Raw genomic sequence first — 57,671 nt, forward strand, 5'->3', positions numbered from 1 at the left:
AATATTTGTTACACATTATTTAGTTTTTAAAGCAAAAACTAATAAAACTATTTAGTGACTATAGCGAGGGAGATATACCTGTTCCCATACCGAACACAGAAGTTAAGCCCCTTTGCGCCAATGGTACTTGGTGGGTAACTGCCTGGGAGAGTAGGACGTTGCTGAATAGTTTTTTTGTTTTTGACTAATCTTTATAAAAGGATATTATAGTTAGAATATATCTTTAGTAATAAGTATATAATAAAATATACACTTGAATAGATTTACCTTCATGGTATATGCTTATTTAAAAGATAAGGGGGGAATGTCTCTATGGATATGAAACAACTTTTTGAAAAAGGAGTTTCCTTTATAGAGTTTGTAAATCAAGATAAAGATACTCATAAAGAAAAAACTTTAGAGATATACAATAATGCAGAGATACAAGACACTATCAAAGATATGATAAAATCCATAGATGAGAAGGTAAATATTCTAGTATTTGCTGAGATATGGTGTCCAGATTGTATGATAAATGTTCCTGCATTACAAAAAATTTCTGATGAAAATTCTAATTTCAATTTAAGTATTATACCACGAGAAGGAAATGAATCCTACTTAGAAGAATACAAGGTAGGAGGAAAAGCTAAAATTCCAACCTTTGTGTTTATGGATAAAGACTTTAATAAAATGGGAGCTTTTGTGGAGAAACCATTAGTTGTTAAGAATATAGAAGAAAACGGAACACAACCAGAAATAATAGTTACAAAGAGGAAATATAGAAAAGGCGAATATGTAGAAGAGACTATTAAGGAAATTATAAATATAATAAAAAAATAGATGGCCAATGAGCCATCTATTTTCAATTTTATACATAAATGTGAGTAAAGACAAAGTTCTTGTGGATACTTTCTAAAATATAAAAACTTATACACAACCATAAAGTCCTTTTATTTAATGGAATATTATAAAAAGTCAAGACAAAAATTTTGAAAGAAGCATTTTTCTATAAAAAATGGAGATTTATTTATGAAATCATAAGAAAACTTATTAATTATGAAAAAAATACACGTACAAACTTTTGACAAGGAAAAAACCATTTGTTACAATATATTGTGCATTTCAAAAAGGGTAAATACAAAATATAGTAACGGAGGATACGTATGATAAAGGTTGTTAAGAGAAATGGAAAGATTGTAGACTTTGACTCCATTAAAATAATAAATGCCATTGAAAGGGCTATGTACGAAACTAAAGATGGTGTGGATAACCACTTGAGTAAGAAGATAAGCATTCTTATAAAAGAAAAATTAGCTAATGAAAATGATGTGGTTCATGTGGAAATTATACAAGATGTGGTAGAAGATTTATTGATGGCTTCTGATAGAAGAGATGTGGCTAAAGCATATATTATATATAGAAATGAGCATAACAAAAGAAGGAAGAAGAGAGGACATGAGAAGAGATTGCTAAGCGATGAATTTATAAGTGAATATAAACATAAGCCTAGCCCAATGAAGCAGCTTGGGAGTTTTGTGTATTACAGAACGTATTCTAGATGGTTAAATGAAGATAGAAGAAGAGAATATTGGTGGGAAACAGTAAGACGTGCAGTAGAGTATAATTGTAGCTTGGTACCTACTACAAAGGAAGAAGCTCAAAGGCTTTTTCATAATATATACAACCTTAGACAATTTTTATCTGGAAGAACCTTTTGGGTAGGAAATACTCCTGTTGCTAGGAATTATCCTATGTCTAATTATAATTGTTCTTTCTTAGTGATAGAAGGTTTTGAATCCTTTAAGGATCTATTTTATTTATTAATGGTAGGTTCAGGTGTAGGCGTTAGAGTTTTAAAGAGTGATGTGGATACATTACCTAAAATTAGAACAGACTATGAGCTTATCCATAAGGATTATATGCCAGTACCAAGAAATGAAAGGGAAGATAGTACTAGCTTAGAGTTCTTCCATAATAACACTGTAAAAATTACTGTGGGGGATAGTAAAGAAGGTTGGACTCAGAGTTTAGATTTCTTCTTTAAATTACTATACTCTAATGAATATAGAAATGTAAAAACCATAATAGTTGATTATGATCATGTAAGACCAAAGGGAGAAAAATTAAAAACTTTCGGTGGAACGGCAAGCGGTCATTCAAGTCTAAAGAACATGTTTTTCAAAATTGATAAGATAATAAAGAAAAGAGGTTCAAAGGATGACTCTAAAAAGGTAAAATTACATCCTGTAGACTGTTTAGATATAGCTAATATTATAGGTGAGAATGTAGTAGTAGGTGGCGTTAGAAGGACAGCAGAGATGGTTTTAATCGATGCTGATGATAAAGAATGTATTGACGCTAAATCTAACCTATATAAGCAAATTGATGGCCAGTGGTTAGTAGACAAGAATATTATTCATAGACAGATGAGTAACAACTCCATTTACTATAGAGAAAAGCCAACTAGAGAAAAGTTACATTGGCAAATGGAGAGAATGAGATATTCAGGAGAACCTGGATGGATAAATGAAGAGGCAGGTCTTAAAAGAAGACCTAACATGAATGGGGTAAATCCATGTGGAGAAATATTATTAGATTCACAAGGATTATGTAATCTTACTACAATAAATGTATTTGCCTTTGTAGATGAAAATGGTAACTTTGACTTAGAAGGATTACTTGAAGCACAAAGATTGTCTGTAAGAGCTGCATATAGGATGACTTGCGTTGAATTAGAACTACCTCATTGGGATAGAGTACAACAAAGGGATAAATTATTAGGTTGCTCTTTAACCGGATGGCAGGACATGGTTAATGCCACAGAATTTGGTAAAGACCAACAGGCAGAAATTCTAAGAAAATTAAGAGAAGTTGCTAGGGAAACGGCTGATAATTATGCAAATGAAATAGGTAAGAATGCACCAATACTTATTACTACTGTAAAGCCAGAGGGAACATTGAGTCAACTGCCTGCTGTGTCTAGTGGGGTACATTATTCACACTCTCCATATTATATAAGAAGGGTAAGAATAAGTTCAGATGACCCATTAGTTAAAGTATGTGAAGAACTAGATTATTCTGTATTCCCAGAAGTTGGACAGGAATGGGAAACATGTACTACTAAAGTGGTAGAGTTCCCAGTAAAGGCTCCAGAGGGAAAAACGAAATATGACGTAAGTGCTATAGAGCAATTGGAAAACTATAAGTTATTCATGGAAAACTATGTGGACCATAATTGTTCCATAACTGTTCATGTTAGAAATCATGAATGGGAAGAAGTAGAAGAATGGATTTGGAATAACTGGGATGATGTGGTTGCTATTTCATTCCTATCATTAGATGATAACTTTTATAAGTTACTTCCATATGAATCCATTGATAAGGAAGAATATGAAAGAAGAGTTAAAGAAATGAAGCCATTCATACCTTCTCTATTAGGAAAATATGAAAAGGAAGAAGTAGAATTAGATATAGGAACAGAAGGTTGTGAAGGTGGAGCTTGTCCAATAAGATAATGAAGGAGCAGATTTATTCTGCTTCTTTTTTATTAAAATAAGTAAAGAATTTACAATAAACATGTTTACTTTATAGGACGTTTTTACTATTTTATTAATATATTAGAAATATTGACCAATTTGTTATGGGTATAAGGGAGGATTTTAGGAGAAAAAGTTGAAAAATACATAATTATGACTAGAAAATCCATTCAAAGAGGAGTAGAACATGTCTAAAAAATATCTACTAAAATATAGAGTAAAATTGTGTCTTTTATGTATATGTTTAATAACTTCCTTAACTTTCATAATGATTATAGGTCAATATGTATATATTAATAAACTGAGTAAAGAAATGTTCATGTATGAAAGACAGGCTTTAACTAAGCAGATATTAAATAGATTTGAATATATGGATAAAATGTATCTTCTAGCAGAAGAAGAAACACAGAAAAAGGTCGTAGGCATAGGATTATATATAAACAAATTATATGATAAAAAGGGAGAGGAAATATTTAATAATTGGAAGTTACAAGGATATAAATATAATTATCCCTGGATAGACTTATACATAATAGATGAAAATAATGTGATAAAAATGAGTACTGATAAAGAGGATATAGGATTAGATTTTAATAAATATCCTAAATTTAGTAAGAAGCTAAATAGGATAAGAGAAGATGGAAATCTTTATATTGATAGAAGTGTAAAGGCTATAAACTCTGGAGAAATTAAAAGATATACATATTTACCTACAAGAGATAAAAAATATATTATTGAAGTAAGTACGGATATGTCAAAGGTAAATAATATTTTGTCTGAAGAAGATATGTTCTATTTTGTAAAAGAAATGATTGAAGAAAATAAATTTGTGAAAGATATAAAACTATATGATGATTATGGATACGTATATATAGATGAAAAAAGTGGAAAATTAAAAAGGGAAGATGGCAGTCAAAAACTGAAAAAAGCCATTAGAGAAAATAGGATAATAGAGGAAAAAATAGAAAATACATGGTATCAATATGTGCCTTACTCTGAAGATGGAATGATGAAAGGCTTTGTAGCTATTTATGATGACACTTGGGTAAAAGGACAATTATGGAATAATATTATTAAGATATTAATAGGATTACTCCTAATGATTCTTTTAGTAATATATTTTAGTTTTAAATATGTAGATAATATTTCAAAGCCTATAGAAGATTTGGTAAATGTAACTAAGAGTGTGACAAAGGGCAACTTTAATGTGAGAGCTAATGTAGATTATAATGACGAAATTAGAATAGTAAGTAAAAACTTTAATAGTATGCTTGATTATATAAACGAGCTAATGGGAGAAAGGAAAGAAAAGGAAAGAAGATTAAGGGAACAGAACCTTAAAATCATTCATAACAATGAGGAAATAAGTGCACTATATGAACAAACTAAGGCTATGAATGATGAATTAAACGATCTACTTAAAATTAACCAGGAGAACACGGTAAATCTAATATCTGTACTAATAAATGCCATAGACGCCAAGGACGATTACTTAAGGGGTCATTGTAGTAGGGTAATGGATTATTCTGTAGCCATTGCCGAGAAAATGGATTTAAGCCAAAAGGAAATTATGGACTTGAAATATGGCAGTATACTTCATGATATAGGTAAAATAGGTATAGCTGAAAAAATCTTAAATAAGGATGGACGATTTACAGATGATGAATATGAAGTAATAAAGACACATCCTGAAATCGGTTATGGAATAATAAAGGATGTTAAGGAACTTAGTGAGGCTAAGAGAATAGTTTATGAGCATCATGAAAGAATAGATGGTAGAGGATATCCTAATGGTCTTAAAGGAGAGCAAATGCATAAATTGTCTAAAATAGTGGCCGTTGCAGATGCATATGATGCCATGACATCTAAGAGACCATATAGAAAAGTGCCCCTTACTATAGATGAGGCAATAGAAGAGCTAATAAAAAATATGGATGCTCAATTTGATAGGGAAGTAGTGGAAGTATTTATAGAATATTTAAAAGAACCTAATGAACAAATTGCCTAAAGGGTATAATAGGGGAAATATACTCACAAACTAATTAAAAAGCTTTGACAGATTATTGTGTAAATATTATAATAGGAGTAGTAAATTTACATATTTAAAAACTGTGAAGAGAAGAGTACTCATAAGAGGTAGTGAAAGCGAGTGGAGGACGGTGAAAGCTCCATACGAAACTTATGGTGAAGAACATCTCGGAGTTTCTAACTGAAATCTATAAGAGAGTAGGATTAGACGGCTAATGTCGTTAAAGATTAAGAGACCTTATGGTAATTACGGGTGGTACCGCGGAAAATTTAACCTTTCGTCCCTAGTGGCGAAGGGTTTTTTTGTATATATTTTAGGAGGGAAAAACATGGATAAAGCATACATTAAAGATATTTATAGACATCCAGAGAAATATGCAGATAAAGAAATCCAAGTAGAAGGATGGATTAGAACATTAAGAGCATCTAAGGCTTTTGGATTTATTGAATTAAACGATGGAACTTTCTTTAAAAATTTACAAGTTGTGTTCGAAGAAAACTTAGAAAACTTTAAAGAGGTTTCAAAATTTGGAATCAGTACGGCACTTATAGTAAAGGGTAAATTAGTTCTTACTCCAGGGTCTAAGCAAGCCTTTGAAATTAAAGCTACTAGTATTGAAGTAGAAGGTCATGCTGATAAGGAGTATCCACTTCAAAAGAAAAGACACTCCTTTGAGTTTTTAAGAAGTATAGCTCACTTAAGACCAAGAAGTAATACTTTCTCAGCTGTATTTAGAATTCGTTCATTGGCAGCTTTTGCAATACATGAGTTCTTCCAAAAAAGAGGATTTGTATATGTACACACTCCAATCATAACTGGTAGTGACTGCGAAGGTGCAGGAGAAATGTTTAGAGTAACTACACTAGACTTAAATAATGTACCTAAGAACGAAGAAGGTAAAATAGATACGACTAAAGACTTCTTTGGTAAAGAAACTAACTTAACAGTTAGTGGACAATTACAAGGAGAAGCTTATGCATTAGCATTTAGAAATATCTATACATTCGGACCAACATTTAGAGCAGAAAATTCTAATACGGCAAGACATGCAGCAGAGTTTTGGATGATTGAACCTGAGATTGCATTTGCAGATTTAGCGGATAACATGGAATTAGCAGAAGACATGATTAAGTACATTATAAACTATGTACTTGAGAATGCACCAGAAGAAATGGAATTCTTCAGCAAGTTCATTGATAAGGGATTATTAGAGAGATTAAACAATATTGTAAGTTCTGACTTTGAGAAAATTACTTACACTAAGGCTATAGAGATACTAAAAAGTGCTAAGAAGGAATTTGAATTCCCAGTAGAGTGGGGTTGTGACCTTCAAACGGAGCATGAAAGATACATTACAGAAGAAGTTTACAAAAAGCCAGTATTCGTAACAGATTATCCAAAGGACATTAAAGCATTCTACATGAGAATGAATGATGATAATAAAACTGTTGCAGCTATGGACTTATTAGTTCCAGGTGTAGGAGAAATCATTGGAGGAAGTCAAAGGGAAGAAAGACTAGACGTACTTGAGTCTAGAATTGAAGAAATGGGACTTCACAAGGATGACTACTGGTGGTATTTAGAATTAAGAAAATATGGTGGAACTAGACATGCTGGATTCGGTTTAGGATTTGAGAGAGTGATCATGTACTTAACAGGTATAAGTAACATTAGAGACGTTGTATCATTCCCTAGAACTGTTAAAACAGCAGAATTCTAAAGAACTTAAGAGATATCATTAAATGATATCTCTTTCTTTAATATAAATCATACTTGTATATTAAGGGGGGATAGTATGTTTTTTACTTCTGTAGGTGAAGGGGTAAAAAAGGGATTACAGACCACTTGGACATTAGCAAAAATAGTGATCCCTGTATATATAATAGTAACTGTACTAAAATATACACCTGTATTAAATTTTGTGGCCAACATATTTAGGCCTTTTATGAAGATATTTAATTTACCAGGAGAGGCAGTATTACCATTAGTTTTTGGGAATTTAGTAAACTTGTATGCTGGTACAGCGGCCATGGGAGCCATAGATTTAACTCCTATGCAAATAACTACCATAGCTGTAATGCTTTCCTTTTCCCATTCCATGCTAGTGGAGACGGCTGTTACTACTAAATTAAATGCTAAAGTATCCCATGTGGTAGGTATTAGGGTAGGCCTTGCCATAGTATTTGGAATAATAGTAGGTCAGTTAGGAGGGGCATTATGTTAGAGTTATTACAAAATGATTTAATGGGTCTAGTGAGATCTTTAGTAAAGATGACCTGCATAATAGTGCCCATAATGGTAGCACTACAACTTCTAAAGGACTATAAAATATTAGACAAGATGGCTAAAAGGTTATCATTTATAAGTAGATTTTTTAATATATCACAAAACTCCATATTCCCACTATTAGTAGGCTTTTTTATAGGCATATCCTATGGAGCTGGAGTTATTATAGAAAGTGCTGAAAGCGGAAATATGAGTAAAAAAGATACTTTCTTAGTAGTAGTATTCTTAATTACATGTCATGCAGTAGTGGAGGATTCAGGACTGTTCATTGCCCTTGGAGCAAATGGGTGGATATTAGTATCCATAAGAGTCATAGTGGCAATCATGCTTACTTACATCATATCTAGGAGATATGGACTAAAAGAAAGAATGAATTTAAAAGAAATAAAAGAGAAGGCATAGGCCTTCTCTTTAATATTATGCATTTGTTGGTGGTGTGAATACTCTAGCAGCAAGTTCTGTGTCTAACATATACATGGCATTAGAGTTTTCTTCGATTCTCTTTAACTTCTTAACTAATGCGCCAAAAGTTGCTTCTTCTTCTACTTGCTCATCAATGAACCACTTTAAGAAACTGATAGTAGCATGTTCCTTTTCTTCTGTGGCTAGATCCATTAATCCATATATTCTTTTAGTAACAAAGTTTTCGTGAGCTAATCCCTTTTCAAATACATCTAGCATGGAGCTAAATTCGTTTCCAGGACCATCAAGGGCAGGTATAGTAACTCTTCCACCTCTTTCAACAATATACTCATAAAACTTCATAGCATGGAATTTTTCTTCTTCTGCTTGAACTTTAAAGAAGTTAGCAAATCCAGGTAGATCTTCGTTATCACAATAAGCTGCCATTGCTAAATAAAAATTAGCTGAAAAGAACTCAAATTTAATTTGTTCATTTAATTCCTTTATTAATTTTTCACTAATCATTTTCGTACCTCCTGATTGTTAATCATTTCCATTATATGTATACCCACTATATTTTCAGGTATTCAAGAAATAATAATATTCAAAATAAAGTATAACATACATAGGAATAGTTGTTAATTTTTTCTTATTTACATGATTTCTCTTATTACGTCATATTTTTTAAATAGCATGCCTGGGTTTAGGTTTTGAGATTTTAAAGGGTTATATTCATAAAGATAAGTAGATGCACTTTTTTTATCCATATATGCAAAATATATGTTTTTATATGAATAATTTATTTGATTTTTACAGTTTAAACACCATCATTTTGCATTTTTCTCAATAATTCTCTGATATGATAGAATTGTGCGAATTTATAAAATGGAAAATAGAGGAGAAGGGAAATGAATTATGTAAAAAATATGGAGCATAAAATAAAAGAAATAACTATGAAAGATTTGAAAAAATACTACAATCCAGAGGAAGTATTAGGTTATTGTGCAAATTGTAATAACCATGAAAAAATATGGTCTTGTCCGCCCTATGATTTTAATGTGGATGAATATATAAACAAATATGAATACGCCTATATAATAGGAAGTAAAATCTATTTAAAAGGTCATAAGGGTACTGTAGATGAAATAAATGAATTATCATTAGAAATATTAGAGGATGTAAGGGGAGGCTTAGATAAAAAAATAATAAAGGAAGAAGATGAAAATAATGTAGTTTTATATGCGGGTAGATGTATAATTTGTAAAGATTGTACTAGAATAAAAAATAAGGCCTGTATTAAACCTGATAAAATGCGATACTCCTTAGAATCATTAGGTTTTAAAGTATCTGAAATTACCAGTGGATTATTAAAGGAAGAAATACTATGGGCAAAGGAATCTCTACCAGAATACTTCCTATTAGTAAGTGCTATCTTTTCAAAAGAGAAGATTAAAGATGAAAAAATAGATAGATTATTGAATACTTTGAAAAATTATTAATAAATAAAAGTAAAATAAGAGTTTTTTATTTTAAAAAATCCTCTTATTTTGATATAATAGTTTCAGTTGTGTATTTTTTAGGTCATGAAAAACTACACTAGTTTTTTGTGCTAACGATTAAGAAATGTTAAGGGTTCAAAATCAAATATTAAACAAAAAAAAGAGAGTAGGAAGGGTTTGCCATGTACGTATTAAATAAGATTGAAAAAGAGTTTGGAATCAAATTAAATGATGAAAATTGTATTGGAAAGATAAAGGAGATTGTTGAAAAATCTGCTTATGCAAATAATACAAAGGAATATGTAATAAGTTATATTGATGAAAATGAAGAAAATTTAGATTTAAAATGGGCGGCGTATTTTCTTGATTTTTTACTTAACTTAGAGGCACAAAATGAAGAAGGTCTATTAAATGACTATGATGTATTAAAGGAATATCCTCTTAGCTACTATACGGAGTTTGAAATAGGTATATTAAAAGAAGATAAGAACTTAGCTGAAGCAAAAGCTCACTTAGAAAAATCTGTAGAATTAAAAGATACAGATCCTCTTGCTAACTATTACCTAGGAAGCCTATGTTTTAAATCAGGAGAATACAAAAGAGCAAAGGAATACTATAAGGTTGCACAGAAAAATGCAAGTGAAAGTCCTTATGAAAAGGAAGTAAAGGCTAGAGCATACTATGGTATTGGAGCTGCAGAATACAAAATAAAAGAAGACATGAAGGCTTTAGTTAAAAACCTAAAGGGTGGAATGAATGTACTAACGGACTTAAATTTGGCTAAGACCATATTTGAAGGCTTAGGATTAACAGAAGTATTTGAACAAGTATCTAAAGAACTAAGAGAAAATCTTCAATCTTCTGAAGAAAATATAGAAAATTTAAATGACTATTTAACAAATATGACTAAAACAGATTTAACTGAAATAAGAAAGTCATATGATATAAAGGGTGCTAGTAAATTAAATAAAGTTCAATTAGCTGAATTAATCAGTGAAGAACTGCCTAAACAATTAGAAGAAAAGATTAAGTTACTTGATGGGGATACTTTATTAAAGTTAAAGGAAATAATAGATAATGGTGGTCAAATCATATCTAAAGAAGTACCGTATTTAACTTATTTCAAGAAGATAGGTATATTAGTACATGTAGAAACTTGCCTTGATGAGTTAAAGCTAGTTATTCCAGCAGATATAATGACCACTTTAAAAGATATTTTAGGCAAAGAAGAAGTATTAAAGAGTGTACAAGAAAATGATGAATTATTTAAGATAATAAATGGATTAATGCAATACTATGGAGTTGCATACGCGGAAGACTTAGAAAAGATTATTCATAAGTATGACGTGAATTACGAAAATGTGAGTAAGTTTATAGAAAATTGTGGACAATATAGTGACAAATTAGAATTAATCCACAACATTTTTAGCTTAAGAAATATAACTTACATTAAAAACATAATTGATGAAAGAGAAAATTACCAAACGGTAGATTACTATGAAGTTCCACTGAAGGATGCCATGATAGCTGGTGCAAATAATGGACAAATCTTATCTAGTGAGCAATTAGAAGTATATGATTACTTAAAGGATAAAAGTAAGGTTGATGAAAATCAATTTAACATGTTCTTTAAAGAATTGGTTATTATGTTACAATACAACTATTCAGCAGATAAGATAATGAAGCTTGTGGAAAAATTCATTGATATAAAGACTAATAAGGATAAAAACAAACTTACAGACAATATATTTAAATTAAACAATAACACTAGATTATGGGCATTAAAGGGAAATACTCCTGCTGATGCATTTAAGAAAAAACCTGTAGAAGTAGAAGAAAAAATCGGAAGAAATGATCCATGTCCATGTGGTAGTGGAAAGAAATATAAAAAGTGTTGTATGAATAAATAAAAATTTTAAAAGGCAATCCTAAATATGTAATCATATTTCTAGGATTGCCTTTAAGTAACTGATTCAGTATCCATATTTTGGTGGAATCACTCCTTTAACTTATAATTTTTTTATAAATACCTTCTTAAATATAGTTAATACAGTTATTACCTCCTTTGAATTAAATACTTTTTTAAATAGGATTTTTATTATGAATAACTATTTTTATTGGTCTACAGCCTCCTTTTTCTTTGTTAATATTAATATACCCAAGAAGAGTTTGAATAAACACTATATTTAAAAAAAATATATTTTTTTTTGAAAATAATTTTAGCCTTTGTGAAGATGATAAATTAGTATATAATTTTTATAGAAAAATATTTTGGGGAGGGTTTTTAAATGAAATTTACATTTTGCCATAATAACATAAATGTATTAGACCTAGAAAAAAGTTTGAAATTCTATAAGGATGCTTTAGGCCTTGAAGAAGTAAAGAGAAAAGAAGCTTCTGATGGTAGTTACATATTAGTATTTTTAGGAGACGGAGAAACTAATCATAAATTAGAGCTTACTTGGTTAAAGGAATGGGATAGACCATACAATCTAGGAGACAATGAATTCCACTTAGCCTTTAGAGTAGATGACTACGAAGGAGCTTATAAGCACCACAAGGAAAATGGATGGATTTGCTATGAAAATACAAAGATGAATCTATACTTCTTAGAAGATCCAGATGGATATTGGATAGAAATATTAGATAAGAATAGAAAATAATATTAAGGGCTATTGATGAAATCTCATTAATAGCCTTTTCATATGCAACATATTATGAATATATTGATTTTTTTCTTTTCAAGTACAAATTGTTAAATAAAAATAAGTAAAAAAAGGCTACGGATTGAATTCAATCATAACCTGTATTGCTTGTCTCATATTCACCTATAGATATAGTATTGTGTGCTCGTCACGTCCATTCTAAGAGGTGCTTTAGGGAATGATTTATTTATTCATGCTTACAACGTGTTTTCTATACTCGTTATTATATAAATTGATTAATGTATCCAATAACTGGCTAAGAGATACTATTTCTTCTGCAATAAGATTGTCATTCTGTTCAATTAGATAATGTAATTGTCTTTTTAAGCACTCTATCTGTGACGAGATTTTTCCTAAGCTTGTCATATTGTCCCCCTGTGTCCTATTAAAATATCAAATCAGACATTATTTTATCACTTTACAGTAATGAAATTTGTCGATATTGGGTAAGTATGACAAATAAAAAAACACAGGGGGATAACCCAATGGCGTATGTTACTTTTCTTCTATTAAATTACAATTTACCCTGTAGAAGCTTCTTCTTTAAGTCTACATGCTTTAAATACTCACCATTACTTAAGAAACCTTTTTCTTTAAGGCCATTAAGCATACTAATAACATTAATACAGAGTACTTTTAATTCTGTTTCTAAGTAATCAAGTTCGTTATTCATATTATCCCCCCAAAGACGCCTAGAATTATCTGTTGCAATAATTAATTTATTATAAATTACGTAGTATATCTTTCTTTTAGGTACCATGAATGGATAATAATACCATAAAAATGACGTTTTATAAGTATAATGAATAATATTTTGGAATAACTTTAAAAAAATCATTCATAAGGGATATTTTTTCAAACCATTCCTCTAATATATGTTTAGGTAATAATTAAGCTTTTGGTGTGAAGATCCAAGAGATTCTTATGTAAATCAATCTAATATAAGTATCGTTGAAACTAATTTTTAGGATGGGTCTTGATACTGTACTTTAACAATCTAAGTAGATAGCTAAATAAAAAACCTTAAAAAGGTTTTATTTTTTTGTCCAAAAACTCTAATATGTCCTATCTATATAAGTGAAAGGAGATGATAAATATGGCAGTAACATCACAAAGTAAATCAACAAAATTTAAAATTGTCTATAGTCTAGGCTTAGACAAGGATGGGAAAGAGGTTAAGAAAACAAAAACTTACTCTAACCTGAAACATAATGCATCTAACGAGGATGTGTATGCAGTAGCCAGTTCTTTAATAGGATTACAATCTAATACTGCGTTAGAAGTGGCTAAATTAAATGAATCTGAATTAATAAGTGAATAGGAGGTGTACTTAAATGAAAAGATTAGAAATGACTTTTAGAAATGAACTAGGTCGTAGCACTAAAATTAGTGTAGACCATGTACGTGATGATGTGACTAAGGAAGAAGTAGAAATAGTTATGCAGTCTATAATAGACAAAAACATTTTTAAAACGGAAAATGGTGAGCTAAATGAAATAGAATCAGCAGATATAGTTAGTACAGAAACAGTAGAATTAATCTAGGACAAGGTAGCCATTTGGCTACCTTATTTTTTAAAAGGAAGGTGAATAGTATGGAAGAAATATATACTCACATAGCAAATCTGGGAGTGCCCATAGTAGTACCCATGTATCTGTTGATACGCATAGAAGGGAAGTTAGAATAAGAATGTGATTACAAGAATCACCTTCTATACTTGTATTTCTAATAGTTTTAGTTGTTTTAGTGAACGCAATCAAATTTAATGTGTGTTGCGTTCAGCTGATATCTCAAATTAGATAATTAACATAAACTTAATAATTTTCGTATTTCCATTTTATTGAAAAAGTGATAAAATTGATTCTGTTGTTTCTAATTGGTAAAACATTTTAGATGAAAAGGGAGTAAGGTTTCAATGGATGAATTAATCACATTAAAAAGGCGAATATCAGACTTAAGAGATGAGATGCATGAATTAATTGACAAAAAAGGAAATCTTGTAACTCCTGAAGTAATACATGTAAGTCAAACGCTTGATAAAGTATTAGATCAATATTATGAAGCAAAAATGAAAAGGAATCGTAACTGACTAATATATATTTATATACAACATATAAAGCTCTTGGTAAATTAAAAGCTTAATTATGTAATAGGATCCAATATAAGGATAGTTAAAACTAATTTTTAGGAGTAGCATTTATATAGTACTTTAACTGTCTAAGTATATAATTGATAAAACCTTGAAAAAAGGTTTTATTTTTTTGGCTAAAACCTCTAATATCTCCTATCTATATAAGTGAAAGGAGATGATAAATATGGAAGAAATATATACTCACATAGCTAATCTAGGATTTCCCATAGTAGTATCCATGTATCTGTTGATGCGTATAGAAGGAAAGTTAGAAAGTCTTACAAAGAGTATAATTGATCTTTCTAATAATATAAGTAAATTAGAAAAAATCTAGCCTATAATTTGGCTAGATTTTTTTCTTTGAGAATATAATACATACAGGATTTTTAAGGATATGATTAGATGTGATAAAATAGTAGTGATATTAATTTAGGAGAGGGTAAGCATGAAAATAATCCATACGGCAGATTGGCATATTGGAAAATTAGTCCATGGTATTCACATGACAGAAGACCAGGCATATATATTAGAAGAATTTATAAAGTTAATAGAAATAGAAAAACCACAGGTAGTAATAATAGGTGGAGACTTATACGATAGGTCTATCCCTCCCGTGGAAGCTGTAGAACTATTAGATTATGTCTTTACTAGGATAATAGATATGGGAGTTAAAATAGTTGCCATAGGAGGAAATCATGATTCAGCTGACAGAGTGTCCTTTGGTAATAAGATACTTAAAAACAAGGGACTGTATATAGAAGGTAAAATAAAGGATACTATAGAGCCTATAAAAATAGAAGATGAATATGGACCTGTTAACTTTTATTTATTACCCTATGCAGACCCAGTAATAGTAAGGGAAGTATATAAGAATGAAGAAGTAAAAAGCCACGATATGGCCATGAAAGTAATAATAGATAAAATAAAAGAAAATATGAATAAGGATGAAAGGAATATATTGGTTTGCCATTCCTTTTTAAGGGGAGATAGTGATCCTGAAACTTCAGAGTCAGAACTTCCCCTATCTATAGGTGGTAGTGAGTATGTAAGTGTAGATCATTTCCTTGATTTTGACTATGTGGCTTTAGGCCATTTACACAGACCACAAAGGGTTAAAGAAGAAAAAATCAGATATTCAGGATCATTACTTAAATACTCCTTTTCTGAAACTACTCAAAATAAATCTGTAACCCTAATAGACATGAAAGAAGATGGACAAGTTGAAATAAAATTTGAGAAATTAAAGACTATTAGGGATATGAGAAAGATAAAGGGTGAAATAAATAAACTACTAGACCCTAGTGTGTATGAGGGTACCAATTGTGAAGATTATATAATGGCCATATTAACAGACGAGGGAGAAATTATAGATCCTATAGGAAAATTAAGACAAGTATACCCTAATATATTAAGAATCGAGAGAGAATCTAGGGATGAATCTGAAAACACAAGAACTAGCGCATCTAGGGAATATACTAAAAAATCATTAATAGACTTATTTGACGAGTTTTATGCTAGTATGACTAAAAATGAATTTGATGAAGAAAAGACAAATACGTTAATTAGTGTTATTGAAACTTTAAAAGGTGAAGGGAGAGAAGTATAATGCGTCCCTTAAAACTTACTTTATGTGGATTTGGACCCTATGCAGCGAAGGAAATTATAGATTTTAGTAAACTTGAAAATAAAAATATATTTTTAATAACAGGGCCTACAGGAGCTGGAAAGACTACCATATTTGATGGAATAACCTATGGCTTATATGGAGAAAGTAGCGGCGAGGAAAGGGGCGTAGATACCCTAAGAAGTCAATTTGCAAAGGATAGTCTGCTAACAGAAGTGGAACTAGAGTTTGAGCTTAGGGGTAAAAAGTATTATGTCCATAGAATACCGAGACAACTTAAGAAAAAAAGTAGGGGAGAGGGTTATACAGAACAAAAGCCTGATGCAACCCTAAAGGAATTAGATGGAGATAAAATAGTTAGGGGAGTAAATAATGTTACTAAGGAAATAGAAAAATTACTTGGTATAAATGTGGGCCAATTCCGACAAATAATAATGATTCCCCAGGGAGAATTTAGAAAATTACTTATATCTGATTCTCAAGAAAGAGAAAAGGTATTACAAAGATTATTTGATACGAGTATATATAAGTTAGTAGAGAGAAAACTAGATACTCAAGCCTCAGAATTATATAAGGAAATAAAGAATAGTCAAACTAGAAGAAATGAGAGAATTAAGGTAATAAATTGTGGAGAAAACAATGAATTGAAAGGCTTTATAGATAATGACAAAAGTATCATAGAGATCATTCCTAAGATTGAAGAGCATATAGACGATTATAAAAATAAGATTAAGGAAATGAAAAGCGAAATAAAGAGTATAGAGAAGGAAGAAGAAAATAAAAATAAGGAACTGTTAAAAACTAAGACAAATAATGAAAAAATATTAAAAAAGGAAAAGATAGAGGAAGAAAAGCAGGTCCTTGAAAGTAAAAAGAGTGAAATAGAGAAAAATAAGATAGAATTAGAAAAAATTAAAGCTGCTCAAAATATAAAGTATTTAGAAGATACTTATAATGAAATATTAAAAGAGAAAAATGAAAAGGATAAAAGCCTAAAGGATTTAGCTAATTTAATTAAAACTAGTGATGAAAAAATGGTGGTCCTAAGGGATAAATTAAAGAATGAAGAAAATAAGGAAGAAATTCGAAATAAATTATACAAGGAAATAGAAGACTTAAAGTCTAAAGAAGAAAATATTAAATCCTTTAACCTAAGAAAAATAAATTTGGAAAAGCTAGGGAAGGAAGTTAAAAATACAGAAATAGAAATAAATAAACTAGAGCTAAAGATGGAAAAACTAAAGACTGAAGAAGAAAAAATTCAAAGGGAATTAGACAAATCTAGTGATATAACTGTATCCTATGAAAAATACAAACATGAATATGAAAATAAAAAAAATATATTAAATAAAATAGTTAAAATCCATAAGGATATGGAAAACTTAGATTCCTATATAAAAGAATTTAAGAAAGCTAAAGTTCATGTTAAAAATTTAAAGGAAGAGTACGAAAAGGAATTAAAGGACTACAAGAAATTAGAAAAACTTTGGTTAGAGGGACAAGCCTATTTATTAGCTAAGAATTTACATGGGGGAGAAGAATGTCCCGTATGTGGGTCTACAGAACATGTAAAGCTAGCTACCTCTAAGGAGTATGTACCGTCTAAGGCAGAATTAGAATCAAAGAGAAATGATCTAGAGAAAAAAGAAAATACCTACAAAAGAGCTGATGAGAGATTCAGAAACATAAAATCTGAGTTAGAAGTGAAAAAAACCTTATTTGAACAATATAAAGAAGAATTATCACATTTAATAGATATGGATTTAAATCCTCTAAAGTCAAATGAATTTAATCTATTATTAGAGGAAAAGAAAAGGGAATTTAATAAGAGTTTAGTAAATATAAATGAGAAAATAAAGGATACAGAAAAGAATATAAAGGATATGGAAGTTAAGAAATCCAACTTAAAAAATATAAGGTCATCTATAAAATTAAATGAAGAAAATATTAAAGCATTAAATGACCAGTACAAGTCCTTTAATGAAAAGTATGTATTTGAAAAATCTGAGTTTAATTTAATAAAATCTAATATAGATGAAAAACTATTAGACTACGAATACTATATTAGTCTAGTTAAAAAAACAGAATCAGAATATGAGAAAATGAAAAAGGCTTTAAAAACTGCCCGTGAAGAATATGATAGGGAGAAGAACAATAATGTAAATTTAAAAGCTCGAGAAGAGGAAACGAAAAAGAGTAGGGACTCTTTAGCAGAAAAGGAAAAGAAATCTAAGGATATTTTTGAAAATCAAATAGAAAAGAGTATATTAAAATCCAGTGAAGAATATTTATTATGGAGAGATAAAATAGATAATATAAAATCTATGGAAGAAAATATAAAGTCCTTTGATGAAAATTTCAAATCTGTAATAGATAGATATGAAGATATAAAAAAGGAAACTAAGGATTTAAAGTATATAGATGTGAAGAAGTTAGAAGAAGAAATAAATAACATAAAGATTAGATCAAAAGAAAAAACTTCTTTTAAAGCTACTTTAGAAAACAACATGGAATCAAATAAAGAAAATTTAAAGATAATCAAAAAAATTACAGATGAAATAAGTGTAAAAGAAGAAAAATATAGATTAATAGGACACTTAGCCCAGGTGGCAAAGGGAAATAATAAAGAGGGTATAACCTTTGAAAGATATGTATTGGCAGCCTTTTTAGATGATATAATCTATGCGGCAAACATGAGATTAAAGAAAATGACTCAAGGTAGATATGTGTTAAATAGGGTAAATACTAGACTTGATAAAAGAAAACAAAGTGGCCTAGAGCTAGAAGTCCTAGATAATTATACGGGAAAGTATAGGCATGTAAAAACTTTATCAGGGGGAGAAAGTTTCAAAGCATCCCTAGGATTAGCACTAGGCCTATCTGATGTAGTCCAATCTTATGCAGGTGGAATAAACCTGGATACTATGTTTGTTGATGAAGGTTTTGGAACATTAGATAGTGAATCTTTAGATAGTGCTATAAATTGTTTAATAGAGTTAAAAGAATCAGGAAGATTAGTGGGTATCATATCTCATGTAAGTACTTTAAAAGAAAGAATAAATAATCGACTTGAAGTAATTAGTACAAATCAAGGAAGTAGTACAAAGTTTCATATATTATAAGAGGTCCTAATTTTAGGGCCTTTTTGTCCATATAATAAAAAAACCTTTACATATTTATGTAAAGTTCCTAGGTGATTTTATTCTTATTAATTTTGAAAAAAAAGTAATGCTGGTAACCTGGCGATCGTAGAATCCGTTTCCTTAGACCCATAGTTTTGCGACCTCGCCTTTCAACGAGTGTGCCTTTATCAACATATGAGGAGATAAAAAGAAAATATGTGCGAAGTGAAATTGATGTAAAAAAATGGAACAAAATGTATTATTTTGTTATCATTTATCTAAATTTTATTACAAATTTAAAATAAAATCAAGGGGTATTTTTAAAATTTGTTAAATTTTTTGACAAATGGAAAAAAATGGGCAAAAATTTCAAATATATCATATAAAATGTTAAAATAATTAAAGGGAGGGATGTTTAGTGAATCCGTATATAATTAGAGCGGTAAATATCTTTGGAGCTTTTGGTTTATCAAAGGTAATTACAAGTAAATTGCAAATGGAATATAATTTTTTTAGAAGTGGTTTTGATCTAGCAAATACCATTGTAGATTTTGGTATTTTTCTAGGATCTTATATGTTAATTAATGCTCTACTTACTTTTGTAGAGAAAAAAGCTTTTGGTTCTTAAAATGTAAAAATCAGGGGGATAATTATGAAGGGAATAAAGAAGCATAAGATAATAATTATAAGCATATTGGCTTTAATTATTATTTTTTTTAACTTTCTATTATCACAGGAAATATCTATTCCGTCACAGGGGTGGAGCAGACACATGTTTATAGGAGAAATTCATGCTAAGGGAGTAAACAATAATATATATAATGACAATAGTATAACCATACCACTTGAAGATAAATTCTTAAATCTATTAGGAGAAGACAAGGGTATTAGGGCTACTCTAGTAGATTATGATGGAAATAAGATAGAAGAATTTATAATAGACAAAAAATCTAACAAGCTAAAGGGATTAGGTTATAAATTAGAAAATAATCATATTTATTTATACACTTTAGAAGGGAAATCATTAAATAAATATGATTTTTCCTATGAAGAAAAAAGTTTAAATAATAAAGATACTATAGATGAAGAAGTGGGTGACTTTAGGCTAGTAAAAAATAATTTGATTTATTATAAGGATAAGATTGTTCTTGGTGAGAATTTTAGTATAACCACAGAAAAGATAAAGAGGGTGGAAGGAACTCTCTATGGAAATAACATGCATATAGCTATTATGATTAGGGAAGGTAGTGGGCAGAATCTATTAAAATATTACAGGATTTCCATGGTTGATTACAGTATAAAAGAGGTACAGGTAGCCTCTCTTCCCAGTGGAGTCAACAGTTTTATAGAGAAGATAGATATAGGTGTTGTAAAGGATAAAATAAACATATTAGTATCTAATAGGGGGGCATCTTCTAAGAAGGGTGCATTAACCTTATATGAATTTAACTTAAAGGACGGAACCAACATTAAAAACTACAGATTAGATTTAAATGAAGATTATCCATCACCCCATATATTAAAGGACAACAATGAAGAATTGTCTTTTATAGGAACCATAACTGTAATTAAGGGAACAAAGAAAGAAACTAATAATTTAATGTTATTTAGAGTTAAGGATGGGAAAATAGTTAGTAGAAAACTTTTAAGTAAGACTAATGACTTATCCATAAATCCAACCTATTTTGAAATAAAGGGAAATGAGTATGTATCTTGGATTGATATAACAGGGGAAAAAAAGAAAGTCTTCTTTGCTAGTGATAACAAAAACATAGTAGAAAAATCTTCAAAGCCTACTAAAAATGAAATGATAGATATATTTATGAATATATTATTTGGTAGCATACTAATGCCTTTTTATGGATATCCAGTACTTTTTTATATATTAGTTCCAAACTTAATTATAATAGGTTTGTTATATATTTTTAAGAAGGCTTATAATATAGACAAAAGTGTTAATATAATATATTTATTTATGGTTACTCACTTTTTAGTTAAAATATACTATTATATGAATACTATCTATCCAAATAAGGAATTATTGAGATTTTTACCAAAGTATCTTCAAGGTCCATTTAGTGCCCTAATTACCATAACTCTAGTTACGGCCATTTCCATATATATTTATTTTGACTATAGGAAAAAGGCTACTGGAGAGAGTTTTTTCATACCAAATTATATAACCTTTGCTAGTGTAGATATCCTATTGTTTATATTTACTTTAATCCCCTATGTATTTGCTTATTTAAATTTATCTTACGTTGTAAACATATGAGAAAGGGGTTACCTAAATGTTTAATAAAATGGAGTTTGAAAATGAAAAATTTAATAATATAGATGCCTATGAGGAAAACCTATCCGATAGGACCTTTGTAGATTGTGAGTTTATAAACTGTGATTTTTCAGAGGTGAATTTTTCCCTTAGTACCTTTGAGGATTGTGTATTTAAGGGATGTAATTTGACTTTAACTAATTTTAAAGAAAGTCGATTAAGGGGAGTTTTATTTCATGAATGTAAGCTAATGGGTATAAACTTTAGCTATTGTGACACTTTCATAGTAGAAATGAATTTTGAAAAAAACATTATTAGTAATTGTAATTTTTCTAGCTTAAATTTAAAGAAAACTAGTTTTAAAGAATGTGAAATAAGTAGTAGTGATTTTGTAGATTCTAACTTAGAAGAATGTAATTTTAGCAATGCTATTTTTTCAAAGAGCATATTTTCTAACACTACTTTAAAGAAAGCTAATTTTACAGAGGCAAAGGGATATGATATAGATCCTACAAATAATAATATTAAAAAGGCAAAGTTTTCATTGCCAGAGGCCATGGGATTGTTAAAGCATTTAGATATAGTAATAAAATAGATAATGGGAACGGTTATTTACCGTTCCCATTTTTTTAAAGTCCAACCTCACTAATAAATAGAGATAAATTATTTATTAAATTGTATTCTGCCTTATCTGTTCTAACAATAGGTCTTAGGGGAAATGAGTTATTTTGTCTAGCCACAATACCTTCTTCTCCTGTATTTAACTTAACAGGCAATCCAATGGGATAGATGTGTATGGATTTTTTGAAAGCTTCAAATACTTTACCATCAAACTTTGTATTGGCAAGGGCTTGAATTTTTTCAAAGCACTCATACTGTACTAAATTTTTGTCATTTAATAAATTTTCGTAGTAATTGCATAAACTAAGGATTTTAATTAAATCTCCCTGATGATTAGGTGAAAGCTTTTCAGGGCCAGACTCATCTAAAGTTTCATGGTGAAATCTTATGGCATTACATAGTATTACGGAATCTGTCTTATGTCTTAAAAAATTATAGGCCATTTGTCCATGACTCATACTATTATCATTAGACTTTAGTATTTTGCCAATATCGTGTAGTAAAGCAGCCTTTGCAAGGATCTCTACCCTATCCATGGGTAAACCATATTGATTTGCAGTCATTATACATAGGAGGCATACATTTAAAGAATGATGAGCTAAGTCTTGCCCCTTAAGAGTTCTGCCAATGGGAAGGCTTATGGGTTTGTTATTTATATTCATGAGTATATGATTTCGTACAATATGATTTAATTCATATTCATCAAATGTATTTTTCTTTGAGATATTTTCATAAATTGTGTTAAGTTTTTTTATTATTTCCACACGTACATCTTCACTTATGGATTCTTCCAGTTCTAAATCTGTATTTTCATCTTCAATATAAAGGCAATTCATTCCATAGTTTAATAATCTTTCTAATACTTTTTGGGAAATTTTATTTCCGCTATTGATTAACTTCTGTCCGTCTTGAGTCTTGATTATAGTACCTAACTTTTGTCCTATTAAATTACTGTCCAATTTTGCAAGCTTCATTTTGTTAATGCTCCTTCCTTCTGTAAAAATATTTGTTCCTAAAACGTTCATATCTTTTGTATATAAAAAAGGTGTTAAGGCAAGTATGAAATAATAATTGCCTTAACACCCAAGTATTTTAATCCACGTGAAAATACCTCACCTTATAAGTGTGAGTTTTAAATGTGGACTATTCATATATGTTTTGGCAACCTGGCGATCATAGGACAAACTGTCCCTTAGACCCATAGCTTTGCGACTCTATCTTTCAATAGATGTGCCTTTATCATTTCATATTAAGTATTTTGTCAGAGATTTAATACTATCTAGTCAAATAGTACTACAGATTATTTTACATTAAATTACATAGGTTTTGTGAAACATAATAAAAATAGGACAATAGTACTAAGAATTAAATTTTATGATAAAACTAAAGAAACATATTACTGGGCCTTGTTATGAATGAGCTATTTTTCTAAAGATATTATAAAAAATAAAAAAAGTATTGATTTTTGAAAAAGTTTAAACTATAATAGGTTTCAACATAAATATTTAAAGCTGTGATTGAGAAGAGTACATTTTCTTTTTATATTTCAGAGAGCTAACGTTTGGTGGGAGTTGGTATATGAGGGAATTTGGAATGGGCTCAGGAGTGGGAACTGAAATTATAGTAGGTAACCCGGGTTCTCCCGTTATAGAGATCGGATATCGGAAAATACTCCCGTATCTTAAGAGATGGCTATTTTTATACCTATTTTTAGGTAATAGTTAAAATGAGGTGGCACCGCGATATATTCGTCCTCTATATGGATTTCCATATAGGGGACTTTTTTAATTCAAAAAATAAGATTATTAATTAAATGGGGACGCCTATTTAATATTAAAATTATGAAGGCCTTCGAAAAAATATTAAATTGGAGGAATTGACTATGAAAAATAGAGATGGATATTTTGGTGAATTTGGAGGAAGGTTTGTACCTGAGAATTTAGAGAGAGTATTAAAAGAAGTTGAAGAATCATTTTTAAAATATATTAAGGATGAGGAGTTTTTAAAGGATCTTAACTACTACTATAAAGAGTATGTGGGAAGAGAAAACCCTCTATATTACGCACAGAATCTTACAGAGTCTTTAGGTGGAGCTAAAATTTATTTAAAGAGAGAAGATTTAAACCATACGGGTGCCCATAAAATAAATAACGCAATAGGGCAAGTTCTTCTAGCTAAGAAGATGGGTAAAAAAAGAATTATAGCAGAGACGGGAGCAGGTCAACATGGAGTGGCAACGGCTACTGTATGTGCTCTTATGAATATGGATTGTATTATATATATGGGTAAAAAGGATATGGAAAGACAGGCACTTAATGTGTTTAGAATGGAATTATTAGGAGCCAAGGTAGTACCTGCATTGGGAGGAAGACAGACTTTAAAGGATGCAGTAGATGAGGCTTTAAATGATTTTGTAAAAAATAGTGAAGATACTTTTTACCTATTAGGGTCTGCCGTAGGACCTCATCCATATCCAGTAATGGTTAGGGAATTTCAAAGTATCATAGGCCAAGAAGCAAGACGCCAAATACTAGAGAAAGAAAATAGATTGCCTGATTATATAGTTGCATGTGTAGGTGGAGGAAGTAATGCCATAGGACTGTTTAATCCTTTTTACAATGACAAGGAAGTAAATATAGTAGGAGTAGAACCAGCAGGCCAAGGTTTAGATACGGATGACCATGCAGCATCTTTAACTAAGGGAAAAGTAGGAGTTATTCATGGATTTAAGTGCTATGCCATATCTGATGACGAGGGCAATATATTACCAGTGCACTCCATAGCAGCGGGCCTTGATTATCCAGGTGTAGGTCCAGAACATTGCTATTATAAAGATAGTGGTAGGGCCACATATGAAAGTGTAACAGATAAAGAAGCACTAGAGGCATTTCAAATTCTTTGTAAAAGAGAAGGTATCATTCCTGCCATAGAGAGTTCCCATGCTGTCTCATACGGTATGAAATTAGCTAAGTCCTTAGACGAGGATAAGATTATAATAATAAATCTTTCTGGTAGAGGAGATAAGGATGTGGCTCAAGTGAAGGATATGTTAGAGAAATAAAGGATTTTCCCTATTGAAAATGAAATATATAGACATACTATAATATGATTATTTGATAGGGGGAGTAAAAGTGTTTGTATTTAACAATGAAGTAGAGAAAGTAGATCTAGCTGAAGGTAAGTCTAGGAAGATACTAGCTAGAGGTGGAAATATGATGCTTGTGGAAGGCAAGTTTGAAAAGGGATCGGGAATGCCTAATTGTCATACTCATGAGCATGAGCAAATAACTTATGTAACCAAGGGCAGTGTGGAGTTTGTCTGTGATGGAGAAACTAAGATCTTGAATGAAGGGGATAGCATTTATGTGGCTCCTAATTTAGAACATACTGTATCTAAAGCTTTTGAGGACTCCATTGTACTTGACATATTTGCACCTCAGAGGGAAGATTTCTTGAAATAGAATAGAAGACTAAAAAGAGCCTGTTAAAGTCCATGTGAAATATTAGATTAGTGTCTAACATTTGTGGTGTACTTTATAACAGGCTCTTTTTTTCTTGGTGAAAGTAATTTTTTTCCTATGCCTATGTATAAAAAAAAATCAAAAATCCATAATATAGTTAGACGATATGGAAAAATGATGAAAAAATTCAGAAAATTTACAAAAAGAAATAGATTGAAAAGGAGGAATTTTCAGAAAAATATAGAATAGATATATTTAGAGTGCATTTGTCATTTTGAACCACATCATAATATAGGCGAGGGGGAAGTCATTATGAAGCAATACTTAAGTGATAAAATAAGAAATGTAGCGTTACTTGGTCATGGAGGCTGTGGAAAAACTGTCTTAACTGAAGCTATGCTATATACAACAAAAGTTAACAATAGAATTGGAAAAACTGAAGATGGAAATACCGTTTCTGACTTTAATAAACAAGAGATTGATAGACAATTATCTATTAGTACGAGTCTAATTCCTATTGAATGGAAAGAGAATAAATATAATATATTAGACACCCCAGGATATTTTGACTTTGTAGGAGAAGTAAATGGAGCCTTAAGAATAGCAGGAGGAGCGGTAATTGTTATAGACGCATCTTCTGGAGTAGAAGTTGGTACAGAAAAGGCATGGAAGTACTTAGCTAAAAGAAAGATGCCAAGAATAGTTTATATTAACAAGATGGATAAAGATAACGTTAATTATGATAAGATTATAAATCAATTAAGAGAACATTTTGGAAAGGCTATAGCACCATTTGCTATACCACTAGGAACTGATAATGGTTTAAGAGGTTTAGTCAATGTGGCAGATATGGTTGCTAGAGAGTATAATGGAAAAGAATGTGTAGATGCTCCTATTAAGGAAGAATGGTTAGAAAGAATTCAGCCAATTAGAGAAATGCTTATAGAGTCTGTTGCAGAAAGTGACGAAGAATTAATGGAGAAATACTTTGAAGGTGAAGAATTCACTGAAGAAGAAATTCATAAGGGCCTTAGAAAAGGAGTACTTGCAGGAGATATTGTTCCTGTATTAGTAGGTTCTGCCGTGAACAACATAGGAACGCATACTCTTCTTAATATGATAGAGGATTATATGCCTAATCCTAAGGATATGGCAGCTTACGAAGGGATTCACCCTGAGAATGAAGAGTCATTGATTAGAGAAATTAAACCTAGTGAACCATTTTCTTCATTAATATTTAAGACTGTAGTTGATCCATATGTTGGAAAAATTTCTCTTATGAAGATTATATCTGGTGAATTAAATTCTGATATGGAAGTATATAATCCAGATAAAGAGGAACTAGAGAAAATAGGTCATATATTTACCCTAAGAGGTAAAAAACAAATAGATGTTAAAAAGGCCATAGCTGGTGATATAGTGGCCGTATCAAAATTAGAGTATGCTTCTACTGGAGATACTTTATGTGATAAAAATAATCAAATTAAGTATAAAAATATTTTCTTCCCACAGCCTACTTTATACATGGCAATTGAGCCAAAGTCTAAAGGGGATGAGGAAAAGATAGGAACTGGATTACATAAATTAATGGAAGAGGATCCAACTTTTATAGTACAAAGAAATAAGGAAACTCGTCAAACATTAATTGGTGGCCAAGGAGATATGCATATAAATGTTATAACTGCTAAATTAAAGGAAAAGTTTGGTGTGGATGTAACATTAGCTGATCCTAAGATTCCTTATAGAGAAACTATAAAGGGTAAAGCCGATGTGCAAGGTAAGCATAAGAAACAATCTGGTGGACATGGTCAATATGGAGATGTAAAAATAAAATTTGAGCCTGCAAATGAGGATTTCGTATTTGAAGAAAAAATCTTTGGAGGATCTGTGCCTAAAAACTACATACCAGCTGTTGAAAAGGGATTAAAAGACTGTATGGAATCTGGAGTGTTAGCAGGATTCCCAGTTGTTAATATGAGAGCTACCTTATATGATGGTTCTTACCATGATGTGGATTCATCTGAGATGGCATTTAAAATAGCTGCATCCTTAGCATTTAAAAAGGGTATGGAACAAGCTACTCCTGTATTACTAGAGCCTATTATGAAGGTGGAAGTAATAATGCCAGATGATTACATGGGTGACATTATGGGTGATATGAACAAGCGTAGAGGTAGAATATTAGGTATGGAGCCAAGTGGGGATGGAAATCAAAAGGTTATAGCAGAAGCTCCTCAATCTGAATTATTTAAATATGCCATAGATTTAAGATCTATGACTCAAGCAAGGGGAAGCTTTACTATGGAATTTGTTAGATATGACGAAGTACCAATGCATTTAAGTGAAAAGATTATCCAAAGCTATAAAGAAGACAAATAAATACTTAGACGGTGATTATTAAATCACCGTCTTTTTAAGGACATAAGGAGGTTATTATGGATAGAAAATTTGCCATAAGTTTATTGGAAAAGCATGTAACTACACCTCATATTATTAAGCATTCCTATGCTGTAGAGGCAGTTATGAGAAGCCTGGCTAATAAGCTTGGGTCACAAGATGAAGAAAAATGGGCAATGGCAGGATTGCTCCACGATTTAGACAATGACACAGTAGATTGGAAAAGTGACATGTCCCTTCATGGTCCAAAAACTATAGAACTTTTGAAAGAAAATGATTTTGGAACAGAGGATATGTACAGGGCCATATTAGCTCATAATCCTTTAAATGGAAGTAGAATAGAAAGTGATTTTGAAAGGGCTCTATATGCGGCAGATCCAATAACTGGTTTTATAACGGCTATAGCTTTAGTCTATCCAGACAAGAAACTATCTAGTGTTAAATTAAAATCTATTACAAAGAGAATGAAAGAAACTAGATTTGCAGCAGGAGCAAATAGACAAGCTATGAAGTCTATAGAAAAATTAGGAATAAGCTTTAATGATTTTGCCCAATTATCCCTAGATGCCATGAGAGAAATAAGTGATACATTAGCACTATAAAAAACGGTGATTTTTATCACCGTTTTTTACATAGAAATGATATAATTTAAAATAAATACTACGTGCTATAGGAGATGAGAAAAAAATGAAATTTATAGAGACGTTAGCCTTTATTGCAATAATGGTTATAATTGTATTATTTCCTAGTTCTTCTTATGCCAATGAAGAAATGTCCATGCAAGATGCACTAGATGAATTGGAAGAGTTTATGGATGAAAATTTTAATAAGGATATAAAAAGAGATTATAAGACTACAATTAGTTTTGATTCTGAAAATAACAAATTTGAAATAAATGTGGAAAATGAAAATGAGACCATGAGATTCTTAATAGATGATGAAGTTTATAATTATAGATATAGGGATAAAAATGATGATAAAATTCTTCCTAATATAACTATGGAAGAAGGAAAAGAAATAGCAGATGAATTTTTAAAGAGAAACATAGGCAATAGATTTTATAATTTAAGATTAAAGGACGATGTTATAATAGGTTCTCAATTGGATAATTATGTATTTTGGTATAAAGAATATATGAATGATGTAGAGGTAGATAGAAGTTTTGTAATGGTATATGTGGATGGAAATACTAAAGAGATAACTTATTATGACAAGGAACTAAAAAAATATGATTCAGTAGATAAAGTGAAAAAAATAATAAATGAAGATGATGCTAAGAAAGTATTAAAAGATAATCTACATATGAAATTGATTAAAGAAGGTGAAGATTATATATACATACCCATGTTTGGATATGATGCTCACCTGGTAGATGCCAAGACTGGAGAGTATAAAAATCTTTATAAGGAGATTATAGACTCGGAAGGGTTTGAATGTGGATCTATTGAAAATATTATTAACAGGGAAAGGGCAACGGAAATATATTTTAATAACTTGGAATTGAGTATGAAATATATACTTGAAGAAGAAAATTTGAAATTAGCATATTCTATAAAAAGTCCTGAAAAAATAAATGGAGTAGATGGACGGTTAATTAAGGAAAATGATCGTGAGGAAGAAGATGTACATTTAGAAGAAGATATATACTTAGGAGAAGATGTATATAAAAAAGAATTAGAAATATTATATCTTAGAAACATAATAGATAAGGATTATAATTTAGAGACAAGCCCTACTCGTGGAGAAGTAATAAAATTAATGTCTAAAATATTGGGAAGTAGAATACTCTATATGGGGGACGAAATAGAAGTATTATGTACGGATGTAACTAGGGATGATCCTTATTATGAATATGTACAAAATGCCATAAAGGATAATATTATTGAAAACAAAGAAGAAGAATTGAAACTAAATGAAGAGATAAACTTAGAAGAAATAAAAGAAATGATTTTATATAGTATAGAATCTCAATCCAGAGCAGAGAGATATAAAGAAGTAACATTAAATATATTTGGTAAATATGATAATAAAGAATTTAATAATAGGGATTTAGCGTATATACTATATAATATTTTTTCTAAATAGCTAGAGTAAAAAAGGACATAACGAAAGTTAGTCCTTTTTTACTTATTCGGAAATTACAAATTTAAACAACTGTAGATTAGTAAAAAAGGATAAGGGGGTGTGGGGGAAGAATTCCCCTGCCTCTTTAAAGGAAGGTGTTCAGATTGCGATAGCATACGCCTGCGGGAACCATAGGGTTCCATAACGAATCATACAAAGTATGACTTTTTTATTTTATTAAATTTTATTTTTGGAAATAATAGAGATAGTTCCAAATCGCAACCTAAAAATTGGAAAAGCATAGGGTTGATAAAATAAAAAATATATTTTATAATTATATTAAAGTCAAAGAAAGTCAAAAATGGAGTGATCATATGGCACGCATAAGTGATATTATAGAAGTATTTATAAAGGAATTATTAGAAGAAGCAAATAACAGTGCAATAGAAATACAAAGAAATGAGTTAGCCAATTATTTTAAGTGTGCACCATCTCAAATAAATTATGTTCTCACTACTAGGTTTAGTTTGGATAAGGGATACATAGTAGAGAGTAGACGAGGTGGAGGAGGCCATATAAAAATAGTTCAAACTAATATGGATAAAGAAAATTTTATCAAATTAATACTCCATGAAATAGGAACCTCCATTTCTGCTATGAAAGCTAGGTCTGTAATAAGTGTATTAAGAGACAAAAAATTTATTACAGATAGGGAAGCTCATATTATGACTTCAGCCATAAGTGATAGAAGTTTAATTACTCCTATGAATATAAAGGATGAAGTTAGGGCTAATATTATAAAGGGGATGATTATATCTCTTATAAACTTTAATGGGAGGTAATATTATGCTTTGTGAAAACTGTAATGAAAGAACAGCCACAGTGCACCTTACTAAAATTATGAATAATAAAAAAACAGAAATACATTTATGTGAACTATGTGCAAAGGAATCACAAAAGATGACCATGGATACTCCCTTTTCTATAAATAGTTTTTTAACTAGTATATTAGATTCAATACAAGATTCTCCATTAAAAGTGGACTATATCCAAACTACAGAGTGTGATCATTGTAAAATGACTTATTCTCAGTTTAAGAACCTAGGAAGACTTGGATGTAGTCATTGCTATGATGCTTTTAAAGTTAAATTAAACCCCCTCATAAAAAGAGTTCAAGGCCATGAAAAACATGTGGGTAAAATACCTGAAAAAATTGGTGGAGATTTTATAATTAAAAGAGAAATAAATGAATTGAAGAAACAATTAAGCAAATCCATAGATAAAGAAGAATTTGAGCAGGCTGCTGTATTAAGGGATAAAATAAGAGATTTAGAAAAGAGATTAAAAGGGGAGTAGGTGATTAATATGACTAAATGGATAGATTGTAGTGGACCAGATGAAGATGTGGTTATAAGCAGCCGAATTAGGCTTGCAAGGAATATAGAGAACATTCCTTTTCCCATAGCCCTCACAGATAAAAGCCAACAGCAAGTTTATGATGAAATAAATAAGAATATTGGTGAAGATCCCTATGAGTTAAAGCTTATGAAGGAAATGACAGATGAAGATAAATGTATACTAGTAGAAAAGCATCTAATAAGTCCTAGCTTAGTAGAATCTAGCTATGGAGGAGTATTATTAAACCAAGACCAATCCATAAGTGTCATGATAAATGAAGAAGATCATATAAGGATTCAATCCATACTTCCAGGATTCCAACTAGATGACACATATGAATTAGCAGATAAAACAGATGACAAGTTAGAAAGCAATATAAGATACTCCTATGATGAGAGACTTGGATATTTAACTTCTTGCCCAACTAATGTGGGAACGGGCATGAGAGCATCTGTAATGGTTCATCTACCAGGAATTACTATTACCGATTATATATCAAGAGTATTTCAAGCAGCAAATCAAATGGGTTTGGCAATTAGGGGCATATATGGAGAAGGAACTAAGTTTTTAGGTAATATATATCAAATATCCAATCAGCTTACATTAGGTAGAAGTGAAAAGGAAATAATAGAGAATTTAAAACATGTAACAAGACAAATTATTGAAAAGGAAAGGAACATAAGAAAACAACTTCTTCAAGATAATAAGATTCAATTAGAAGATAAAATCTATCGTTCTTTAGGAATATTAACCCATGCAAGAGTATTACAAGAAGTAGAATGTATGAAATTAATATCTAATTTAAGATTAGGTGTATTTTTGGACATAATAAAAGATATAGATTCATCCTTAATCAATAAAATGATTATTATGACTCAGACTCCTTATATAAAGACATTAATTAATACAGAAGATATTAACCTTATAAATACCAAGAGGTCAGAAATAGTTAGAAATTTATTAAGGACATAATTGGAGGTGAATAACATGGATATTTTTGCTAAATTTACTCAAAAGGCTCAACGAGCCGTATTGCTAGCTCAAAAATCAGCCGAAAATTTCAAACATAAGTATGTGGGAACAGAACATATACTCATAGGTCTTTTAAAAGAAGATACGGGAGCTGCTTATAAGTCCCTAACTAATTTAGGAATAAAAGCTTCCACCGTTGAAGAGAAGATAGAAAGGCTTATAGGTAGTGGAGATAATACTTTCACTAAATTATTAGGATTCACTCCTAGAAGTAAAAAGGTATTTGAACTTAGTATAGTGGAAGCTAGAAGACTTGGTCATAATTATGTGGGAACAGAACATATACTACTAGGTCTATTAAAAGAAGGAGAAGGAATTGGGGCTAGACTTTTATTAGATGCAGGATTGGGAATTCCTAAAGTTAGAAATGAAATAATGAAATTCCTAGGGAATCAAAATGGCAATTTAAAGGAAGATCCTTATCAGGTCGAAAAGAATACTCCGACCTTAAATGAATATGGAAGAGATTTAACAGATATGGCTAAGGAAGATAAATTAGATCCAGTTATTGGTAGGGAAAAGGAAATTGAAAGGGTAGTTCAAATTTTAAGTAGAAGAACTAAGAACAATCCATGTTTAATAGGAGAACCAGGAGTAGGTAAAACGGCTATAGCTGAAGGTCTAGCTCAAAAGATAATGGAAGGAAACATACCAGAAATATTAAGGGGAAAAAGGGTAGTAACTCTAGATTTAGCATCTATGATAGCAGGAGCTAAGTATAGGGGAGAATTTGAAGACAGATTAAAAAGGGTAATGGAAGAACTTAGAAAAGCTCAAAATGTAATCCTATTCATAGATGAAATGCACAATATAATTGGAGCAGGAGGAGCAGAAGGAGCCATAGATGCATCAAATATTTTAAAGCCTGCCCTAGCACGTGGTGAACTTCAAACAATTGGAGCTACCACTCTAGATGAATATAGAAAGCATGTGGAGAAGGACTCTGCTTTAGAAAGAAGATTTCAACCTATAACTATAGAGGAACCAACCATAGATGAAACTATAGAAATCTTAAAGGGACTTAGAGATAAGTATGAAGCCCATCATAGGGTTAAAATAACTGATAGTGCCCTAAAAGCCTGTTCAGAACTTTCTAGTAGATATATAACAGATAGATTTTTGCCAGATAAAGCAGTAGATTTAATGGACGAAGCTGCATCTAAAATAAGGCTTAAGATAGCTACTCAACCACCAGAACTGAAAGAGTTAGAAGAAAAAATAGAAATATTATGTAAAGAAAAGGAAGCGGCTGTTAGTCAACAGGATTTTGAAAGGGCAGCCTTCGTAAGGGATAAGGAAAGGTCTGCTAAGGAAGAATTAGAAAATAGAAAAACAGATTGGAAGAAATATCAAGCTAGTGGAATAGTTACAGAAGAAGAAATTGCGCAAACCGTATCAGATTGGACAGGAGTTCCCGTTAAAAAATTGGCTCAAGAAGAGTCACAAAGACTTCTAAGTATGGAAGATATTCTTCATAAAAGGGTAATAGGTCAAGACGAAGCAGTAAAGGCTGTGTCTAGGGCTGTAAAAAGGGCTAGAGTAGGTCTTAAAGATCCTAAAAAACCAATAGGGTCCTTTGTGTTCCTCGGTCCTACAGGTGTGGGAAAAACAGAATTATCAAAGGCCTTAGCTGAAAGTTTATTTGGTGATGAGGATAGTATAGTTAGGGTAGATATGTCTGAATATATGGAAAAGCATGCCGTATCTAGATTAGTAGGTTCACCTCCAGGATATATAGGGCATGATGAAGGCGGACAATTGACAGAGGCTGTGAGAAGAAAGCCCTATAGTGTAGTGTTATTTGATGAAATAGAAAAGGCCCATCCAGATGTATTTAATATATTACTTCAAATATTAGATGATGGAAGATTAACTGATTCTAAAGGAAAAGTAGTAGATTTTAAAAACACAGTTATAATAATGACTTCAAATGTGGGTGCCCATACTATTAAAAAGCAAAAGACACTTGGCTTTGCTGGGTTAGTAGAAGATGAAAAGAAAAATGAATATGAGAAGATGAAAGAAAATGTTATGATAGAATTAAAGAGAAAGTTTAGACCAGAGTTTTTAAATAGGATAGATGACATAATAGTGTTCCATCAATTATATGAAGAGGACATATTAAAGATAGTAGATCTAATGGTGGAAAATTTAAAGGAAAGAATGGAAAGCTTAGGAATAGGTATGGATATAACTGCTCCTGCTAAAAAGCTTTTAGGAGAAGAAGGCTATGATAAAGAATATGGAGCCAGACCCCTTAAAAGAACTATCACTAAATTATTAGAAGATGGATTGTCAGAAGAGTTATTAAAAGGCACTATCTCAAGTGGAGATATGGTAGTTGTAAAAGTGGAAAATGGAAAAATTGCTTTTAAGAAAAAATAAGACCTTAATTAGGAAGGTTAGATAATAAATATCTAACCTACCTAATAATTCTATCTTAAGAAAAACTTAAACTATTATACCTATTTAAAATAGCCAAGCATAATTGTTTAAACACTATATTTATGTTAATATAAAAAAGTGAAGAGCAATTCAATAAAATGACGAGGGGAATATTGTATGGATAAAAAATTTTTTATTGTACATAAAAAAATATTACCTGAAGTATTTGAAAAAGTATTAGAGGCAAAGGAATTACTAAGAACCGGAAAAGCTAAAGGGATAACAGAAGCTACTCAAAAAACGGGCATAAGTAGAAGTACTTTTTATAAGTATAAGGAATATGTATCTCTGCCTTCTCAATTAGAAGGAGGGCAAAAGGCTACGGTCACTCTTTTACTAGATCATCTGCCAGGAGTATTATCTAAGCTTTTAAATGAAATTGCAGATATGGAAATTAATGTGCTTACTATAAATCAGGATATTCCTATAAATGGTATAGCCAATGTGAGCATGACATTTGATCGTTCAAGATGCCAGTTACCAATGGATGAAATAATAGGACATTTAAAAAGTATTGAAGGAACTAACAAGGTGAGCCTTGTGGCTATGGAGTAAAGTAATAACTTTACTCTTTTTTTGTGTTTAAGTAGTTCTAAAGTAGTGATAAACAGTAAATAGACCTATTTATACGTTGACTAGTGTAAAATCAAAGTATAAAATCAAATTATAAAGGTAATAGTGGAAATAAAAATAATATATAACAAAAAGGTGAAAAGATGGCGAAAAAAGTAAAAAGTGTTTTTGTATGTCAAGAATGTGGAAATGAAAGTCCTAAGTGGATGGGTCAATGTATTTGTGGAGCATGGAATTCTTTCGTAGAAGAGAAGCCAGTAAAAAATTATACTAAATCTCCTACTCTAACTAGTTCTACATATCCTCAGCCTATAAATAAAATAAAGACTGCAAATTACGAAAGAGTAGACACACATATAGGTGAATTAAATAGAGTATTAGGGGGTGGTCTTGTAAAAGGATCACTTACACTCATATCTGGAGAGCCAGGTATAGGTAAATCAACTCTTATATTACAAGCTTCTCACAAAATAGCTAAGCATCATGGTACTGTTTTGTATGTTTCTGGAGAAGAGGCAGAAGAACAGATTAGAATGAGAGCTGAGAGACTTGATGCCATTCATGAAAATGTAATGGTAGTATCGGAAACTAACGTAGATGTAATTGAGAATTATATTAAAGAAATTAAACCTGCATTTATTATTATAGATTCTATTCAAACCTTATTTAAACCAGACTTATCTTCTGCACCAGGAAGTGTATCACAAGTAAGAGAATGTAGTAATGTACTTATGAGAATAGGAAAAGGAAATGATATACCTATATTCATAGTTGCCCATGTAACTAAAACAGGGGATTTAGCAGGGCCTAGAATTTTAGAACATTTAGTAGATACAGTACTTAGTTTTACAGGAGAAAGAACTCAAGAATTTAGAGTTGTGAGGGCTGTAAAAAACAGGTTTGGAACTACTAGCGAAATAGGAGTATTTGAAATGAAAGAAGAGGGGTTAGTAGAAGTAGGTAACCCTTCAGAGATATTTTTAGACAGTTTAAGCTCCGATGTGGAAGGGGCTATAGTAGTTAGCTCATTAGAAGGAACAAGACCAATACTTCTTGAAATCCAAGCATTGGTTGCTCCTACTAATCTGGGATTTGCAAGGAGAACTGCCGTAGGCATAGATTTAAATAGATTAAATCTAATGTTAGCCGTTTTAGAGAAGAAAGTAGGATTACCTCTTACTAATCAAGATGTGTATGTAAATGTAGTAGGAGGATTGAAACCAGAAGGAACTTCTAGTGATTTAGGACTTGCTTTAGCCATATACTCTAGTATGAGAGGAATTAGTATACAGACTACTAAAGTGTTGGCTATAGGAGAGATAAGTCTTACAGGGGAACTAAGACCCGTATCACATATTGGCAAAATGATAAAGGAAGCTTCTAAAATGGGATTTAAAAAGTGTATAGTGCCGTATAAGAGTGTAAAAAAAATGGAGAATATAGAAGGAATAAAAATTATAGGAGTAAAATCCTTAAAAGAAGCAATAAATGGAATGTTTTACAGTAAATAGGGGTACAATAAGGATTAACTAGATTGGGAGGGCTATACAATTGGTAAAAGATGATAAAATAAAAGAAGAAGGGATAATGGAATCCATAAGAAGATTAGCTCCAGGAACTCCTCTTAGAGAAGGTCTTGAAAATATCCTTAGAGCCAAAACTGGAGCCTTAATTGTAATAGGAGATACTAAAGATGTAATGAACTTGGTAGATGGTGGCTTTAATATTAACATGGATTTAACACCAGCTTATATGTATGAATTGGCTAAAATGGATGGAGCCATAATACTCAGTTCAGATGCTAAAAAAATATTATATGCCAATACACAATTAATTCCAGATCCATCTATTCCTTCATCGGAGACTGGAATAAGACATAGGACAGCAGAACGTGTTGCTAGGCAAACAGGACTTATTGTTATATCAATTTCTCAAAGACGAAATATAATTACCATATATAAGGGATATTCAAAGTATATTGTTCAGGATACTAATAAAATATTAAATAAAGCCAATCAAGCCATACAAACTTTGGAAAAATATAAAAAAGTACTAGATCAAGCCATGACAAATTTAACAGCCCTAGAATTTGAAGATTTAGTTACCATATATGATGTGGCAGTAGTTATACAGAGAACGGAAATGGTAATGAAAGTAGTTGGAGAAATAGATAAGTATATAAGAGAATTAGGAAATGAAGGCCGACTTGTAAATATGCAGTTAGAAGAGTTATTAGCTAATGTAAAGGAAGATGGAGAGCAGATAATTAAAGATTATATACATGATTCTAGAGTTGAGGATATTCTCCATGCATCAAGGGAGATAAAGTATTTATCCTCTGATGAATTATTGGATTTAACAAATATATGTAAGATATTAGGGTACTATGGTGGAATAGATGTGTTATTAGACACACCAGTACATCCTAGAGGATATAGAATGTTAAGCAAAATACAAAGGTTACCTATGGCAATCATTCACAAGGTAGTGCTACATTTTGGCAATTTCCAAAAAATATTAAAGGCAACTACTGATGAATTAGACGATGTGGAAGGTATAGGAGAAATTAGAGCAAGAACCATTAAAGAGGGACTAAGAAGAGTTCAAGAGATAGCTTCTTTAGATAGACATATAAGATAAAAGAGACCTTTTTCAAGGTCTCTTTTTTAATATAAATTAAATTTTCCTAGAGTTTCCATTTGCATTATTTGCTTCTTTATTATATCTGATACATCCATGTTAAGTCCATTGCATATACCTACTAAGTAAAATAAGTGATTACCTATTTCCTCTTCTATTTTATCCCTGCAAGTTTCACATAAATCTCCTTTAATATGAGTATCCATGAAATTATTTAGTTCATTAAATGAGACATCAGAAGGTATTTGTTGCTTTTGTGCTTCTATTTTAACACAACCACAGTTTGTTACAGTTTTTATAATAGCTCGATTGACTTTAGAACAGCTTTCCTGATATTTTGAGAGTAAATCTAATATACTTTTATGCCTTATTAACAGTTCATCTACTTTCTTTTGAAATTCATAGCATCTATAGTCACTCATATTTTCACCTCTGATAAAATTAATAATATTATGTTTAACTTTATTGTATAATACTATTCAGAAAAAATAAAGGGTATTTGAAAATCAAACAGAAAATTATGAAAACTAACTAAAAGTCTATGCTTATTTTTTAGCAATTAGACTTTTTTATTTACTAAAAAATTAAAGTTTACATGAAAATTACATGAAGTTAATAAATGGATAAATTAAACAATGTATATATAATAATAGAGCCTATTAGAGTGGGTAGGGGTATGAATAATATGTAAATACTCTAGGATGGGAGTGTTGATCACAAATGATGAGAAAGTATTATGACAAGTTTGTAGGAAAAATAAATAAGTGGGGGATAAGGAAAAAAACAGGTAAGAATAGGGGAATAGGGTGTAAGTTCAAAACTATAAAGAAATTAACTGAGTATAAAGAGAAAATAAAGAAGTTAAAAAGCACAAAGGAATTAATCAAGTATATAGGCCAAATAAGAGGAATAAAATTAAGTTTAGGGACTAAATTTATCCTACCCTTTGTCATATCCTTGATTATTCTTTTAGTAATTTTATCTGGAATGATTACTAAATTAACAAAGGAAGCTTTTACAAATACAACAACAACTATTATGAAAATCGTTAATGAACAAGGGGCTGCATTAGTAGGAAGGCAATTAGAGAAAAACTTAATGGAAATTAACCTTATAGCAGATAATGAACTCATAAAAAATCCTAACTCTTCATGGGATAAACAAAGAGAACTTTTATTGAAATATGTTAATAAGAATAATTACAAACGTATATTACTTGTAGATTTAGAAGGAAATTTCAAATCTACAGATGGTAAAGAAAATAATTTAGGGGAAAGAAAAGATTTTTCGGGGGCAGTTAACGGTACTCCATCTATATATGAGCCTTTTTTAAATTCAGAAGGTGAATTTTTAATGAGCTATATGACCCCTATTTATCACGAAGGGGAAATTTCAGGCGCATTAGGAATTATTAAAGATGGCAATGAATTTTCAAATATTATTGGAAATGTTAATTTTTTAAATAGTGGAGAGGCATATATTATTGATCAATCAGGTAAACTCATTGGAAGTAGTACCAACAAAATGGAAAAATATTTAGAAGCGGGATATTATACTAAAGGAAACTTTAGAAAGGATCCAAACCTTAGAGAGTTATCTAAATTTGTATCAAGGGCAAAAACAGGTACATATACGTACACCCTAGATGAAGAAAAATTCCATGTTGCTTATGAGCATCTTCCTATGAAAAATTGGGGATTTTTAGTATCCGTTAATGATAAAGATTTTTCTAATATGTCTAGGGCTTTGGTAAATCCTATCCTCGTTATGATTGCTATAGTTATGATATTAGCCATAGTATTAAGTATGATAACGGCTAAGGTGTTAAAAAATAAGTTTTCTAAATTAGAAAATACTTTGGAAAATTTTTCGGAAGGAGATTTTGCTAAGGAAATTGTTATTCCTAATTCTAAGGATGAAATAGAAGATATTTATGTAAAAGTGAAGGAATCACAAAGTAATTTAAGACAAATGATATCTCAAATAAAAAGGAACTCTGGAAATTTAGATGAAGAAAGTAATCATTTGAAAAGTATTTCGGAAAAACTTTTAGATACATCATATACTATGAAAAATGCCATGAATGAAATATCAGATAAAAATAATTTCCAAACGGAGGATTTAATACATATAAATAGTACCGTTGAAGAGTTTGGTAACAGAATAAGTGGAATTACTAAAAATATTGAAACAATCGATAAAGATATTGTACTAATTAATAATAAATCTAATAAGAGTAACGAAGAAATGAAAGGTTTAATAGAAGAAATTAAAAAATTTGAAGAGAGCTTCATAGAATTTACCAAGGTGATTTTCAATATAAACTCTAAAATCGAGTCAGTTACTAAATTTACAAATACTATTACTAAAATCTCAAACCAAACAAATTTACTTGCACTAAATTCTGCAATTGAAGCAGCCAGGGCAGGAGAAATGGGAAGGGGTTTTTCCGTTGTAGCTGATGAAATAAGAAAATTAGCTGAAGAAAGTAAGAATGCGGCAATGGAAATTAGTGGAATAACCCAAGAGATATTGGATGATTCAAAACGAATGTCTGAAAGAACAAATGAAATTGATGAAGAATTAAGGGCACAAAGATATTATATTGAAAATATGATTGGATCATCTGAAACAATAAATGATCTAATTGATCATATAGCACCTCAAATAAATCATATAACAGGATCTATTCAAAATATAGAGAAGGAAAAATCAGATATTGCAATGAAAATAGAGAATATTACTAGTATGTCAGAACAAATCACTTGTACTACTAAGGATGTGGTTAATTCAACAGAAGAACTTAGTTTATGCAGTGAAGATGTAAATAACATAACAAATATGTTAAACACCATGTCCACCGAATTAAATAAGGAAATTGACAAATTCAAGGTATAGGATGAAATCTACTTAATAGCTAAGAAGAAAAATCTTTTAAGTAAAGACCCCACAATAAATTGTTATTGTATACAAGAGAAAAAACTATTGACATGACTGTGCTGTCTGTGATAAAATTAAATATTTTTCTTGACTAAATTGTCAAAATATTATATACTAATTTTAGGCAATGTAAAATGTGGGAGGTTTTGCTCTATGTTTAATATAGGCGACAAAGTGGTATATCCTATGCACGGTGCAGGTATAATTGAAGCTGTAGAAGAAAAAGAAATCCTAGGTAAAAAGAGAAAATACTATATTATGAGAATGCCCATTGGCAATATGAAGGTTATGATTCCTTTAAAAAATGTGGAAGAAGCTGGTTTAAGGGAAGTTATATCTCTAGATGAGGTGGATCAGGTATTAGCTGTTTTGAGTGATGATATATCAAGAATGCCAAAGAACTGGAATAGAAGATATAGAGCAAATATGGATAAGATTCGAAGTGGAGATATATACGAAGTGGCAATGGTAGTTAGGAACCTCATGCTTAGAGATAGGGAGAAGGGGTTATCTACAGGTGAGAGAAAAATGCTTGCTAATGCAAAGCAAATATTGATAAGTGAAATTGTATTAGCAAAGGATCTAGAAGAGAAAACTGCAGAAGAGTTGATAGATACAGCCATATTATAAAGTTTAATTTAGGACGCTTATTAATATTAGCGTCCTATTTTTAAATATATGGTTGTTTTGATTATAAAATTATATTAATATGGATATAATTAATGGATAGGAGGTGAAAAGATAATGTTTAACAAAATAATTAGAGGAGCCCTAACATTAGCAGGAGCTTCAGCCGGATATGCATTATCTGTACTATTTGTTGATGTATGGGAAAATCAACAACTTTTTAATATACCTGATCTGACGCCTATGACCGAATTGTCCATATGGTTGTCAGGAGCTTTAATTGGAGCTATTATATTATTTTTAACAACACCGAGGTTGATGTCAAAAGGTCTAAATACAGCTAATCGGTTAGAAAAAGAATTACAAAAGATACCAACTATGGATATTATTATTGGTTCATTCGGTCTTATATTAGGTTTATTTATTGCCTATTTAATTGGAAGCCTTTTAACGAAAATACCAATACCTTTTCTAGGGACGGCATTATCATTTGTAGTTTACATATTCTTAGGTTATCTAGGTATAAGTATTGCAACAAAAAAGAAAGATGAACTTGGCAATATAGCATCTGCTATAAAGAAAATTCCAAGTGCAAAAGAAAAGACTCAAACAAAGAAGCCAGAAGGAGCTTCACCTAAGATATTAGATACAAGTGTTATTATAGATGGAAGAATAGCAGATATTACTCAAACAGGTTTTATAGAAGGACCACTAGTCATACCAGAATTTGTTTTAGAGGAATTAAGACATATAGCAGATTCATCTGATAGTTTAAAGAGAACAAGAGGTAGAAGAGGCCTTGATATATTAAATAAAATTCAAAAGGAAATAAAAGCAGAAGTAGTTATAACTGACAAAGATTTTGACGAAGTTTCAGAGGTGGATATTAAATTACTTAGATTAGCCCAATTCATGTCTGGAAAAGTAGTTACTAATGACTATAACTTAAATAAGGTTGCTGAATTACAAGGAGTTCCTGTACTTAACATAAACGAACTGGCAAATGCACTAAAACCAGTAGTGTTGCCAGGCGAAGAAATGGTAGTACATGTAATTAAAGAAGGTAAAGAATCTGGTCAAGGTGTAGCCTACTTAGATGATGGTACTATGATAGTTGTAGAAGGTGGAAGAAAACACATTGGTCAAACTATGGGAGTATTAGTAACCAGTGTACTACAAACAGCAGCAGGACGAATGATCTTTGCTAAACCAAAGGGAATTGTAGATAAAACGGCATAATATATCATATTAATAACCTGGCATTTTGCCAGGTTATTTTAATTATTAAATTTATAGGGGGGATATACATGGACTTGAAAATATACTATGAAAATGATATTTTAACCTATAGAGTATATTTTTTAAAGGAGAAATAATATGAATACAGCAATTATTTTAGCGGCAGGAAAAGGGAGCCGCATGAAGGCTCAACTTAATAAACAATATTTAATATTAAAGGAAAAGCCTATTTTGGCTCATACCATAAGTGTTTTTGAAGAAAGTCCTTTAATAGATGAAATAATTCTTGTTATTAGTGAATTTGAACATGACCTTTGTAAAAATAAAATATTAGATAAATATAAATTTAAAAAAGTGAAAAAAATAGTAAGTGGAGGGAAAGAAAGGCAGCATTCTGTATTAAAGGGTATAAATGCAGTGAATGAAAAGACAGACATAGTATTGATACACGATGGAGCACGACCACTTCTTACTAAGAATGTAATAAAAAAGTGCGTTGATTCTGCTAAGGAATATGGAGCCGCATCGGTAGGAGTTCCCATAAAGGAAACTATAAAAATTATGGGTAAGGATAAGTTTGTAAAATACACACCGAAGAGAGAAAACGTATGGGTAACTCAAACGCCGCAGGCCTTTAGTATAGAAGTTATTAAGAGAGCCCATGAAGTTGCCATAGAACAGGAAATTTTAGGTACAGACGATGCCATGTTAGTAGAACATATGGGTGGAGATGTTAAGATGGTAGAAGGAGATTATGAAAATATAAAAATAACTACTCCTGATGATTTAATAACAGCAGAGGCCATACTGGCACATAAGAAGCATATATAATCTTAAACTAAGGAGGAAATCATAATGAGAGTTGGATTGGGTTATGATGTACATAAATTAGTAGAAGGAAGAGAATTAATAATAGGAGGAGTTAATATAGATTACCATCTAGGTTTACTTGGTCATTCAGATGCGGATGTATTACTACATGCCATAAAGGATGCCATATTAGGAGCAGCAGCCCTAGGAGATATAGGTAAGCACTTTCCAGATACGGACCCTAAATATAAGGGGGCAAGTAGTATAGAATTATTAAAAGAAGTTAATAGGATAGTAAGGGAGAAGGGGTATAAGGTAAATAATATAGATTCTACCATAATAGCTCAAGCCCCAAAGATGGCACCTCATATAGAAAAGATGAGAGAAAATATAGCCACTAGCCTAGGAGTAGACATGGACTGTATAAATGTAAAGGCAACTACTACGGAAAAATTAGGTTTTACAGGAAGAAAAGAAGGCATAGCAGCAGAAGCTATTGCAAGCATTGTGAGTATATAGATAGAGGCCATAGTAGTAGCCTATAAAAGGCTTTTTACTATATCCTTGATTAAGGATATTATTTCATATATAATAAAAAGATGTAAATATAGATATAAACACAAAAATTTAAATAGATAATCTAAGGAGGAATTTGTATGACTGTAAGAGTAAGGTTTGCTCCAAGTCCTACAGGATTTGTACATATTGGAAGTTTAAGAACGGCACTTTATAACTACCTATTTGCAAAGAAAATGGGTGGAAAATACATCCTAAGAATCGAAGATACGGATAGGACTAGATTAGTTGAAGGTGCTATTGAAAACATGATAGAAGCTTTAAAGTGGGCAGGAATTGAACACGATGAAGGTGCTATGCTAAGAGACGGAAAAATAGTAGAAGAAGGTGAGTTTGGTCCTTATACTCAATCTGAGAGACTTGATATATACACTAAGTATATTGATGAGTTATTAGAAAAGGGACATGCGTATCACTGTTTCTGTTCTAAAGAAAGATTAGACCAAGTACGTGAAGAGCAAAGAGCTGCTGGTACTACACCAGGATATGATGGAAAGTGTAGAGACATCTCAATAGAAGAGGCAAAAAAGCGTATTGAAGCTGGAGAAGAGTATGTAATAAGATTAAGACTTCCAGAAAACAAAAACATCACATTCAATGATGTGGTAAGAGGAAGTGTTACAGTAAATACTGCTGACTTAGATGACCAAGTATTAATCAAGACTGATGGATTCCCAACATATCATTTTGCAGTAGTAGTGGATGATCATTTAATGGGAATTACTCATGTTATTCGTGGAGAAGAGTGGATCATATCTACTCCAAAGCACGTATACTTATACGAGGCCTTTGGATGGGAAGCACCAAAGTATGTTCACTTACCAAATATATTAAATAGTGAAAGAAAGAAATTGAGTAAGCGTCATGGAGATGTGGCTGCAAAGGACTTTAAAGCTAAAGGATATTTACCAGAAGGTTTAGTAAACTATTTAGCTTTAGTAGGTTGGTCTCCAGAAGATAATCAAGAATTATTTACTATGGAAGAACTAATTGAAAAGTTCTCTTTAGAGAGAGTTTCAAAAAGTGGTGGAGTTTTTGATAAGGATAAATTAAATTGGGTAAATAGCCATTATATAAAGGAATCTGCTCCTGAGAGAATTACTGACTTAGCTATTCCTTACTTAATAGAAGCAGGATTCATAACGAAAGAAGATGCAAAGGAAAAGTATGAGTGGTTATGTGACATGGTTAAGCTTCTTCAAGAGAAGATTGACTATGTGGCTCAAATTACAGATAAGGTAGATATTTTCTTTAAAACTGAAATAAAACCAGAAGATGAAAAGGCAGAAGAAATATTAAAATTAGACCATCTATCTCACTTGTTAGATGTGTTTAAGGAAAAGGTAGAAGCAGCTGATATTATCGATGAAGCCTTTGGAAAGAAAGCTCTTAAGGAAATCCAAAAGGAACATGGATATAAGGGTAAAAACCTATTCATGCCAATAAGAGTAGCCTTAACTGGAGCAGTTCATGGACCAGATTTAAACTTAATGTTAAAAGTTTTAGGTAAACAAAACATCATAAACCGCATAGTATATGTAAAAGAAAACTTATTATAAAATTTTTAAATCATATGGATAAAGACTGTGAATAGGAAAAGTAAGTTTTAATATGCTTTTAGAGAATGACCATCATGGGCTGAAAGTGGTCTAAGATTATATTAAAACCGAAAATGCACCTAGGAGTCGTGGCCTGAAATAATAGTAGGGTTTATGGGGTGGCACCCTTATATGCCAACTAAGCTGAGAAGGAAACTTCTAAGCAGAGTGGAACCGCGATAAATCTTCGTCTCTGTATTTTTATAGGGACGAAGATTTTTTTATTTAAAAATTTTCCATGGAGGTGACCTATGTTTAAACTATTCAAAGAAATAAATGAAGATATAGAAGCAGTATTAGAGAGAGATCCAGCGGCTAAGTCAAAATTTGAGGTTATCGTATGCTATCCCTTTATTATTAGTATAATAAGTCATAGAATAGCTCACGGTATAAACAAGAGAGGATTTACTACTTTAGCCAGGTTCATGTCTCAAGTAAGTCGTTTTTTTACAGGAATAGAGATACATCCGGGAGCTACTATTGGGAAGAGATTATTTATTGACCATGGTATGGGCGTGGTCATAGGAGAAACGGCAGAAGTTGGAGATGATGTTACCCTATATCAAGGAGTTACTTTAGGGGGAACTGGAAAAGATATAGGTAAGAGACACCCTACTATAGGAAACAATGTGGTAGTTAGTAGTGGAGCTAAAGTACTTGGACCATTTAAAGTTGGAGACAACTCAAAGATTGGATCAGGTGCTGTAGTATTAAAGGAGGTTCCACCTAATTGTACGGTGGTAGGTATACCTGGACGGGTAGTTATTAAAGATAATATAAGAATAAAAGAAAAGATAGATTTAGATCAAATACACCTACCAGATCCAGTTATGCAAGAGCTTGAATGTCTACGAAAGAGAATAACAAAGTTAGAAAAAGAGTTACAATATAAAAAGGGGAGTGCCAATAATGAAGATTTATAATACTCTAACAAGACAAAAGGAAGAATTTAAACCAGTAGATGAAAAGGAAATTAAAATCTATGCATGTGGGCCTACTGTATATAACTATTTTCATATAGGAAATGCTAGACCTTTTGTAGTCTTTGATACTTTAAGAAGATATTTAGAATACAGAGGACATAATGTAAAATTTGTTCAAAACTTTACAGATGTGGATGACAAAATAATAAATAAGGCTAGAGAAGAAGGTATTAGTGCAAAGGCAGTAAGTGAAAAATACATTAAAGAGTATTTTGTAGATGCAGATGCCATAGGAGTAAAAAGGGCAGATATTCACCCAAAGGTAACTGAGTGCATAGGGGATATTATAAAGTTTGTAAAATCCTTAGTTGAAAAGGGATATGCTTATGTAGTTGATGGAGACGTATACTATGATACTTCTAAGTTTGAAGAATACGGAAAGCTATCAAAACAAAGTATAGAAGATTTAGAAGCTGGGGCTAGGATTGAAGTTAAGGATATAAAGAAGAATCCAACGGACTTTGCCCTATGGAAAAAGCAAAAGGCTGATGACGAAATAGCATGGGGTTCTCCTTGGGGTAAAGGGAGACCTGGGTGGCATATAGAGTGTTCTGTAATGAGCACTAAATACTTAGGTGAAACTATAGATATTCATGGTGGTGGACAGGATTTAATATTCCCACATCATGAAAATGAAGTGGCCCAAAGTGAAGCGCATACAGGAAAGCCATTCTCTAAATACTGGATGCATAATGGATATATAACTATAAACAATGAAAAAATGTCTAAATCTAAAGGAAACTTCTTTACAGTAAGAGATATACTAAAGGAGTTTGATGGAGAAGTAGTGAGATTTTTCTTACTTTCAGCCCAATACAGAAATCCAATTAACTTTAGTAGAGATCTTATGGAGCAATCTCAGAATGGATTGGAAAGATTATATAATGCTAGAAATAATTTAAATCACTTACTAAGAAATGCTGAAGATGGTACTATGGATGAGGGCGAAAAGGCTGTGTATGAAAGACTATTAACTTACAAAGATAAGTTCATAGAAAATATGGATGATGACTTAAATACGGCAGATGCTATAGCAGCCATATTCGAATTAGTTAAAGATATTAATACTAATGTTAAAAGTGAATCTTCTAAAGAACTAATGGAAAAATCCTTAGATTTATTTAATGAATTAACAGGAGTACTTGGTATAGTTACTAAGGAAGAAGAAGAGGTAGATGAAGAGGTAGAAGCATTAATTGCAGAAAGACAAGAGGCTAGAAAAAATAAGGACTATAAGCGTTCGGATGAAATCAGGGATCAACTAACAAACATGGGTATCATATTAGAAGATACTCCTCAAGGACCAAAGTGGAGTAGAAAAAAATAAATGATCAGGCGAAAGCCTGATTATTTTTTTGTAATAATTGCTGAATCTATTGATAAATTTTGAATAATGTGTTAATTTAGTTAAAACAATTGTAAAAGGATGGATATTATGGAAATTAAAAACTATATAAGTAGTATTGAAAATAGATTAAATGCATATTTTGATATAAACAGGAATTACTTTTATGATGAAAAACATATGAACATAATGGCCACCCACAACTGCAAAAACTCTAGATATTTCATGAGTAAAAGGGTAAATATATATTCCTTTGAAAATAACGAAGTCATATTTCTAAAGGACTATGAGCATATAAATTTAGATATATTAAACTCCTTCATAAAAACTTTAGAATCCTCTGTAGATGATTTTGTGACTCCCAGTGATGAGCATATGAGTACTGATATAACAGGGGTATTAGTAGTAGGCAAAGGAGAAATAGATGAAGATTTAATTAAAAGGGTTAAAAAATATAAGTTTTATAAGAGCTTCATGTTTGGTTTTAAAGGATGGGTAAATATAAAGCTTATATTAGTTAATGTAAATGATAAAAAAATCATTACAAACAAAAAAGGAAAGGGGGCAAGGTCGGTTTACGACGTTTTCTAAAAATTTTTAGGAGGGGATTCCATGAATTCACTATGGTTAATTTTAGTTAGTATTGTGGTATTTTTTATTGCGTACGTAACTTATGGAAGTTGGTTAGCTAAACAGTGGGGGATAGATGAGACTCGAGAGACTCCAGCCCACACTCAAAACGATGGTGTAGATTATATGCCAGCTAAATCGCCAGTACTTTTAGGTCATCACTTTGCATCAATAGCGGGGGCAGGGCCTATAGTAGGACCTATTGCCGCAGCAGTATTTGGATGGCTACCAGTTATGCTTTGGATAATTATTGGAGGGATATTCTTTGGTGGTGTACAAGATTACAGTTCCATATTTGCATCTATAAGACATGATGGTAAATCTATAGGTGAAATTATAGAAGTTAATATTGGTAAAAAGGGTAAGAAGTTATTTGGTATATTTGCTTGGCTTACATTACTATTAGTTATAGCGGCCTTTGTTAATATAGTTGCTAATACCTTTGTAAGTGTACCAGCAGCAGCTTCATCATCAGTAATGTTTATAATGCTTGCCATATTATTTGGTTTCTTTGTATATAGAAGGGGAATGCCTCTTGGTATTTCTAGTATAATTGGTGTAGTACTTTTATTTGGATGTATAGTACTTGGAGTAAAGTTTCCATTAGTTCTTTCTAAACAAGTATGGATATATATATTATTGGGATACATATTTGTTGCATCTGTAACTCCCGTTTGGATACTACTACAGCCAAGAGATTATTTGAACTCATTCTTATTATATGCCATGCTTATAGGGGCTGTTTTAGGTATAGTAATATATAGACCGACTATAGAATTGCCAGCAGTTACTTCTTTCAACGTGGGAGGAAAACTATTATTCCCTATGTTATTTGTAACTGTGGCCTGTGGTGCCATATCTGGATTCCATTCATTAGTTGGATCGGGTACGTCTTCTAAACAATTAGACAGCGAAGCAGATGCTAAGATTGTTGGATATGGAAGTATGCTTATAGAATGTGTCCTTGCAGTTATAGCAATCATAACAGCAGCTTATGTGACTAAGGATAAGTTTGCAGAGTTATTAGGTGCTGGAGGTCCTATAAATGTATTTTCCGATGGTATAGGAGTATTTATGTCTAAGTTTGGAATTCCTTATGCTACGGGTAAATCTTTTGTAGCATTAGCTATATCAGCCTTTGCCCTTACTAGTTTAGATACGGGAACAAGACTTGGAAGATTCATATTTCAAGAGATGATTGATCAAAAGGAAGGGGAAAGTGAAAATATATTAGCCAATAGATATGTGGCTACAGGTATTACGGTTGTTTTAGGAGGATGGTTAGGTAGTGGTAGTTGGACTAAGATTTGGCCAATATTTGGATCAGCAAATCAATTACTAGCAGTACTAGCCCTAATAGCCGTTGCCGTATGGTTAAAGAAAAGTGGAAAGAATTATAAGATGTTCATAATTCCTATGATATTCATGCTAGCCGTAACTGTATTTGCTTTAATATTACTCATAAAGCAAAATCTTGCCAGTGAAAATTATATATTAGTGGCATTACCAGCACTGCTGTTACTATTTGCGTTAATATTAACTAAGGATGCATATAAGGTGTTTACAAGTAATGATAAAGAGCACATAGTATAAAATTAAAAGGGTGTGGAAAAATTTCACACCCTTTTAATTTTTCGAATTTTTTAAAAGTTAATAGATAATATTTGAAAGTTAGTATAGAATATAGGTAAATAGGTTACTAAATAAATTTTAATGGGGAGTTATGAAAAATGAATGATATGTTTTCAATTGGACAAGTGGCAAAGATACATAGAATATCTATTCAGACCCTAAGGTATTATGACAGAATAGACCTATTAAAACCTGAACATACAGATGAAAAAACTGGTTACAGATATTATACTGAGGCACAATTAGAAACATTAGAAACTATAAGTTATTTGAAATTATTAGGAATGTCATTAAAGGATATAAAAAATTATTTAAATGAAGGTCATGTGAAAAATAGCAAAGAACAATTAAAGTCTCACTTAAAATTAGTAGATGAAAAGATAGAAGAATTAAATTACGCAAGGAAAAAAATAATCAATAAATTGAACATAATAGATAAGGCCCTTTTAATAGACGATTTTAAAGTTCATGAAAAATATATAGGTGAAAGAAATATAATATATAAACCTCTAATTAATGGTCAGGATTTTACTGAATTTGGTATGGCCATAAAGGACATATATGAAATGGCCAATGAACATTACCTTGAAGTGAAGGATGAAGTAGGAGTTACTCTGGAATATGAAGATGTTCTAAAGGGTAAATACGAGTCTTTCTCAGGCTTATTTTTATTCACACAGGATGATGATGTGAGCGATATTAAAAAATTACCTAAGGGCAAATATGTGTGTTCGTATCATAGGGGTAAGTACAAGGATACCCATAAAACATTTAAAAAAATGTTAGATTATATTAAGAATAAGGGATATGAAGTTACAGGTAAAGTTGTAGAAATATCTTTAATTGACCTACTTGTGGCTAAAGATGAACGAAATTATATAACAGAAATACAAATTCCCGTAAAATAAAGGACCATGAAATTCATGGTCCTTACAGATTGTAGACAAAGTCTACAAGATTATAGACTTTTGACAAAATTTAAGTTCGAGGCGTGCTGAAACCAAGAGACCGCAGCGTATATAGACATACGTAAGGGTTCTTGGTTTCAGCAACAACGAAGAAATTCGGGTTTGTCAACAGCCTAAAAGGACCATGAAATTCATGGTCCTTAAATTTATGCTACTTTATTTTCAATATTCTCTACTGCATCTGGTACACTTTTTCCAAAGAACTTAACTACTACAAATATTAATATGATAGCTACTGGTAGTACTATCCAAACTGGAATTCCAAGTCCTACAGGAATATATCCAAATAATACGGATATTAGGCCTACGCTTAAAGCATAATATAGCTGAGTCTTAACGTGTTCTAAGTGGTCACATGCAGAACCCATGGAAGATAATATGGTCGTATCTGATATGGGAGAACAGTGGTCTCCAAAGATTGCGCCTGTTAAAACTGCTCCTGCACTCATTACTACATAACTAGTTTCTGGAGATATGGCATAAGCTAGAGGTATAGCTAATGGCATTAGGATACCCATAGTACCATATGAAGTTCCTGTAGCAAAGGATATGATAGATCCTAATACAAATATTATTGACGGTAATAAGAATGCTGGAATCTTATCTGATAAAATTGAAACTAAAAATTTAGCAGTACCTAATTCCTTAATAGTTCCTGATAAGGACCAAGCTAATAATAATATTACTGCTGTAATAACTAATGACTTTGTGCCTTGAACCCAAGTATCAATTGCTTCAGATACGGTAAGAATTTTCTTTCCTACAGCCATGATTATGGCAATTACACTGGCGATTAATGCTGCTTGGAATAAAACTATACTTGCATCAGATGCACCAAAGGTTTCTCTAATGGCCATTACTGACAATGGAGATCCATCTACTGCTGCTTTAACAGTTTCATCTAAATACCCATATCCATTAAAGTAAAAACCAACAAATGCTGCGACTATTAATGTACTTATAGGAATTATAGCATTCCATACACTTAATGTGATTCCTTCCTTTGGTTCTAAATCATCACCTTCATCACAGGACATGGCAGTAGCTCCATCTGGTAATAATTTTCCTGTAGTTCTAGCTCTAACTTCCGCCTTGTGCATTGGTCCAAACTCTTTTAACATTATGGATGTGGCAACTATAAATACTAATATAAGAATGTTATAAAATCTATAAGGTATAGTTTCCATAAATACACCATAGGCATTTACACTTTGTCCAATGGATTCATAGGCGTCTTTTATAAGTCCTATTTCATAACCTACCCAAGTGGAGATAAGGGCAATACCTGCAATTGGAGCAGCTGTAGCATCGATTATGAAGGCCAATCTCTCTCTAGATATCTTTAATTTGTCTGTTACTGGTCTCATAATAGGACCTACGATTAAGGCATTTGCATAATCATCAAAGAATACAACTAAACCTAAAAGCCAAGTTACTAATTGGGCACTTACAGGAGTCTTAGCTCTTTTGGCTAGAGCTTCAGCTACGGCCCTTGCTCCACCCATTTTAGATATAACACCTATAAGGCCTCCGATTGCTAAACACTGAAGGATAATACCTGCATTCCAGCTATCAGCAAGGGAACCTAATATGTGGTTAACAATATTTAAAAAACCGTGGATAATAGCACCAAAGAAATTATTTGTGTTAAGTGCTATTAAGAAAGTCCCGGAGAACACTCCTATGAATAAGGACAGTACCACGTTTTTAGTCACAAAAGCCAATGCGATGGCAACTAATGGTGGTAATAATGTTAATAAACCATATTTGTCTGCATTAGCTTGGGCCACTTCTGGGTCCACAGCTAAAGAGACAGTAGTCATTAATAAAATAAATAATAAAGTAAGTATAAAGACTCTTCTTTTCATTTTTTCTTCCCCCTATTTTGTCTATCCGTTTACTAATTCAAACTTATATTGCTATTGGGGTGTAAAATAAAAAAACTCCTTAAGCTAAGGCTTAAGGAGTTAGAAACACGTCAAAAAAACGTATGATATTTCTAATTCCAACAATAGCCCTCCACAAAGAAAAACTTTGTGACAGTCCCATACATATTCTGTATAGTCCCAACATATGACCTTAAAGCTATCAGTCATACATTTCGGCGAAATTTCCTTTCTCATAACGTCAAAGTTGCTTAACTCAGTTATAATACTAATAAATATCGCACCTCTATTATTGAACTGCAAACGGATTATTTAAATGTATGCTTAATATAATAGTATCTTTTAGAAAATGTGTCAATAGTAAAAATATGAAAGGTCATTTTTGACAAAAATTTATAGGTATGATATTATGGTCGTGAAATTGAATAGTTATGTATTCACTGGGGGTGCCTAAAGGCTGAGAGCAGACTTGATTCTGTAACCCTTTGAACCTGATCTAGTTAGAACTAGCGAAGGGAAGTGTAGTGATTTTTTAATAAAAAACCATGTGCTTTCCAAGTACATGGTTTATTTTGTTTACTAGGCAATTATGTATTTTTTTAGGAGGGGTTATAAATGAAAAATTCTTCAACAAAGAAATTAATTGAAGGTGGTATAGTTATAGCTTTGGCATATGTACTTAGTCTTGTTAAAATATATCAACTTCCCAATGGCGGTTCTATAACAGCTGGTAGTATGGTTCCTATCTTAGTATATGCCCTAAGATGGGGAGGTGGACCGGGAGTTTTCGTTGGAATTGTATATGGTACAATACAATTCATATTAGGTCCTAAATGGTCTTTTCACATAGTATCAATTTTGTTTGATTATAGTGTTGCTTTTGGATTTTTAGGACTGGCTGGTTTCTTTAAGGGAAGTCTACCAAAGGAAATGCTAGGAGTGTTTATAGGTATATTTATGAGATTTGCAGCCCATGTAGTTTCTGGGGTTGTAGTATGGTCCTCTTATGCACCAGAGGGAGTAAGTCCCCTTACCTATTCAATTATATATAATGGTTCCTATTTGATACCTGAAATAATAATTTCAATATTCATATACGGACTTTTACATAAACCACTTAAAAATATGAAATATTAAAATAGGCCCTCTTTTGAGGGCCTTTTTATTGTCTAGGAAAGTTAATTATCATGAAAACTATAAATCAATAAAAAAAGAAGGGGTTGTAGGTGAAGAGTTCCCCTGCCTCTTTGAAGGAGGGTGCTCAGATTGCGGTAGCAATCGTCGAAGGAAACCATAGGGGTTCCTAGCGAAGCATAGGTCGCATGCCTTTTTTATATAAAAAACTTTTTATTATTAGAGTACTATTACATTATTTGTGGAAATATATTACAATGTAATAGGAAATAAAAGGAAAAGGGGATGTTAAATTTGCAAAGAAAGATTATGAGTCTTTTTTTAGTTCTTGTGATGGTATTTTCAATTAGTATGCCAGCCTTTGCTAATGAAGACACAAGTGAAACCAATGTGAAAATATCAAAGGATAAGGCGACGGACATAGGAAAGGAGTTTCTAAAGAATTATTTTGCCACAGAGATTGATGAGAAAAAATTTGAAACGAGAATAGAGTTAGAAAAGAGTTGGAGACAGAAAGACAGTAAAGTATGGAGAATAAGATGGAGAAATCGTAAAGAAAATGGTGGAGTTAATTTTCGTGTTGAAATAGATGCTAATACGGGAATTTTATTGGATTGTACCAAGGATTCTTATGATTATGATGAAAAGATAAGTGTACCATCCATATCAGAAGAAGAAGCTAAGAAAAAAGCTCAAGAGTTTCTTAAAAAAATTCAACCAGGAAAAGTTGGAAGTGTTAAATTAAGAAATGAAGAAAATAGAATAATGAATAGATATGACATTTCTAATTATAGATTTGAATATGTAAGACAAATAAATGGTGTGGAATTTCCTTCTAATGGCATAAATCTAGGGATAGATGGAACAAATGGGGAATTGATAGAATATAGAATAAACTGGGACTACAATATAGATGCACCAAAAGTAGAGAATATAATAGATAAAGAAGAAGCTAGAAAATTGCTAGAAGATGAAGTTGCTATGGAGAAATATTATTTAGGAATTAGGGATGAGGAAACTAGAAAAACTAAAAATATCAAATTAGTATATAGAGCAAGTTATAAGGGAAAGAATGAATTAGATGCTAAAACAAAAGAATTTAAAGAATACAATATAGATAAAAACTTAGAGAGTAAAGATATATCCTTTGATAGAAAACAAGAAATATACAAAAAAGCTTTAAATATTAAAAAAGAGAAAGTAGACAAAGAAAGGGCTGAAGAAATAATCAAAACCCTTTTAAAAGACCTGTATGAAAAAGAGATAGAAATAGATTCCATAGAATATATGGAGAACGTTAATAGATATAGAAATGCTGGAAAGAATTGTTGGGAAGTGGAGTTTAGAAAAAAAGGTGCAGAAAAGTATGATACAGATGGAGGAATAACTATAAACGCAGATACGGGAGAAATATTAAGCGTTAATATTTATAATTACAGACGTGGATCAGAAGAATTTGAACTAAAGTTAACTTGGAATGAAGCATATGATAAGGCTATAGAAGCTATAGAAAGATTTTATCCAGATAAAATAAGGGATATAGATACTAATCAAAACCATTATAAAAGATTAGATGATGATGAAATAGAAAGAGATTATTATTTTCATTTCTCTCGAAAAGAAAATGGCATAGGATTTGATGGTGATTCCATAAATATAAATATAAGTGCACAGGACGGAACAATAGAAGATATCCATATGAGATGGACTGATAATATGGAGTTTCCAAATCATGTTGGGAAAATTTCAGAAGAAAAAGGAAAAGAATTATGGCTTAAGAATTTAGAGTGCAAATTAATATACTCTAAGGATATGGATAAAAAACATAATAAGCTAAACTTAGTTTATGTATTAGAAAATAAAATTAATAGATATGGATTAAACATAGATGCTAACACTGGTACGTTTGTAGATTATTCGGGTAAAGAAGTTAAATTAGATGAAAAACCTAATGTGGATAAAAATCATCCATATATACAAGAATTAAAGGTATTGGCAGCTAAAGAAGTTATTGATATAGATAAAGTCAGTTTAAATAATGAAATAACTTTAATAGATGCAGTGAAAATGTTAACTAAGGCTAAAGGATATAGAGCCTATAGAGCTAATAGATATGAAGACTTAAAGTTTACTAACATATCTAAAGAAGATGAGAACTACAGTATCTTAAAGGGCGCTGTATATTTTAAAATATTAGATAATGAAGCTGTAGAATTTAATAAAGAAAAGAAAGTTAACAATATGGATATGGCTAAGCTTATGGTAAAAGCCCTAGGTTATGAAAAATTAGCTAAGGCACAGGACATTTATGTACTGCCATTTAAAGATGCTAATAAGATAAGTGAAGAAGATAAGGGATATGTGGCTCTTTGTAAAGGTCTTGGATTGATTGAAGGTGAAGAATTTAATCCACAGAAGAATATTACTTACTTAGATATGGCTATAATCATATATAAGTCCTTGGAAAATTTTAAAGAATATTAATAAATAAAGGTGGATGTCCACCTTTATTTATTAATATGATCATGTATATGATTATTGAAAATTCTGGTTGTTAGGTTAAAATATATATTGAGGTGATACTAATGATAAACATAACCATATCAGATGAAATTAAAAATAATATTCCAACCATGGCATTAGGTGTAATACATGGAGATGTAAAAGTAACAGAACACAATGATAAACTTTGGGAAGAAATAGATAAAGCTTGTGAAGAACTAAAGAATAAGTTAGAAGTAAAAGACATAGCAACTCTTCCAAATAATAAAGATGCTCGAGATGGATACAGAAAATGCAAGAAAGATCCTACTAGATACAGAATAGCATCAGAGGCCCTAATAAGAAGAGTAGTTAAAGATAAGGGATTATATAAGGTTAATAATTTGGTAGATATAAACAACTTACTATCTATAACGTCATACTATCCTATAGGATGCTTTAACATGGATAAGATAGAGGGTGACGTGGTTATGAGAGTTGGTAAGAAGGATGAACCTTATGAGGGCATTGGTAGGGGTGTTCTTAATATAGAGTTTATGCCTGTGGTGAGTGATGACCTAGGAGCATTTGGAAGTCCTACTAGTG

Annotated in this window: 50 protein-coding genes, 1 rRNA gene, 1 pseudogene, 4 riboswitches and 3 other annotated features (1 of these 59 running past the window's edge); of the genes and pseudogenes, 46 read left to right on the forward strand and 6 right to left on the reverse strand. The window is 31.2% G+C overall.

The window, feature by feature from the left end; all coding sequences use genetic code 11:
* The first annotated feature begins 50 nt into the window (after positions 1-50).
* From rrf to CCE28_RS18610, 7 genes are all read left to right on the forward strand, one after another.
* Positions 51-167 (forward strand): 5S ribosomal RNA (gene rrf, locus CCE28_RS18580).
* 145 nt (positions 168-312) lie between these two features.
* Complete coding sequence (locus tag CCE28_RS18585) at positions 313-819, forward strand: thioredoxin family protein (protein ID WP_095135232.1); 507 nt, start codon at positions 313-315, stop codon at positions 817-819.
* Between the two features lie 323 nt (positions 820-1,142).
* The gene (nrdJ, locus tag CCE28_RS18590) at positions 1,143-3,494 is read left to right on the forward strand and encodes a ribonucleoside-triphosphate reductase, adenosylcobalamin-dependent (protein ID WP_095135233.1); all 2,352 of its coding nucleotides are present in this window, start codon (positions 1,143-1,145) and stop codon (positions 3,492-3,494) included.
* Between the two features lie 208 nt (positions 3,495-3,702).
* Complete coding sequence (locus CCE28_RS18595) at positions 3,703-5,523, forward strand: HD domain-containing phosphohydrolase (protein ID WP_095135234.1); 1,821 nt, start codon at positions 3,703-3,705, stop codon at positions 5,521-5,523.
* A 94-nt stretch (positions 5,524-5,617) separates the two neighbouring features.
* Positions 5,618-5,832 (forward strand) — a binding site (T-box leader).
* Between the two features lie 40 nt (positions 5,833-5,872).
* On the forward strand, positions 5,873-7,264 hold the full coding sequence (gene asnS, locus CCE28_RS18600; protein ID WP_095135235.1) for an asparagine--tRNA ligase: 1,392 nt from the start codon (positions 5,873-5,875) through the stop codon (positions 7,262-7,264).
* A gap of 75 nt (positions 7,265-7,339) precedes the next feature.
* Complete coding sequence (locus CCE28_RS18605; protein ID WP_095135236.1) at positions 7,340-7,768, forward strand: nucleoside recognition domain-containing protein; 429 nt, start codon at positions 7,340-7,342, stop codon at positions 7,766-7,768.
* On the forward strand, positions 7,762-8,232 hold the full coding sequence (locus CCE28_RS18610; RefSeq protein WP_242973028.1) for a nucleoside recognition domain-containing protein: 471 nt from the start codon (positions 7,762-7,764) through the stop codon (positions 8,230-8,232). Before CCE28_RS18605 ends, CCE28_RS18610 begins: the two co-directional genes overlap by 7 nt.
* A gap of 15 nt (positions 8,233-8,247) precedes the next feature.
* Here the strand turns inward: CCE28_RS18610 and CCE28_RS18615 are convergent, their stop codons facing one another.
* Entirely contained in the window at positions 8,248-8,757 is a 510-nt protein-coding gene (locus CCE28_RS18615; protein ID WP_095135237.1) for a ferritin, read from the reverse strand.
* A 383-nt stretch (positions 8,758-9,140) separates the two neighbouring features.
* Here CCE28_RS18615 and CCE28_RS18620 point away from each other — a divergent pair, with 383 nt between their 5' ends.
* From CCE28_RS18620 to CCE28_RS18630, 3 genes and pseudogenes are all read left to right on the forward strand, one after another.
* The gene (locus CCE28_RS18620; RefSeq protein WP_095135238.1) at positions 9,141-9,731 is read left to right on the forward strand and encodes a DUF2284 domain-containing protein; all 591 of its coding nucleotides are present in this window, start codon (positions 9,141-9,143) and stop codon (positions 9,729-9,731) included.
* Between the two features lie 1,832 nt (positions 9,732-11,563).
* Positions 11,564-11,641 (forward strand): annotated as a pseudogene (locus CCE28_RS23055) (SEC-C metal-binding domain-containing protein); the annotation flags it as partial.
* A 378-nt stretch (positions 11,642-12,019) separates the two neighbouring features.
* Entirely contained in the window at positions 12,020-12,394 is a 375-nt protein-coding gene (locus tag CCE28_RS18630) for a VOC family protein (protein ID WP_095135240.1), read from the forward strand.
* Positions 12,395-12,619: 225 nt separating this feature from the next.
* Here CCE28_RS18630 and CCE28_RS18635 read toward each other — a convergent pair whose 3' ends face one another.
* Together CCE28_RS18635 and CCE28_RS22355 are read right to left on the reverse strand one after the other, a co-directional pair.
* Positions 12,620-12,802, reverse strand: coding sequence for an aspartyl-phosphate phosphatase Spo0E family protein (locus tag CCE28_RS18635; protein ID WP_095135241.1), 183 nt, complete (start codon positions 12,800-12,802; stop codon positions 12,620-12,622).
* 148 nt (positions 12,803-12,950) lie between these two features.
* Positions 12,951-13,109: a hypothetical protein gene (locus CCE28_RS22355; protein ID WP_176461911.1), complete on the reverse strand. Its 159-nt coding sequence runs from the start codon at positions 13,107-13,109 to the stop codon at positions 12,951-12,953.
* A gap of 423 nt (positions 13,110-13,532) precedes the next feature.
* On the opposite strand from CCE28_RS22355, the gene CCE28_RS18640 reads away from it, so the two are divergent.
* The 10 genes from CCE28_RS18640 to CCE28_RS18685 all read left to right on the forward strand — a co-directional run bounded on the left by CCE28_RS18640 (position 13,533) and on the right by CCE28_RS18685 (position 22,180).
* Positions 13,533-13,757, forward strand: a complete 225-nt coding sequence (locus CCE28_RS18640) for a DUF1659 domain-containing protein (protein WP_176461912.1) — start codon at positions 13,533-13,535, stop codon at positions 13,755-13,757.
* A 13-nt stretch (positions 13,758-13,770) separates the two neighbouring features.
* Positions 13,771-13,980 (forward strand): DUF2922 domain-containing protein, encoded by a 210-nt coding sequence (locus CCE28_RS18645; RefSeq protein ID WP_095135243.1) that lies wholly within the window; start codon positions 13,771-13,773, stop codon positions 13,978-13,980.
* Between the two features lie 50 nt (positions 13,981-14,030).
* Entirely contained in the window at positions 14,031-14,123 is a 93-nt protein-coding gene (locus tag CCE28_RS22940) for a YvrJ family protein (protein ID WP_095135244.1), read from the forward strand.
* A 228-nt stretch (positions 14,124-14,351) separates the two neighbouring features.
* The gene (locus tag CCE28_RS18655) at positions 14,352-14,525 is read left to right on the forward strand and encodes an aspartyl-phosphate phosphatase Spo0E family protein (RefSeq protein WP_095135245.1); all 174 of its coding nucleotides are present in this window, start codon (positions 14,352-14,354) and stop codon (positions 14,523-14,525) included.
* 226 nt (positions 14,526-14,751) lie between these two features.
* Positions 14,752-14,901 (forward strand): YvrJ family protein, encoded by a 150-nt coding sequence (locus tag CCE28_RS18660; RefSeq protein WP_095135246.1) that lies wholly within the window; start codon positions 14,752-14,754, stop codon positions 14,899-14,901.
* 111 nt (positions 14,902-15,012) lie between these two features.
* Positions 15,013-16,173: an exonuclease SbcCD subunit D gene (locus tag CCE28_RS18665; RefSeq protein ID WP_095135247.1), complete on the forward strand. Its 1,161-nt coding sequence runs from the start codon at positions 15,013-15,015 to the stop codon at positions 16,171-16,173.
* The gene (locus CCE28_RS18670) at positions 16,173-19,313 is read left to right on the forward strand and encodes an SbcC/MukB-like Walker B domain-containing protein (protein WP_095135248.1); all 3,141 of its coding nucleotides are present in this window, start codon (positions 16,173-16,175) and stop codon (positions 19,311-19,313) included. Before CCE28_RS18665 ends, CCE28_RS18670 begins: the two co-directional genes overlap by 1 nt.
* 108 nt (positions 19,314-19,421) lie before the next feature.
* Positions 19,422-19,507: riboswitch (cyclic di-GMP riboswitch) on the reverse strand.
* A 224-nt stretch (positions 19,508-19,731) separates the two neighbouring features.
* The gene (locus CCE28_RS18675; RefSeq protein WP_095135249.1) at positions 19,732-19,941 is read left to right on the forward strand and encodes a hypothetical protein; all 210 of its coding nucleotides are present in this window, start codon (positions 19,732-19,734) and stop codon (positions 19,939-19,941) included.
* A 24-nt stretch (positions 19,942-19,965) separates the two neighbouring features.
* Positions 19,966-21,588, forward strand: a complete 1,623-nt coding sequence (locus CCE28_RS18680; RefSeq protein ID WP_095135250.1) for a hypothetical protein — start codon at positions 19,966-19,968, stop codon at positions 21,586-21,588.
* A 16-nt stretch (positions 21,589-21,604) separates the two neighbouring features.
* A complete protein-coding gene (locus CCE28_RS18685) occupies positions 21,605-22,180 on the forward strand; it encodes a pentapeptide repeat-containing protein (protein WP_095135251.1) in 576 nt (191 codons plus the stop codon).
* A 34-nt stretch (positions 22,181-22,214) separates the two neighbouring features.
* On the opposite strand, the gene CCE28_RS18690 is transcribed toward CCE28_RS18685, so the two are convergent.
* A complete protein-coding gene (locus CCE28_RS18690) occupies positions 22,215-23,180 on the reverse strand; it encodes an HD-GYP domain-containing protein (protein WP_176461913.1) in 966 nt (321 codons plus the stop codon).
* A gap of 183 nt (positions 23,181-23,363) precedes the next feature.
* A riboswitch (cyclic di-GMP riboswitch) is annotated at positions 23,364-23,451 on the reverse strand.
* Positions 23,452-23,710: 259 nt separating this feature from the next.
* Positions 23,711-23,965: a binding site (T-box leader), on the forward strand.
* Positions 23,966-24,088: 123 nt separating this feature from the next.
* Here CCE28_RS18690 and trpB point away from each other — a divergent pair.
* The 12 genes from trpB to disA all read left to right on the forward strand — a co-directional run bounded on the left by trpB (position 24,089) and on the right by disA (position 38,216).
* Positions 24,089-25,267, forward strand: coding sequence for a tryptophan synthase subunit beta (trpB, locus tag CCE28_RS18695; RefSeq protein ID WP_095135253.1), 1,179 nt, complete (start codon positions 24,089-24,091; stop codon positions 25,265-25,267).
* A gap of 70 nt (positions 25,268-25,337) precedes the next feature.
* Positions 25,338-25,667, forward strand: a complete 330-nt coding sequence (locus CCE28_RS18700) for a cupin domain-containing protein (protein ID WP_141228386.1) — start codon at positions 25,338-25,340, stop codon at positions 25,665-25,667.
* A gap of 312 nt (positions 25,668-25,979) precedes the next feature.
* Entirely contained in the window at positions 25,980-28,046 is a 2,067-nt protein-coding gene (gene fusA, locus CCE28_RS18705) for an elongation factor G (RefSeq protein WP_095135254.1), read from the forward strand.
* 56 nt (positions 28,047-28,102) lie between these two features.
* On the forward strand, positions 28,103-28,666 hold the full coding sequence (locus CCE28_RS18710; protein WP_095135255.1) for an HD domain-containing protein: 564 nt from the start codon (positions 28,103-28,105) through the stop codon (positions 28,664-28,666).
* Positions 28,667-28,751: 85 nt separating this feature from the next.
* Positions 28,752-30,149 carry a YcdB/YcdC domain-containing protein gene (locus tag CCE28_RS18715; RefSeq protein ID WP_095135256.1) on the forward strand — a complete coding sequence of 466 codons (1,398 nt, stop codon included), beginning with the start codon at positions 28,752-28,754 and terminating at the stop codon, positions 30,147-30,149.
* 353 nt (positions 30,150-30,502) lie between these two features.
* Positions 30,503-30,970 carry a CtsR family transcriptional regulator gene (locus tag CCE28_RS18720; RefSeq protein ID WP_095135257.1) on the forward strand — a complete coding sequence of 156 codons (468 nt, stop codon included), beginning with the start codon at positions 30,503-30,505 and terminating at the stop codon, positions 30,968-30,970.
* Positions 30,971-30,974: 4 nt separating this feature from the next.
* Complete coding sequence (locus tag CCE28_RS18725) at positions 30,975-31,484, forward strand: UvrB/UvrC motif-containing protein (protein ID WP_095135258.1); 510 nt, start codon at positions 30,975-30,977, stop codon at positions 31,482-31,484.
* Positions 31,485-31,493: 9 nt separating this feature from the next.
* Positions 31,494-32,498, forward strand: a complete 1,005-nt coding sequence (locus CCE28_RS18730; protein WP_095135293.1) for a protein arginine kinase — start codon at positions 31,494-31,496, stop codon at positions 32,496-32,498.
* A gap of 15 nt (positions 32,499-32,513) precedes the next feature.
* A complete protein-coding gene (locus tag CCE28_RS18735; RefSeq protein ID WP_095135259.1) occupies positions 32,514-34,943 on the forward strand; it encodes an ATP-dependent Clp protease ATP-binding subunit in 2,430 nt (809 codons plus the stop codon).
* Positions 34,944-35,120: 177 nt separating this feature from the next.
* Positions 35,121-35,558, forward strand: coding sequence for an ACT domain-containing protein (locus tag CCE28_RS18740; protein WP_095135260.1), 438 nt, complete (start codon positions 35,121-35,123; stop codon positions 35,556-35,558).
* Between the two features lie 161 nt (positions 35,559-35,719).
* A complete protein-coding gene (radA, locus tag CCE28_RS18745) occupies positions 35,720-37,087 on the forward strand; it encodes a DNA repair protein RadA (protein ID WP_095135261.1) in 1,368 nt (455 codons plus the stop codon).
* A 76-nt stretch (positions 37,088-37,163) separates the two neighbouring features.
* On the forward strand, positions 37,164-38,216 hold the full coding sequence (gene disA / locus CCE28_RS18750) for a DNA integrity scanning diadenylate cyclase DisA (RefSeq protein ID WP_095135294.1): 1,053 nt from the start codon (positions 37,164-37,166) through the stop codon (positions 38,214-38,216).
* A gap of 26 nt (positions 38,217-38,242) precedes the next feature.
* Here disA and CCE28_RS18755 read toward each other — a convergent pair whose 3' ends face one another.
* Complete coding sequence (locus tag CCE28_RS18755) at positions 38,243-38,638, reverse strand: nucleoside triphosphate pyrophosphohydrolase family protein (protein WP_095135262.1); 396 nt, start codon at positions 38,636-38,638, stop codon at positions 38,243-38,245.
* Between the two features lie 301 nt (positions 38,639-38,939).
* Between CCE28_RS18755 and CCE28_RS18760 the strand changes: the two genes are divergently transcribed.
* The 11 genes from CCE28_RS18760 to CCE28_RS18810 all read left to right on the forward strand — a co-directional run bounded on the left by CCE28_RS18760 (position 38,940) and on the right by CCE28_RS18810 (position 51,504).
* On the forward strand, positions 38,940-41,114 hold the full coding sequence (locus CCE28_RS18760; protein WP_207652930.1) for a methyl-accepting chemotaxis protein: 2,175 nt from the start codon (positions 38,940-38,942) through the stop codon (positions 41,112-41,114).
* Positions 41,115-41,309: 195 nt separating this feature from the next.
* Positions 41,310-41,786, forward strand: a complete 477-nt coding sequence (locus tag CCE28_RS18765; protein WP_095135264.1) for a CarD family transcriptional regulator — start codon at positions 41,310-41,312, stop codon at positions 41,784-41,786.
* 114 nt (positions 41,787-41,900) lie between these two features.
* Entirely contained in the window at positions 41,901-43,022 is a 1,122-nt protein-coding gene (locus CCE28_RS18770; RefSeq protein WP_095135265.1) for a PIN/TRAM domain-containing protein, read from the forward strand.
* Positions 43,023-43,160: 138 nt separating this feature from the next.
* Positions 43,161-43,853 carry a 2-C-methyl-D-erythritol 4-phosphate cytidylyltransferase gene (gene ispD, locus CCE28_RS18775; protein WP_095135266.1) on the forward strand — a complete coding sequence of 231 codons (693 nt, stop codon included), beginning with the start codon at positions 43,161-43,163 and terminating at the stop codon, positions 43,851-43,853.
* Between the two features lie 24 nt (positions 43,854-43,877).
* Positions 43,878-44,351, forward strand: coding sequence for a 2-C-methyl-D-erythritol 2,4-cyclodiphosphate synthase (gene ispF, locus CCE28_RS18780; protein ID WP_095135267.1), 474 nt, complete (start codon positions 43,878-43,880; stop codon positions 44,349-44,351).
* Positions 44,352-44,488: 137 nt separating this feature from the next.
* Positions 44,489-45,967, forward strand: a complete 1,479-nt coding sequence (gene gltX / locus CCE28_RS18785) for a glutamate--tRNA ligase (RefSeq protein ID WP_095135268.1) — start codon at positions 44,489-44,491, stop codon at positions 45,965-45,967.
* A gap of 18 nt (positions 45,968-45,985) precedes the next feature.
* Positions 45,986-46,204 (forward strand) — a binding site (T-box leader).
* Positions 46,205-46,257: 53 nt separating this feature from the next.
* Positions 46,258-46,929 carry a serine O-acetyltransferase gene (gene cysE, locus CCE28_RS18790; RefSeq protein WP_095135269.1) on the forward strand — a complete coding sequence of 224 codons (672 nt, stop codon included), beginning with the start codon at positions 46,258-46,260 and terminating at the stop codon, positions 46,927-46,929.
* On the forward strand, positions 46,916-48,316 hold the full coding sequence (gene cysS, locus CCE28_RS18795; protein WP_095135270.1) for a cysteine--tRNA ligase: 1,401 nt from the start codon (positions 46,916-46,918) through the stop codon (positions 48,314-48,316). Before cysE ends, cysS begins: the two co-directional genes overlap by 14 nt.
* A 108-nt stretch (positions 48,317-48,424) precedes the next feature.
* Positions 48,425-48,925, forward strand: a complete 501-nt coding sequence (locus CCE28_RS18800; RefSeq protein WP_095135271.1) for a hypothetical protein — start codon at positions 48,425-48,427, stop codon at positions 48,923-48,925.
* 21 nt (positions 48,926-48,946) lie between these two features.
* Complete coding sequence (locus CCE28_RS18805; RefSeq protein WP_095135272.1) at positions 48,947-50,557, forward strand: carbon starvation CstA family protein; 1,611 nt, start codon at positions 48,947-48,949, stop codon at positions 50,555-50,557.
* Between the two features lie 137 nt (positions 50,558-50,694).
* A complete protein-coding gene (locus CCE28_RS18810; protein ID WP_095135273.1) occupies positions 50,695-51,504 on the forward strand; it encodes a MerR family transcriptional regulator in 810 nt (269 codons plus the stop codon).
* 206 nt (positions 51,505-51,710) lie between these two features.
* On the opposite strand, the gene CCE28_RS18815 is transcribed toward CCE28_RS18810, so the two are convergent.
* On the reverse strand, positions 51,711-53,432 hold the full coding sequence (locus CCE28_RS18815; RefSeq protein WP_095135274.1) for a Na+/H+ antiporter NhaC family protein: 1,722 nt from the start codon (positions 53,430-53,432) through the stop codon (positions 51,711-51,713).
* Between the two features lie 136 nt (positions 53,433-53,568).
* Positions 53,569-53,747: riboswitch (Lysine riboswitch) on the reverse strand.
* 135 nt (positions 53,748-53,882) lie between these two features.
* A riboswitch (TPP riboswitch) is annotated at positions 53,883-53,985 on the forward strand.
* 80 nt (positions 53,986-54,065) lie between these two features.
* Between CCE28_RS18815 and thiT the strand changes: the two genes are divergently transcribed.
* The 3 genes from thiT to CCE28_RS18830 form a co-directional block, all read left to right on the forward strand.
* Complete coding sequence (gene thiT / locus CCE28_RS18820; protein ID WP_095135275.1) at positions 54,066-54,587, forward strand: energy-coupled thiamine transporter ThiT; 522 nt, start codon at positions 54,066-54,068, stop codon at positions 54,585-54,587.
* Positions 54,588-54,878: 291 nt separating this feature from the next.
* Positions 54,879-57,068 carry a YcdB/YcdC domain-containing protein gene (locus tag CCE28_RS18825; RefSeq protein WP_176461914.1) on the forward strand — a complete coding sequence of 730 codons (2,190 nt, stop codon included), beginning with the start codon at positions 54,879-54,881 and terminating at the stop codon, positions 57,066-57,068.
* 101 nt (positions 57,069-57,169) lie between these two features.
* Positions 57,170-57,671, forward strand: the 5' portion of a protein-coding gene (locus CCE28_RS18830; protein WP_095135279.1) for a B3/B4 domain-containing protein. Its footprint extends 161 nt past the window's final position; 502 of the gene's 663 nt are visible here — the first part of the coding sequence; it begins with the start codon at positions 57,170-57,172; the stop codon falls past the right edge of the window.

The sequence above is a fragment of the Anaeromicrobium sediminis genome, assembly GCF_002270055.1.
GTDB lineage: Bacteria > Bacillota > Clostridia > Peptostreptococcales > Thermotaleaceae > Anaeromicrobium > Anaeromicrobium sediminis.

What these genes read in the sequence shown, in the direction of transcription:
- CCE28_RS18620 (WP_095135238.1), top strand. Translation starts at nt 9,141, where the DNA reads ATGAATTATGTAAAAAATATGGAGCATAAAATAAAAGAAATAACTATG.
- CCE28_RS22355 (WP_176461911.1), bottom strand. Translation starts at nt 13,109, where the DNA reads ATGAATAACGAACTTGATTACTTAGAAACAGAATTAAAAGTACTCTGT.
- CCE28_RS18800 (WP_095135271.1), top strand. Translation starts at nt 48,425, where the DNA reads ATGGAAATTAAAAACTATATAAGTAGTATTGAAAATAGATTAAATGCA.
- asnS (WP_095135235.1), top strand. Translation starts at nt 5,873, where the DNA reads ATGGATAAAGCATACATTAAAGATATTTATAGACATCCAGAGAAATAT.
- ispD (WP_095135266.1), top strand. Translation starts at nt 43,161, where the DNA reads ATGAATACAGCAATTATTTTAGCGGCAGGAAAAGGGAGCCGCATGAAG.
- CCE28_RS18670 (WP_095135248.1), top strand. Translation starts at nt 16,173, where the DNA reads ATGCGTCCCTTAAAACTTACTTTATGTGGATTTGGACCCTATGCAGCG.
- CCE28_RS18615 (WP_095135237.1), bottom strand. Translation starts at nt 8,757, where the DNA reads ATGATTAGTGAAAAATTAATAAAGGAATTAAATGAACAAATTAAATTT.
- thiT (WP_095135275.1), top strand. Translation starts at nt 54,066, where the DNA reads ATGAAAAATTCTTCAACAAAGAAATTAATTGAAGGTGGTATAGTTATA.
- CCE28_RS18720 (WP_095135257.1), top strand. Translation starts at nt 30,503, where the DNA reads ATGGCACGCATAAGTGATATTATAGAAGTATTTATAAAGGAATTATTA.
- nrdJ (WP_095135233.1), top strand. Translation starts at nt 1,143, where the DNA reads ATGATAAAGGTTGTTAAGAGAAATGGAAAGATTGTAGACTTTGACTCC.
- CCE28_RS18805 (WP_095135272.1), top strand. Translation starts at nt 48,947, where the DNA reads ATGAATTCACTATGGTTAATTTTAGTTAGTATTGTGGTATTTTTTATT.
- trpB (WP_095135253.1), top strand. Translation starts at nt 24,089, where the DNA reads ATGAAAAATAGAGATGGATATTTTGGTGAATTTGGAGGAAGGTTTGTA.
- CCE28_RS18655 (WP_095135245.1), top strand. Translation starts at nt 14,352, where the DNA reads ATGGATGAATTAATCACATTAAAAAGGCGAATATCAGACTTAAGAGAT.
- CCE28_RS18660 (WP_095135246.1), top strand. Translation starts at nt 14,752, where the DNA reads ATGGAAGAAATATATACTCACATAGCTAATCTAGGATTTCCCATAGTA.
- CCE28_RS18810 (WP_095135273.1), top strand. Translation starts at nt 50,695, where the DNA reads ATGAATGATATGTTTTCAATTGGACAAGTGGCAAAGATACATAGAATA.
- CCE28_RS18755 (WP_095135262.1), bottom strand. Translation starts at nt 38,638, where the DNA reads ATGAGTGACTATAGATGCTATGAATTTCAAAAGAAAGTAGATGAACTG.
- CCE28_RS18685 (WP_095135251.1), top strand. Translation starts at nt 21,605, where the DNA reads ATGTTTAATAAAATGGAGTTTGAAAATGAAAAATTTAATAATATAGAT.
- CCE28_RS18595 (WP_095135234.1), top strand. Translation starts at nt 3,703, where the DNA reads ATGTCTAAAAAATATCTACTAAAATATAGAGTAAAATTGTGTCTTTTA.
- CCE28_RS18640 (WP_176461912.1), top strand. Translation starts at nt 13,533, where the DNA reads ATGGCAGTAACATCACAAAGTAAATCAACAAAATTTAAAATTGTCTAT.
- CCE28_RS18725 (WP_095135258.1), top strand. Translation starts at nt 30,975, where the DNA reads ATGCTTTGTGAAAACTGTAATGAAAGAACAGCCACAGTGCACCTTACT.
- radA (WP_095135261.1), top strand. Translation starts at nt 35,720, where the DNA reads ATGGCGAAAAAAGTAAAAAGTGTTTTTGTATGTCAAGAATGTGGAAAT.
- CCE28_RS18730 (WP_095135293.1), top strand. Translation starts at nt 31,494, where the DNA reads ATGACTAAATGGATAGATTGTAGTGGACCAGATGAAGATGTGGTTATA.
- CCE28_RS22940 (WP_095135244.1), top strand. Translation starts at nt 14,031, where the DNA reads ATGGAAGAAATATATACTCACATAGCAAATCTGGGAGTGCCCATAGTA.
- CCE28_RS18665 (WP_095135247.1), top strand. Translation starts at nt 15,013, where the DNA reads ATGAAAATAATCCATACGGCAGATTGGCATATTGGAAAATTAGTCCAT.
- cysS (WP_095135270.1), top strand. Translation starts at nt 46,916, where the DNA reads ATGAAGATTTATAATACTCTAACAAGACAAAAGGAAGAATTTAAACCA.
- CCE28_RS18610 (WP_242973028.1), top strand. Translation starts at nt 7,762, where the DNA reads ATGTTAGAGTTATTACAAAATGATTTAATGGGTCTAGTGAGATCTTTA.
- CCE28_RS18815 (WP_095135274.1), bottom strand. Translation starts at nt 53,432, where the DNA reads ATGAAAAGAAGAGTCTTTATACTTACTTTATTATTTATTTTATTAATG.
- gltX (WP_095135268.1), top strand. Translation starts at nt 44,489, where the DNA reads ATGACTGTAAGAGTAAGGTTTGCTCCAAGTCCTACAGGATTTGTACAT.
- CCE28_RS18760 (WP_207652930.1), top strand. Translation starts at nt 38,940, where the DNA reads ATGAGAAAGTATTATGACAAGTTTGTAGGAAAAATAAATAAGTGGGGG.
- CCE28_RS18765 (WP_095135264.1), top strand. Translation starts at nt 41,310, where the DNA reads ATGTTTAATATAGGCGACAAAGTGGTATATCCTATGCACGGTGCAGGT.
- CCE28_RS18715 (WP_095135256.1), top strand. Translation starts at nt 28,752, where the DNA reads ATGAAATTTATAGAGACGTTAGCCTTTATTGCAATAATGGTTATAATT.
- CCE28_RS18605 (WP_095135236.1), top strand. Translation starts at nt 7,340, where the DNA reads ATGTTTTTTACTTCTGTAGGTGAAGGGGTAAAAAAGGGATTACAGACC.
- disA (WP_095135294.1), top strand. Translation starts at nt 37,164, where the DNA reads ATGGAATCCATAAGAAGATTAGCTCCAGGAACTCCTCTTAGAGAAGGT.
- CCE28_RS18770 (WP_095135265.1), top strand. Translation starts at nt 41,901, where the DNA reads ATGTTTAACAAAATAATTAGAGGAGCCCTAACATTAGCAGGAGCTTCA.
- CCE28_RS18635 (WP_095135241.1), bottom strand. Translation starts at nt 12,802, where the DNA reads ATGACAAGCTTAGGAAAAATCTCGTCACAGATAGAGTGCTTAAAAAGA.
- CCE28_RS18690 (WP_176461913.1), bottom strand. Translation starts at nt 23,180, where the DNA reads ATGAAGCTTGCAAAATTGGACAGTAATTTAATAGGACAAAAGTTAGGT.
- cysE (WP_095135269.1), top strand. Translation starts at nt 46,258, where the DNA reads ATGTTTAAACTATTCAAAGAAATAAATGAAGATATAGAAGCAGTATTA.
- fusA (WP_095135254.1), top strand. Translation starts at nt 25,980, where the DNA reads ATGAAGCAATACTTAAGTGATAAAATAAGAAATGTAGCGTTACTTGGT.
- CCE28_RS18680 (WP_095135250.1), top strand. Translation starts at nt 19,966, where the DNA reads ATGAAGGGAATAAAGAAGCATAAGATAATAATTATAAGCATATTGGCT.
- CCE28_RS18735 (WP_095135259.1), top strand. Translation starts at nt 32,514, where the DNA reads ATGGATATTTTTGCTAAATTTACTCAAAAGGCTCAACGAGCCGTATTG.
- CCE28_RS18740 (WP_095135260.1), top strand. Translation starts at nt 35,121, where the DNA reads ATGGATAAAAAATTTTTTATTGTACATAAAAAAATATTACCTGAAGTA.
- CCE28_RS18585 (WP_095135232.1), top strand. Translation starts at nt 313, where the DNA reads ATGGATATGAAACAACTTTTTGAAAAAGGAGTTTCCTTTATAGAGTTT.
- CCE28_RS18630 (WP_095135240.1), top strand. Translation starts at nt 12,020, where the DNA reads ATGAAATTTACATTTTGCCATAATAACATAAATGTATTAGACCTAGAA.
- CCE28_RS18645 (WP_095135243.1), top strand. Translation starts at nt 13,771, where the DNA reads ATGAAAAGATTAGAAATGACTTTTAGAAATGAACTAGGTCGTAGCACT.
- ispF (WP_095135267.1), top strand. Translation starts at nt 43,878, where the DNA reads ATGAGAGTTGGATTGGGTTATGATGTACATAAATTAGTAGAAGGAAGA.
- CCE28_RS18710 (WP_095135255.1), top strand. Translation starts at nt 28,103, where the DNA reads ATGGATAGAAAATTTGCCATAAGTTTATTGGAAAAGCATGTAACTACA.